This is a genomic window from Bacteroidota bacterium, assembly GCA_020402865.1.
GTDB lineage: Bacteria > Bacteroidota > Bacteroidia > Palsa-965 > Palsa-965.
The window spans coordinates 1-57,671 of the sequence record JADBYT010000019.1 but is presented as its reverse complement, the minus strand read 5'-3'; the positions used below and the strand labels follow the sequence as shown (position 1 = coordinate 57,671).

Here is a 57,671-nt window from a genome sequence, read left to right as displayed (position 1 = left end):
CTTTAACTACCACCACATTTACCTGCACATCAATAAACTGGCCGGAGAAAGAATGTACTTCCACAAAATGGCCGTTAATATTTGCTTTGCCGGCGGGCGCAAGCCGCGAGGAGGTAATTCCGGTATCGCCCACGGCAACAGGAGTTTCATCGAGCGTATTCATGCGCCCTTTAAGCTCGGTTTGCAATGAGAGGCGTTTCCACACACCCGTTTTAAAGAGCAGCCAGAACATTACACCGTCAAGCACAATAGTGGCGCCCATTACGGCCAGTCCGTTGCCGCTTCCGAAATAGTGAAAGCTGGTCCACACACCGGCCACCTGAAGCAAAAAGCCGATAATGCCGGCAATGAGCCCGGGCAGGAAAAGAAATTCCAGTACAAGCAGAAAGCCGCCAAGTACGATGAGGAAAATAATGGTTGCAGGAATCATCGTGTGGCGGTGTGAGGTTTAGTTGCCCGCAGGCGCTTTTGTGGTGGCTGTGCCGTTGTAATACTTCATGGCCGTGGGCAAAAAAGCTTTGATGTCTTTAATGCGCTGCTCGTTGCTGGGGTGTGTGCTCAGAAACTGCGGCGGACCCTGTCCGGTAGCTTTGGCCATGCGTTCCCAGAACCCAACTGCTTCGGTAGGGTTGTAGCCGGCCATAGCCATAAAGCAGAGACCGATTTTATCGGCTTCGGTTTCGTGTTTGCGTGAGTAGGCCAGCGCGCCAAGCGAGGCGCCCACGCCATACACCTGCTGGAAAATTTGTTGTGTTTGCTCAGGCTTCTGGCTCATGGCCACAGAAAGCGCCATGCCGCCAAGCTGAATAGAAAGCTGCTGGCTCATGCGTTCGTTACCGTGGCGGGCAATGGCGTGTGCCACCTCGTGCCCCATTACTACGGCCAATCCGGCTTCGTCTTTGGTTACAGGTAAAATGCCGGTATATACCATTACTTTACCACCGGGCATACACCAGGCGTTTATTGTTTTGCTGTCGTTTACTACGTTAAACTCCCACTTATAGCCTGCCACACGTTTCAGGTTTTTGTGTTTGGCAAGGTAAGAGTTGATGGATGCCTGAAGTTTGGAACCTACTTTACGCACCAGCACCACATTGGCATCCGTACCCGGTGCCACCGGATTTTTAGTTACAAAACCCTGATACTCCGTTACAGACATGCCAATAAGAGTGGACTCAGGCAGCAGGTTAAACTGCCGGCGTTTGGTAACGGGCACACGGGCGCACGACCAAGCCGAAAGCAATGCAAAAGCGAACAGGCCAAAAGCAATTCGTTTCATAAAATACAACTACTGGTTAATGGATACGGTAATGTGCAACACGTGTATGAATAATAAACGCGGTTGTACACTTTACATTGTGTGCCGGTAAAAACGGCGTTCCGCTTACTCAATTTTGGCCGAAAGTCCGCGATTGAGCAGGGCTTCACACATGGGCTTAAGCTCACGCGGAGAGCCGCGTTTTACGCCGCACTTGCCGGTGAAATGTACAAGATGCGCACACTGCTCGGCCTGAAGCGGATCATGACGGCAAATTTTCACGAGCGAGTCAATTACCCAGTCGAAAGTATTGATATCGTCGTTATACAAAATCAGGTCGTGCAATTCCTTCACTTGCTCATCGAGAAGAAGGACATCGTCCTGTTCGGTTTCGGGTGAAAAAACGGCGTTAAATGGTTTCATGCGGCAAAGGTACAAAGAAATTGCCGGTCAATTCAAGCCTCTACAGCGCTTCATGGTTCGCAAAACCACCCTATTTATTTCCCCCTATCTTTGCCACATGGCTTCGCAGCGCGAACTTTTTCTGAATTATGTGGCACAAACCAGTCCGGCCCCGCTGGCGCTGGAAATTGAGAAAGCCGAAGGCGTTTACCTGTATGATGCGGCGGGTAAATCCTACATTGACCTGATTGCCGGCATTTCGGTAAGTAATGTGGGGCACCGGCATCCGCATGTGCTGGCGGCTATTCAGGCACAGCTTGATAAGTACCTGCACCTGATGGTGTATGGCGAATATGTACAAACGCCGCAGGTGAAACTGGCCGAAAAATTAGCCTCGCTCCTGCCCGCTCCGCTCAGTTCAACCTACTTTGTAAATTCAGGCGCCGAGGCCATTGAAGGGGCGCTGAAATTAGCCAAGCGCGTTACCGGCCGCAGCGGGCTGGTGTCGTTTCGCAATGCCTACCACGGCAGCACACACGGCGCACTGAGCATTATGGGCAGCGAAACGTTTAAAACAGCGTATCGTCCGCTGCTGCCCGATACGTTGCTGCTTGACTACAACAATTTCGGGCAGCTGGAACTGATTAACGGCCAAACTGCCGCCGTGGTCATTGAACCTGTACAGGGCGAAGCCGGCGCCATTGCTCCCGCTCCCGGCTTTCTCGAAGCTGTGCGCCGCCGCTGCACCGAAACGGGCGCCCTGCTTATTCTCGACGAAATTCAAACCGGGCTGGGGCGCACGGGCAAACTGTTTGCGCTGGAGCACAGCGGCATTGTGCCTGATATACTTTGCTTAGCCAAAGGACTTGGCGGCGGGCTGCCCATTGGCGCATTCGTGGCTTCGCAGCAGCACATGCAGGCCTTTACCGAAAGGCCCGTGCTCGGACATATTACCACATTTGGCGGCAATGCGGTGTGCTGCGCCGCTGCGCTGGCCGTGATTGAAACCATTGAGCGCGAAAAGCTGACTGAAGGCGTGGCCGAACGCGAGGCGCTGGTGCGGCGCACGCTTGTTCACCCTGCCATACACGAAGTGCGCGGAAAAGGCTTGCTGCTGGCGGCCGTGTTCAGCGATTTTGCCTTTAACAAAGCGGTGATTGACGAAGCCATTGCACGCGGCGTAATTACCGACTGGTTTTTGTTTTGCGACAACGCCCTGCGCATTGCGCCGCCACTTACTATAAGTCTTGAGGAGCTGCAAAAAAGCTGCGGAATTATTCTCGACGCCATCCACGCCGTGCAGGCCCGTCAGTAAGTGCCTACCGAAAGCATGACCAGCGTGCAGGCCTCTACCGGCTCAATGCCTTGCTGTTTTGCCCACTGTGTAATGTGCTCGTTTTCGGTGCCGGGATTGAGAATTAAACGCTGCGGTTTTAGCGAGGCAATATAATCGAGCCAGGCTGCCTGATTGGCGGGACCTACATACAAAGTAACCGTGTGTACATTTTCTGCAGCGGGTTTGCCGGCATCAATCTTCACACCTTCAATTTCGCCTTCGCGCAAACCCACTGCCACTACTTCGTGACCGTGCTTTTTAAGCATGCGCACGGCGCGGTTGCTGTAACGTTCGGTATTTTCGGAGGCGCCGATTACGACGGTTTTCAAACTGCTCATTGTTCGGTGTAATTAAGGTCTTTGCCGTAGGTTTCTTCGAGTTTCCAGAGGGCAATAAAGGCTACCGTAAAGGTAATTACTCCGGTAATAATGGCCGAAGTGACATTGTTGAGTCCGAGGCTGAACGTAAGTCCTGTGCCGAAAAACTGAAACAGGAAGGTGAGCAGCACTGTGCCCCCGCGCACAAAATTAGGCGCTGTGGTGGTCACAGTTGAACGAATATTTGTTCCGAACAATTCAGAAGCGGCCGACATGAATACAGCCCAGAAACCGGTGGCAAAACCAATTACGCCGCACACAATGTAAAACATGGTTTGCGATTTTGCGGCGGCCAGAAAGTAAAACACCACGCAAAGCACGGTAAGCGAAAGGAAAACGGCCAGCGATTTTTTACGGCTTCGCAGCACCTGACTGAGCCAGCCGCTGGCCACATCGCCTATGGTGATGCCGATGTAAGCATACTTGATGGCTTCGCGCGGCACGGGCAGCTGATCGTCGGGCATGCCCATAGCGCGACCCATTTCGGGGCAGAAGGTAATGAGAATGCCCATTACATACCACACCGGCAGCGCCACCAGAATTACATTGAAATATTTGGCAAGTTGTTTCCAGCTTCTGAACAGCATCAGAAAATCGCCCCGCTTCACATCGCTCTGCTTCATTTCCGAAAACATACCCGATTCATACACCCCGATGCGCAGCAGCAGCAGCAACAAGCCCATGCCACCGCCAATGTAATACGACCAGCGCCAGTTGTCGATAAACTCGCCCACATAGCCTGCCACCACAGCGCCGCACAGCCCTACCGAAGCCACCAGCATGGTGCCCCAGCCCCGGTTTTCCTTGCTCATGCTTTCGCTTACCAGCGTAATTCCCGCGCCCAGTTCGCCGGCAAGACCAAAGCCCGACACAAAGCGCAGCAAGGCATAGGTAGTGGTATCTTCCACCATCCCGTTCAGAATATTGGCAACCGAATACGTAATAATTGATCCGAACAACACTGAAAGCCTTCCCTTTTTATCGCCGATAATGCCCCAGGCAATGCCTCCCACAAGCATACCGATCATTTGAATATTGAGCAGCGAGATGCCGGTGTTTTTTACGGCTGTTTTGAGTTCATCGCCTTTCAGGGTGGCGCCGAGAATATCGTTGAGGCTGTTGGTGCGTTCCATGCCAAACAGCACCAGATCATAAATATCCACAAAGTAGCCCAGTGCGGCTACCAGCACCAGCATGCCTACGCGGCGGTTTTTGAGTTCGTTGAGCATACGGAAAATGAAAACGGATATTCCGGTAATGAGGTGAATGCAGAAAATAAAAATTGGAGTTTTTGCATCAACAAAAACTCCAATTCATGGATATTGAATCAACACGCCACGATTATTTGGCGGGAGGATTAGGATTGTTTTTATTCGGGTTGGCAATGCTCTGGCGCATTTCGGTATCGGCCTGCACGTTTTGCAGTTTGTAGTAGTCGAGCACGCCGAGGTTGCCGCTGCGGAAGGCTTCGGAAATGGCCATGGGAATTTGCGCTTCGGCTTCAATTACTTTGGCGCGGGCTTCCTGCGCTTTGGCCTTGTTTTCCTGTTCGAGCGCCACGGCAAGGCTGCGGCGTTCTTCGGCTTTGGCCTGGGCAATGTTTTTATCGGCATTGGCCTGCGCCATCTGCAGTTCGGCACCAATGTTTTTGCCTACGTCCACGTCGGCAATATCAATGGACAGAATTTCGAACGCGGTGCCCGAATCGAGGCCTTTCGAAAGCACGAGTTTGGAAATCGAATCGGGATTTTCGAGCACTAATTTATGGCTGGCTGCCGAACCGATAGAAGTTACAATGCCTTCGCCCACACGCGCCAGAATGGTTTCTTCGCCCGCGCCGCCCACAAGCTGGCGGATGTTGGCCCGCACGGTTACACGTGCTTTAGCCACAAGCTGAATACCGTCTTTGGCCACCGCAGCCACGGGCGGCACATCAATCACTTTCGGGTTTACCGACATTTGCACGGCCAGAAATACATCGCGCCCGGCAAGGTCAATGGCGGTGGCCGATTTGAAGTCGAGCGGAATATTGGCCTTATCGGCCGAGATAAGTGCATTTACTACTGACTGCACATGTCCGCCTGCCAGAAAATGCGCCTCCAGTTCGTCGCGCGTGAGTTTCAGTCCGGCTTTGTGCGAGTTAATCATGGCATTTACAATCATGCTCGGCGGCACTTTACGAATGCGCATGGCAATGAGCTGAATAATGGGCACACGCACGCCCGAGAGCAGGGCCGAAAACCAGAGGCCCAGCGGCACGAGGTAAAAGAAAAAAATGAGCAGGATAAAGGCTGCAGCCGCTCCAATGAGGTAAAGCGTATTTTGATTCATGTGTGTGATTTTGAATGCTGTTTCCGAAGGTAGGAATTTTTCGGATTTGATTGATGCCGGGGTGATTTGCGCCTCCAAAACGGGCATACTGCTTCTGTTGAAACAGTCCAATTATCCTGCTTCAGTTAATTTAATTTACCCGAAAAACAAATACATTCGCTCTCGTAATTCTGCACATGAATACCAGCATTGAAACTTACTTCACCGACGGCTGCGGCCGCTGTGCGCTGGGCGGCACGCCCGACTGCAAGGTGCGCAAATGGCCGAATGAGCTGAAGGCGTTGCGGCATATTGTGCTTTCGTGCGGGCTTACCGAGGAAGTGAAATGGGGCGTGCCCTGCTACACGTTTCAGAAAAACAATGTACTTATTGTAAGTGCGTTTAAAGACAACTGCACACTGAGTTTTTTTAAAGGCTCGCTGCTGAGCGATACGGATAAAATTCTGGTAAAGCCCGGCGAGGAATCGCAGGCGGCAAGGCTTATCCGGTTTACCAGTGTAAAGCAGATTGTGCAGCTTGAAGATGTGCTGCGTGCCTATATTTTTGAAGCAATTGAAGTAGAGAAAGCCGGGCTGAAAGTGAAATTCAAATCGACTGAAGAGTTTGCGGTGCCCGAAGAATTTCAGCGCCGGCTGGATGCCGATGCGGCCCTGAAAAAAGCGTTTCAAGCACTTACGCCCGGCCGGCAGCGTGGCTACCTCATTCATTTTGCGCAGGCCAAACAAACCAAAACCCGCGAGGCACGCATTGATAAATGTATTCCTATGATTATGCGCGGCACAGGCATGGGCGATCAGATGCGTTAGCCTGCATGCGTTTTGCGCAGGGTGTTCAGCTCCTCAAGCGTTTTATCGCGGTGATGCAGATATACTTCGCGGTGAAAACCATCGAGTTTGCCGAGCAAATGTACCAGCTGAAACTTTTCTTCCTCGCTCAGAGTGCCGGTCACCAGGCCCGACACTTCTTTCATGCGCGAGGCTACGGCAAACATTACCTGCTGCCCGAGTGCAGTATGTTTAACCAGCGTGCTGCGGCGGTCGGCCGGGTCGCTGAGTTCTTCGAGCAGGCCCAGACGCACCATGCGGCGGATGATTTCGAGCCCTGATGTTTTCTCGTGCGCATTGCGGTGAATGAGTTCGGTTTTACTCATGCCCTGACTGCCGGTGAGGGCAGCCAGGTAGGTAAACTCATCGAGCGACTGAAGCGGCGTACCGGCCAGCGCCTTTTTGCTGTACAGCTTGGCGTAGCGTTGCATAAAGCCCACCAGCGCGGTAAGCTGCGAATCGAGTTGCAGAAAATCGTCCCAAAGTCCGGCATCGGGCGTAGCGGCCGGAGCAAGTTCAGCCGACACTTTCGCCACGCGGCTGCGGTTTACCAGCCAGCCCGTAAAACCGGCCATATCTTCCTTTTCCGGCGCCGACTGCTGGTAAAGATCAAGCTCTTGCAGCAACTCTTCCAGCAGGCGATATCGGTGCGAAAGTGAATTCATGCGTTTTCGGTTTACGCCAATACAACACGCCGAGGAATGAAAAGGTTCGAAAACCTGCTAAAAAAATATTTTTAGCACAAATCCGAACAATCTATTCCAAAGGGTGTTTCTTGTACAGTATAAACCAATAAGGCATGAAATTCACTATTTCACTTCGCACGCTTTTTACCGTACTCTTTTTATTCAGCCTGTTTTCGCTCAGTGCACAAACGGGCATTTTACGCGGCCGTGTAACCGATGCCGCCACCAACGAGCCGGTGCTGTTTGCCATTGTAAGTCTGCAGAACACCAGCAAAGGCACCACCACCGATACAGCCGGCCGTTTCGAATTCCGCAACCTCGAAGCCGGGCTTTACAACGTGCAGGTAAATCTGCTTGGCTACAAAGCCAAAACGGAGTTTGAGGTGCTGGTCACCAACATCAAACCCACTGAAATTGAAATCAGTCTCGAATCAGACGCGCGCAGTACCGATACGGTGACCATTACCGCCTCGCCTTTTGCCAAAACGCTGGAGAGCCCGGTTTCGCTGCGCAGCATTGGCACAGCCGAAATTGAACGCACCCCCGGCGGCAACCGCGATATTTCGCGCACCATCCAGTCGCTGCCCGGTGTGGCCTCGCCGCCATCTTTCCGCAACGATATTATTATTCGCGGCGGTGCGCCCAACGAAAACCGCTTTTTCCTCGATGGTATTGAAATTCCGAACATCAACCACTTTGCCACGCAGGGATCATCAGGCGGGCCGGTGGGTTTGCTGAATGTAAACTACATACGCGAAGTGGATTTTTACTCGGGCGCTTTTCCGGCCACACGCGGCAATGCACTGAGTTCGGTGTTTGATTTTAAAATGAAAGACGGTAACTCCGAACGCATTATCACCACCGGTACACTCGGCTCGAGCGATGTGGGGCTTACGTTTGACGGGCCGCTGGGTAAAAACACCACGTTTATTGTATCAGCAAGGCGCTCCTATCTGCAGTTTTTGTTTCAGGCGCTTGGCCTGCCGTTTTTGCCTACGTACAACGATTTTCAGTTTAAAACAAAAACCAAATTCGGCGATAAGGGTGAACTTACGTTCCTCGGACTGGGTGCCATTGATCAGTTTGCGCTCAATCTTGAGCAAAACGAAACCGAAGAACAACGCTACATTTTAGAAGTACTGCCTGTTCAGGAACAATGGAATTATATGACGGGCGCTACTTACAAACACTTCCTCAACAACGGAACGCTGTTTTTTGCGTTGAGCCGGAACATGCTCAACAATACATCCACCAAATATTTCAAAAACGACGAAAGCGACCCGAATAATCTTACGCTAAAATATATTTCGCAGGAAAGCGAAAACAAGTTCCGTTTCGAACATGCCATTTATACAAACGGCTGGAAATTTACTTACGGAACCGGCGCCGAACTTGTGCGCTATACAAACGATACCTATCAGAAACTTTCCACACCCGCAGGCATTGTCACCATCGACTTCAACTCGAAACTGGTGTTTATGAAATATGCCCTGTTTGCGCAGGCCAGCAAACGTTTGCTTGACGAACGTCTCACACTTTCGCTTGGCTTACGCACCGATTTCGCCGATTATTCAGACGAGATGAAAAATCCGCTCGATCAGCTTTCACCGCGTTTTTCGGCATCGTATGCACTAAACGAAAAATGGTCGGTGAATATGAATGCGGGGCGTTACTACCAGTTGCCCGCCTACACAGTACTTGGCTTCCGCAACAATGCCGGCGAGCTGGTGAACAAAACCAACGGTGTAAGCTATATCAGCGCCAACCACTTAGTGGCCGGTGTGGAATATGCGCCCTGGAACAATGCGCGAATTACCGTAGAAGGCTTTTACAAAACGTACAGCAATTATCCGTTTGTACTCAGCGACTCGGTGAACTTAGCCAATCTGGGCGCTGATTTCGGGGTAATTGGCAATACAGCCGTTGCATCAATTGGCGAAGGCCGCAGCTATGGTCTGGAGTTTTTGATTCAGCAAAAACTGTATAAAGGTTTTTACGGTATTGCCGCCTACACCTTTGTACGCAGCGAGTTTACCACCAAAACCGGCGACTATGCCCCTTCGGCCTGGGACAATGGGCACATTGTTACACTCACCGGCGGACGCAAATTCAAAAAAGGCTGGGAGCTTGGCGTGCGCTGGCGTTTTCAGGGCGGCGCACCTTTCACACCTGTTGATGTGCAGCGTTCATCGCTCATAAACGTATGGAATGTGAGCGGACAAGGCCTGCCCGACTACAACCGCATAAACAGCGAACGCCTCGAAGTGGCGCATCAGCTTGATGTGCGTGTGGACAAAAAATGGTTCCTCAAAAAACTCTCGCTCAACCTGTATTTCGACGTACAGAATATTTACAACTACAAGCAAACCCTTCCACCCACGCTTGTGCTCGACCGCGATGCCAACGGCAATCCCATCATTGACCCGAACAATCCGAATGCTTACCAGACCAAGTTTTTGGAAAACACAAACGGTTTGCTTCAGCCTACATTGGGTATAATTATAGAGTTCTAAACCGGTTTCCATTTCAAAAAAAATCCGTATTGCAAAACCAATGCGGACTTTTTTTGCACAAAACAATGGTATTACTCCGGTTCCTGACGCCTGAATTGTAGCTGCAAAAAGGTCGTTTATCTTTGCTCCATGAGTTTTAATCAGGAGCAGTTTCAGAAACAGGCAAAGCGTGACGAGCTGGCCAATCAAAAGCTTTTTGCGCGTATCAAGCGTGCAAAGCCAAAAGATCTAGATACGCAGGTACACCGCCTGCACGATGAGGCTTTTGAAAAAATCGACTGTCTTGAATGTGCCAACTGCTGCAAGACCACCAGTCCGATTTTTTATCAGACCGATATTGAGCGTGTGGCGCAAAGCCTGCGCATGAAACCGGGCGCATTTATCGAAAAGTATCTCCACCTCGACGAAGACGGTGACTATGTGCTGAATTCGGCCCCCTGTCCTTTTCTCGATGCCGAAAACTATTGTCTTGTATATGCGGATCGCCCGAAAGCCTGCCGCGAATACCCGCATACCGACCGCAAGCGCGTGTATCAGATTGCCGATCTGACCATGCGCAACACAATGGTTTGCCCGGCAGTTTTGTATATTGCAGATAAACTCCGAAATATTTACCCCCAATGAAGTCTGTTTACTTCATTTTTCTGCTCATAATTTCAGGTACACTTCACGCCCAGCTTAGGTTACGCACCGAAATTTATGGTGGCGTCACCATGGTAAGGCTTCATCGCGGTACGCCCTACTCACTCATTCCGGGTCGGCTAAATTTTACTTCGCACACGCCGCAATCCGGCACTGTGCTGGGTATCCGCTTTTCAAAAAGTAACCGACTTCTCTCCAATATATTGAGCATTGATTTTCAACGAAACATCGCCTACGCCACGGTTGAATACATTAACAATTATTCATTCCCTTATGGCGGATATGTGCATGAATCAATAAGCATTCATTATATGCGATGGGATGCTACACGCGCCGTGCTTTCGTGGCAACTTCAGTTTCGTCCGGGTCCCAAACGCGATGTGGTGCTACACACAGGTATAATGGTTTCGAGCCTGCTCAATAACCGCAGCCGTGCCAACTACTGGAAAACAGAAGTACGCAATTACTACGACCCGGCGCTAGGCAATGTAAGCACTTTCAGTAATGAACTGATAGAAGAAAAACTAACTATGCAGCAGATTACCGGCATACTTTGCGCGGGTGCCACATTTCCCGTTCCCGGCACTAAATTTAGCCTACTCGCAAACTGGCAATATAACTTCACACCTTCAAGTATCTTTTTGGGTTTTGCCGAAAGAGGGATGATGATGGCTTTGCTTTACAAAATTTAATACACCCTGAGCACGTAATACACAAACACCCGCACTACGCAGCAACATGAAATTAATTACCCGAAAGCCTGCCGCGAATACCCGCATACCGACCGCAAGCGCGTGTATCAGATTGCTGATCTGACTTAGCGCAACACAATGGTTTGTCCGGCAGTTATGTACATTACAGATAAACTCCGAAATATTTACCCAGTATGAAAAACGTGTTATGCATTATACTTTTGCTTTGTTCGTTATCCTGTGCTGCGCAACAAAATTTGAGGATTGATTTGTATGCGGGTTCAGGAATTGTTCGTTTGCATCGCTTTTCAATTAAAAATACAGGTAATGGAAGTATTGATTTTAACACTATGAATCCTCAGTCAGGAATGAATATTGGTGTCTTACTCAGTCGTAAGTCTAACACACTCATCACACCCTTATTTGGGATTGGGGTTTCAAGAAATATTGTTTATGCCACATTAAAACATTTTATACCTGATATGATTAACGGAGGTCAAATGTATTACACCCGAAATGTGCATTATTTGCGCTGGGATATGACCCGGGGTGAGCTGAGTATGCAAATTCAGGCTGCCTTTGGCCCCCAAAAGGATATTCGGTTAACAGGAGGTATTATGGTCACCAGCCTACTGTTAAATCGCTCCAGAACAAATTACTGGTATGAGGAACAGGGATACGCATACAACTACAATACAGGAACTACAACTAACTTTTATGAAACGACTTTGTATGAAGAAGGATTAAAAGCTCCGCAATTAGCAATGGCACTAACAGGCGGAACAATCCTGCCTATTGTAAAAAGCCGTATCAGCCTTGCTGCTAATTGGAGATTTACATTTACAAAAAATGAAACTCTTTTTTGGCTGGCCGAAAAAGGGGTTAATCTTTCACTGGTTTATTCACTATAATTTTTTACGTGCATTTACATTCATACTACCACACTATTTAAACACTATTCCCATGAAGCTACTTTTTACATTATTGAATTGTCTGGTCTTCATTACCGCTGTTGCACAGATTAATCTGAAGTTTGAAGCCTTTGGCGGGATGAATATGACAAGGGTGTACAACAAAGCAAGAAACTATAACTGGAGCGGGCAGCTTCAACAACTCAAAGTTCATCCGCAGTTGGGAGGACAGGCTGGCGCTTGGTTAAGTGTAAATAAAGTGGCTTTTTCGCCGCTTATTGGCATTCAGTTTTCTCGTGTAACCTGCTTAGGATCTTTAACAAAAGATAATTATTATTACTCAACTAGTGCCAATGCTTTTTCATATCAGGTTTACTATATGCGCTGGGATATTATACGTACAGATTTTATGTTAATGGCTCAGATAGCCTTAGGGGTTGAAAAAAATATCAGGCTTTTTGGCGGGGTAATGCTGAGCAGTAATCTTGCCAATTTATCAAAACAACGATATTGGAAAATTTCAAGCCCGTTCAATCCGGTTTTTGTTTCAGAAAATATTTCTTCTCCGCTTATTGTAAGTAGAATCAATACATTTTTATGTGGTGGCATTTCTCTGCCTGTACCTGAAACAAAATGGAGTTTGGCACTGGTATGGCGTATATGCCGGTCGCCAATGAACCGTGATTATTCATTATCGGAGTCGGGTATGCAGGTTTCAGTGGCGTACGATTTGAGCGGCAAAGTGTTTCGTAAAAATGAAAAACAACCTAAGCCGATAAACTGATTTCCCTTATTTGCCGGAAGTTGGCCACTCAACTGTTTTCAGTAAACTTGTGTAAACATTTTGAGCGGAATGAAAAAGGTATTGTTTTCAGCAGCAATCGTAGTATTTACCGGCACCGCCATCTGGTGGGCCGTGCAGCCCAAAGCCCAGGCACACACACACCAATTGCGCCACAGCGAAGGCATGGAAGAAGATGCCCGCGCGCGCATGGAGTATGAACTTGCACGGCTTGCCGGCCCCGACGGAAAAATACCCGATCACATCCGCGAAAAAGAGCTGGCCTTTGCCGCCACACTGCCCGGCGACGGTAGTTTAGCCAATGCCCGCAGTGCCACACAGGCGCAGTGGACCAATCGCGGACCGTGGAATGTGGGCGGCCGCACACGCGCCTTTGCCATTGACATTGCCAACGAAAACCACCTCATTGCCGGCTCCACCAGCGGCGGCATCTGGAACAGCACCGATGCCGGGGCCTCGTGGTCGAAACTCACACCCACGCTCAGCTACCACGGCATTACCTGCCTTGCACAAGACAAACGCCCCGGCCACACGCAAACCTGGTATGCCGGATCGGGCGAGGCTTATGGTCAGTCGGCCAGCGGCGGCAGCGCCTACTTCCTCGGCAACGGCATGCTCAAAAGCACCGACAACGGCGCCACATGGACAGCCATCACCGCTTCGCAAACAAACACGCCGCAAAGCTTTGATGCCTTCTGGGACCTGATCTGGAACATACAAACCGACCACAAAGACACCGCCAACGATGTAGTATATGCCGCCTGCCTCGGTGCCATTTACCGAAGCCTGAACGGCGGCACCAACTGGACCACACTACGCGGCGGAAGCACATCGGCCTACTCCTACTTCACCGATATTGCCGTTACGCCCGACAGCGCCATACTTTACGCCACACTCAGCTCCGACGGCCCCCAGCGCGGTATCTGGCGAAGTACCAATCAGGGCGGCGCATGGACAAAAATTTCCACCCCGCTCTTCGGCGATTCACTTTGCAACCGCATTGTAGCCGGCATCAATCCGTCGAACCCGAACGAAATTTATTTCCTCGCCAACACCAACGGCATTGGCATGCCCGATACAAACTACTTCGGCGATATTGAATGGAATGCACTCTGGCGCTACACCTATCTGGGCGGAAACGGCAGCGGCAGCGGCGGACAATGGGAAGATCTTTCGGCCAACATTCCCACAAACGGCGTGGGGCCTTTTGAAGACTTCAATGCACAGGGTTCGTATGACCTTGTGGTGGCCGTAAAGCCAAACGACCCGAACACCGTGTTTATTGGCGGCACCAACATTTACCGCAGCACCAACCGGTTCAACGACACACAAAACACCACCTACATCGGCGGCTACGAGTTAGGTACATCGCTGCCGCTGGTAGAAAGCTATCTCAACCACCACCCCGACCAGCACGGCATTGCGTTTCTGCCTTCAAACGCCGATGTAATGTACAGTGCAAACGACGGCGGTGTATTTCGCACAAACAACTGCATGGCGCCGCAGGTAAGCTGGACATCGCTCAACAACGGCTACCTCACCACACAGTTTTACACCGTGGCGCTTGATCATGGCACAGCCGGAAGCACTATTATTGCCGCCGGTGCGCAGGACAACGGCACGTGGTGGATAAACAACAGTTCACCCACAGCCAGCTGGTCGCACCCGCGTGGCGGCGATGGTTCGTATGTGCAGATTGAAGATGGAGCGGGCATGTATTACTTCTCCATTCAAAACGGCAAGATGAACAAAGCCACGCTCGATGCAGGCGGCAATCCAACAGCCGTGCGCCGTATTGATCCCATTGGCGGCGAAAAATATTTGTTCATTAATCCGTTTGCACTCGACCCGAACAACCAGAACATCATGTATCTGGCGGGCGGCAAATACCTCTGGCGAAACAGCAACCTCGCCGGCATTGCGCTCACCAACCAGTGGGATACGATTAGCACAAACTGGACGCGCTGGAACGATTCGGTGCCCACCGCAAACTCACGCATTACCGCAGTAACGGTGTGTAAAACGCCCGCCAACCGCGTGTATTACGGCACCGACCGCCGCCGCGTATATCGTGTGGACAATGCCAATACCGGCACGCCCGCGCCGGTTGATATTACAGACAATACATTCCCGGGCACGGGCTACGTAAGCAGCATTGCCGTAAATCCAAACAACGGCGATGAGGTAATGGTGGTTTATTCAAACTACGGCTTGTATAGTTTGTTTTATTCAGCCGATGGCGGCACCACCTGGAAACGTGTGGCCGGCAATCTGGAGCAGGCGCCAAACGGCAGCGGCAATGGCCCTTCGCTGCGCTGGGCAAGCATAATGCCGGTGAGCAACGGCATGGTGTATCTGGTAGCCACCAGCACCGGACTCTACGCCACCGACACGCTCATACACAACGGCACGGTATGGGTGCGGCAGGGCGAAAACAGCATTGGCGCAGTAGTGTGCGACATGATTGATGTGCGCACCAGCGATGGCACGGTTGCAGTAGCCACACATGCAAACGGCATTTACACCGCCACCATTACCAGTGTAAACGATATTGTAAGTGTGCAGCAACTTGCGCCGCAGCCGCAACTCAGCCTGGGGCTTTATCCAAACCCGGCCAGCAATGTGCTGAATATACAGGCCACACTTCCCCAAGCCGGACAAACAATGCTCGAACTTCTCGACGAACGCGGGCGCCCCGTGCAGCGCAAAGCACTTGGACGAAGACCTGAAGGTGCATTTAACGAGCAGCTGAATGTGGAAGGCTTACCTGCGGGAATGTATTATGTGCGTATTGTATGCGGCACGGTGCAGGGTGCGAAAATGGTGATGGTGAATTAATGATTATTCCAATAAGTAATTTGAAATGCAACCGCAAAACAGCATACAGGAAATTGTCTTTACGTTTTTTCAGCAATATCAGTTTGCAGAAAACGATATTGATTACCGTGTGCTGGATGCACATATCCATTCGTTCGAGAGCCTTGCACAGCTTAGTAATTCCGGTGTGAGTATTTTCGATCTGAATACGAAGAAAACAATTTTCTATTCATCGAATTACGGCAAGCTGCTTGGTTTTCAGCAGGAAGATTTTGCAGTTGACAACTACAATTTTTTTGAAGCACGAATTCATCCCGATGAACAGCATACACTGGCAGTTTACGGAGTTAGTTCATTGAAAATGTTTAACGCATTTTCGCTGGATGAGAAGCTTGCACATAAAGCGATTTATGAATATCGTATGCGTAATGCAGATGAAAAGTATGTGCGTTTGGTGGAACAGTATCAGGTGCTTGAGGTGGATGTGAAGGGCCGGATCTGGTTAATGGTGAGTATTGTGGATATATCGCCCAATCAGGATGCGGAAAGTGCGGTAAAATGCAGGCTGCTCAATTTCAAAAACGGCAATCAGTTTCTGCTTGAAACCAGTCCGAAACTGCAGCTTGAACTAACCCCGCGCGAACTTGAAATACTCCGGCTTGTAAAGGACGGCTTGCTGAGCAAGGAGATTTCCGACAAACTCGCCATCAGCGTACACACGGTAAATACACACCGGCAGCGCGTACTTGAAAAGCTGGGCGCCAACAATTCTATTGAAGCGGTAAGTTTTGCCAGCAAATACGGGCTTCTGGCCTGATTGCCGGGCGGCGTAATGATTAATCAGTATTGCAGCAGGGCTGCGGCGTAGGGAATTTTGCAGGCAACAAATCTGCTCTATGCTACGACTGATTATTACGCTGTCCACCCTTTTCTCTACGTTTATCCTCACCGCCCAGCCGGTGCAAACCCTGCGCGGCACGGTTACCGACAAGGCTTCAAACGCGCCTGTGCCCTACGCCACCGTGCTGCTGCTGAACACGCAGCCCGCACTGGGCGCCCAGACCGATTCACTCGGTGCATTCTCCGTTTCATCCGTGCCTGTAGGCCGCTACGACATAAAAATAAGCTGTGTAGGCTACGAGGTGGCTTACCTGCGCGAAGTGGTGGTGAGCTCGGCTAAACAAACCGTTGTGGCCGTGGCGCTTCAGGAAAACACCTACAACCTGCAAACCGTTACCATTAAGCCCGAAGTAAACAAGCAGCAGCCGCTCAATACCATGTCAACCGTTAGTGCGCGCATGCTGAGCGTGGATGAAGCCAACCGTTATGCCGGCGGATTTGACGATCCGGCGCGTCTGGCTTCGGCTTTTGCCGGTGTGGCTTCCAACTCGGGCGTAAACGGCATCATTGTGCGCGGCAATGCACCGAAATACCTGCAATGGAAAATGGAAGGCATTGAAATTCCAAACCCCAACCATTTCGGCGATTTACGCGCATTCGGCGGGGGCATACTCACCGGCCTGAGCAGTCAGATGCTGGCCAACTCCGACTTCTTCACCGGCGCTTTTCCCGCCGAATACAACAATGCCGTGTCGGGCGTATTCGACATTGCCCTGCGCACCGGCAACAACCAGAAACGCGAACGCACCTTTCAGGCCGGACTCATTGGCATTGATGTGGCACAGGAAGGACCTTTCCGCAAAGGCGGCCAGGCTTCGTACCTGTTCAACTACCGCAATTCTACACTGGCACTGCTGGCTCCGCTGCTGCCCGAAGGCGCAAACTCCATCCGCTATCAGGATCTTTCGTTCAAACTCAATTTTCCCACGCAAAAAGCAGGCACATTCTCATTATGGGGAATCGGGCTGCTTGACGGTGCCAGTCAAAAACCCAACACCGACAGCACAAAATGGTTCTATGCCGATAGTCGCCAGCAGGACGAACTGAAACTGCAGATTGGCGGCGCCGGACTTACGCATAAATACTTTTTCAATCCTTCGGTATATCTCAAAACTACGTTAGCCGCATCGGGCAACGCAAGCCAGTGGATTTCGCAAACACTCAACAGCACGCTGGAACTGAAGCCCAACAGCACAATAAAATACGAAAACGTAAACTATGTGCTTTCATCCATCCTCAACAATAAAATAACGGCCCGGCACAGCAACCGCAGCGGCATGCTGGCCACGTTTATGAACTACAGCATACTGCTCAACAAGGCCTATACCATTGGGCAGACACCGGTTGAACTGGTAAACGCAAACGGCAGTGCCGTACTGCTTTCGGCCTTCACCGGCTCGTCTTACATACTTTCCGAAAAGCTGGTAATGAATGCGGGCATCAATGCACAATACTTCACACTCAACGGCCGCTACACAATTGAACCTCGCATCGGGTTGCGCCGCACACTGGGCAAAAAACATTCGGCCGGATTAGCTTACGGCCTGCACAGCCGCCTCGAAAATCTTCCGTTCTATTTCAACAACTCACTTACCACCGGTGAACTGGCCGTGAACAAAAATCTCGATTTTACCAAAGCCCATCACGCTGTACTTAGCTACGATTATAACGTGTCGGAGCTTGTGCATCTCAAAATAGAACCTTACTTCCAGTGGCTGTACAGTGTGCCCGTAATTGCCGACAGTTCATTTTCAATGATAAACCTGCAAACCGACTGGTTCTTTGCCGAAAAGCTTGAAAACACCGGCGAAGGCCGCAACATGGGTGTGGATGTGACGCTTGAAAAATACATTTCAAAAGGGTATTACTTCATGTTCACCGCTTCCGTATTCGATTCGCGCTACCGTGGGGGCGATGGTGTGTGGCGCAATACGCGTTTTAACCGCAACTATGTGATGAACGTGCTGGGCGGCAAAGAATGGCAAACCGGTAAAAACAAGCAAAACACATTCAGCATCAATGCCCGCATCAGCTATCAGGGTGGCAACCGTTACTCGCCTGTAGATACAGATGCCACAATGGCTGCCCGCACAGTATTGTACAACGAAACAAATGCCTACTCGCTTCAGGCACCGGCTGTGCTCAATGTGCATTTCACCACCAGCTACAAACTAAACAAAGCCCGCACCACACAGGAGTTTGCGTTTAAAATCCTCAACCTCACCGGCCAGAGCGATTTTTATGGCTTCAAATACAACTCTATCAATAATACCATCGACCGCGATGAAGCGCGTGTAATCCTTCCCAACCTGAGTTATAAAATTCAGTTTTAATGGCCACCATTTTTCCCCCTTTGTATCCACACGATAACTGAATACGATGAACACACCTGCTGCATTACCGCTGCCCACACTTCGCAGGGCATACTTTTGGGCCGGCTTTTGTTTTATTGCCGCCGCCATTACTTCCATTGCCGGAAAATTACTTTACGCGCCTGTGCTGCAAAATGCCAATTATCTGGGACAGGGCAGCACACAGGCCGGCACGGTGCTGCTGGGCGTATTGTTTGAGCTGCTGCTGGCGGCCTCCGCTATGGGTACGGCGCTTTCGCTTTATCCGGTACTCAAAACCAGCAACAGCAGTCTCGCCATCGGCTATGTAGTGTTTCGTTTACTTGAAGTGGTGTTTATTGTGGCCGGGCTGTTGAGTGTGCTGGGACTTATTTCGCTCAGCAGTGCATTTGCAGCCGCCACAATACCGGATGTGGCGGCGTTTGAAACTACCGGCGCTGTACTCAAAGCATTACACGACTGGACATTCATTCTCGGTCCGAACTTTATGCTGGGCATTAATACATTCATATACAGCTATGTGTTTTATCATTCGCGCACAGTACCGCGTCCGCTGGCCATACTTGGGCTTCTTGCAGCGGTGTTCATTTTCATCGCTTCATTGCTCGAACTTTTTGGCATCATCAAACAGGTTTCTGCACCGGGCTTCTTGCTGGCTTTACCCATTTTTGTGTATGAAATGACGCTGGCCGTAACACTGCTCGTGAAACAAAAACTCATTAAAAAAGCTACACACGGGTAAAACACGCACGCACCCGTTACGGTGAAGAAGAAAAGTTTATTTTTGCAGCTAATTAATTACCTGTTAAACCCCGTCAGGCCAGCTTGTGGCCTGTATATTTCCTCTTCCCAATGAAACATATTGCACTGGCCTTACTCATTCTCTTTTCTTTTACGGGCTGCCAAAAAGAGCCGAAAGTAAAAACCATTACCATAAATAATCAGTATTCACTCACCATACCCGAGCCGCTTGAACCGCTCTCGTTAAAAGAACTTGAAGGCGAAGCATCTATGCAATACGGCAATCTGGTGGATGAGTTTTATGTAGTGGTAATTGATGAGAAAACAGATGAGTTTAATGCGGCAATTGTCGAAAACGGCATGGAATCGGAAATCAGTCAGGACGTAACCGGCTACACCGATGTGGTGATTGACAACCTGAAAAAAAATATGGCAAACACACAGGTTTCAATGGTGCAGGATACCACAATAAACAACATGCCTGCAAAAATTTTCACCGTAAGCGGCACAGCCGATAAGATTGATCTTTTCTACACCTACTCCATTGCGCAGGGTAAAACACATTACTATCAGGTAATCACGTGGACCCTTCGCCAACGTGAGGTGCGCTACAAGCGGGCCATGAACAAACTGGTGCGCTCATTAAAAGAGCTTTAAACCGATCCGGCACTTTCGTTTATTTCGTAATTTACAACAGCTGAATACATCCCGTCTAAACGATTCAGTATCTCAATTTTCACGTCATGCTGCATCGTTTAGTTTTGTGTTTACTGCTGTTGCCCATGTTTGGTGCGGCGCAAATCAATTCCGTATTTAACTGGGAGGTTCAGGTTGGCACCGTAGCCACCCTGCTTGCCGCTACCGACCCCGACCGCGATCAGGCGCAGCAGCTAAACAATGTGGAAGAAGTGCGCCTGAGTAACGCAGGCTTTCAGCCGGGCTTCAATGCAGGCATTCAGCTCTATCAGGACGATACGCGGTTTTCAGTCGCCTTCAGCGCATTTTTCTCGTATCACCGCCAGAATATTTACTACTACCGCCGCTCGTTTGAGGGCAACAGTACGCTCGAACTCATAAACGAAAATGCCCGCTGGCGTTCGCTCTGGGGCAATATTACACTCCGTGCCCGCTATACGGTTGATCAGGCCGGACGTATCAATATCTCGGCCGGACTCTGTTCCTCGCACGGCATACTCAACAACAACCGCAACACGTTTCAAACCATTTCCACCAGCAGTTTTTTGGGCAATCCGGTTGTCACAGGCTCGCGCGAGGTGATCTTCCCGCTTTCGCGCGTGAGCTTTGGTCTTTGCGCCGGTGCCGAAGTAAAACTGAATACCACCCAAAATCTTCCGCTCAAACTCGGCGTACTTTACCTGCACGGCTTCCGCAGCATTTCAACCGATTATTTTATCCGCCAGAGCGGATTGAATATTTCACTGCTGGTGGGGATATAAGAGTAAAAAAATGAGGAGCGAACCTCCGGTGCATTACAAAATCTGCTGCTCCGGTGCTCACTCCAAGTCCTCACCCAATTGTACCTTCAACAACCTTTTACCCGTTGCGGGCTTTCCGTTCACCCCGGGCTATCTATTCAAACCTTCAGGTGCAGTTAAATACCCGGAAAATCCGTACCTTTGCGGCCGTTTTCACGCATATCGCACAGCCATGATTACAGTTTCAAACCTTACGCTCCAATACGGTAAACGCGTTCTCTTCGACGAAGTGGAACTCAAATTCACTCCCGGCAACTGCTACGGAGTAATCGGAGCCAACGGTGCCGGTAAGTCCACATTCCTCAAAATCCTTTCCGGCGAAATTGAGCCCAACAAAGGCAGCGTAAACATTTCTCCCGGCCTGCGCATGTCGGTGCTCAAACAGAACCACTTTGCGTACGACGAATTCCCCGTGCTGCAGGCGGTAATGATGGGCAACGAAAAGCTGTGGAAAGTAATGCAGGAGAAAGACGCCATTTACGCCAAGGCCGATTTCACCGAAGCCGATGGCAACCGTGCCGCAGAACTGGAAGCCGAATTTGCCGAAATGAACGGCTGGAATGCCGACAGCGAAGCCGCCGACCTGCTCAGCAAACTCGGTGTGCGCGAAGAGTTCCACCACCGCCTCATGAACGAACTCAGCGGTAAGGAAAAAGTACGCGTGCTGCTGGCGCAGGCTCTTTTCGGAAACCCCGATATTCTCCTGCTCGACGAGCCTACCAACGACCTTGACGTGGAAACCATTACCTGGCTAGAAGACTTTCTGGCCGATTATCCCAACATTGTAATCGTTGTTTCGCACGACCGTCACTTCCTCGACGCCGTGTGTACGCACATCTGCGATATCGACTTCCGCAAAATTTCGCTCTATTCGGGCAACTATACCTTCTGGTATCAGGCTTCGCAACTGGCCCAGCGCCAGCGTGCCGACCAGAACAAGAAGGTGGAAGACAAACGCAAGGAACTGCAGGACTTCATTATGCGTTTCAGCGCCAACGCGTCCAAATCGCGTCAGGCCACCAGCCGTAAAAAGCTGCTCGATAAACTGAATATCGACGAAATGCCCGCCAGCAACCGCAAGTATCCGGCCATCATTTTCCAGATGCAGCGCGAACCCGGCGACCAGATTCTCAACATCGAAAACCTCAGCAAATCGGTCGAAGGACAATTGCTCTTCAGCAACATTGATCTGCGTCTGAAAAAAGGCGATAAAATCGGCATCCTCTCACGCGATCATCTGGCCATTACCAAATTCTTCGACTGCATTGCCGGCGAAGAAACGCCTGATACCGGCAACGTGGAATGGGGCCAAACCATTCAAACCGCCTACCTGCCCAACGACAACAGCCAGTATTTCAGCGGCACAGACAATCTGGTGGACTGGCTTCGTCAGTATTCAAAAGACAAAGACGAAACATTTATCCGCGGCTTCCTCGGCAAAATGCTTTTCTCGGGCGAGGAAACACTCAAGCAGGTAAACGTGCTTTCGGGCGGCGAAAAAGTGCGTTGCATGCTCTCGCGCATGATGCTTTTTCAGGCAAACGTACTCATGCTCGACGAGCCCACCAACCACCTCGATCTTGAGTCGATTACCGCATTCAACAACTCGCTCAAAGACTACAAAGGCATTGTGCTTTTCACTTCGCATGACCATGAGTTCATGCAAACCGTAGCCAACCGCATCATCGAAATTACCCCCAAAGGCATTATTGATAAGATGGTTACTTACGATGAGTACATCAGCGATCCGGAAGTGAAGGCGCTGCGTGCTTCCATGTATGAGTTGCAGGAGGCGTAAATGTTATTTCTCCCCCGCATTTCCTGCGGATACTCGAAATGACAACGGATGAGCATAATTAATTGCGTTCATATCATCACTAAAAACAAGGGCGGCACTCGAAAAGTGCCGCCCTTGTTTTATTTTCATGAGGCTGAACTTGCTACACAACTGTCACGTCAAGCGGAGCCGAGACGCAACAGTTGTTACTGCTACTCCCCAACCATCACACGCTGCGTAATGACAAAATCTTCACCGGCAATTTTCACTATGTAAAACCCGCTGGCCTGTGTGCCCAGATCAAGCTGTAGTTGTGAGTTGGTAAATGAGCTTCGCTGGCTGTGTACCAGACGGCCGGTGGCGTCGAATACTTCTACGTTTACCGGAGCGTTGGGTGTGTTGCTGAGTGCAATGGTAAACTGTCCGTTGGCAGAAGGATTCGGATAAATTTCAGCCACCATCGCAGCTGCGTTGTTTTCCTCCACGCTGTTTACAATGCCTACGGTAAAGCTGAAGTCGATTATGGAACCGAAATCGGCAGGGAAACTGCGTATGATGCCGCCGTTCGACACACGACGCAAGCGCGAATAGCCCGAACCGCCCGAGGAGTTGGCCCAGAACGAAAGGCCGTCGCCGCCAAACGCATCCATATCGTGAATGCGCAAACGGTAGCAGCCGGGGGCGAGGTTGAACGTGTCTTTGTAAGTGGTGTTGTTGCTCATGGTTCCCAGCGCACGGCTGTAAACCACGTTGCCGCTGCCATCAAGCAGTTCGTAGCTGTTTTCCATATTACTTTCGTTGTTGGTGCGCAGCTCAAGGTAAATTGATGTTTCCCAATAGCTGGTCACCGAATTACTCATCGAAGTAATTGTATCGTCGTAATTGTACTGATCGGCACCGCCGTTTACATTCACAATCCAGGCTTTGAACGCGCCGCCACCAAACGGAGGTATAATTACACCGCCCAGATCAACCGTATCGGTTGCATTGGTGGCCAGATTGCCGGTCCAGTTGTACGTGCTCACCGGTCCGCCAATAAAGCCGTAGCTGATGGTGGCTGTGGTAAGTGCATTGCCGCCGTTGTTGCGCAGAATAATTACAGGCGATGAGCAGATCGGATTCATACGCCCGAATTCGTATTTCGTGCTCGGTCGCATTACTTCGTCAATGCCGGCATCGTTTGCGTTTGAAGGCGCGCCGTACTCAAAAAGGTAACTGGTAAATACTTCGTTTGCCTGTCCGTTGCCCGAATAGGGTTCCATGTCCACATTAATTACATGCGTAGAGCCCGGTGTTACCGCAAACTGCCAGTGGTTGGGATTTACCATTGCCCCCGGACACCAGTTGCCCCGGTCGTAAACCCAGGTGCCGCCCTGCGGAAAGAGTGCGTTGTGTCCGCATTTGCGCCAGCGCTGAAAACGCTCCACATTCACCCCGTCAATAATCAGATCGCGGTACTTGTCGCAAAACTCTGAGCAGTATTGCGCATCGGCACCGTGGCCGGTGTGGTTCATGCGTATTTTGGCAATCTGCGTGTTTTGCCCCATCGTTACCGTATCCGGTGTAAGTACCGATTCGATAGACGGTGTGCCGCCGTAGGTTCCGCCGTTGGCCAGCAGTACCTGATAGCCCAGCGGAGGCAGCACGGGCGTGCCTTCCACAAGCTGGAAATCAAGCGTCACAAGCCAGCCGCGGCCTACATTGGTTTCGTAGCCGGTGTGCTGGTAGCCAATTTCCACCGAATCGTGCAGCAGCAGGGCAAAATCGGTAATGTCTATTTCCCAGCCAAAACGCCAGCTGCCGTTAAACGTATTGCCGTAAGGTGTAATGAAACGCACTAATTCAAGATCGAGCGAAGGCTGGTTTACACCGCCTTTGCGGCGCATCATCACACGGTCTATATAATCCCACTCGCCGCAGTTCTGGTTAGTGGGGCATTTCATTTCGAGTGATACCAGCACTTTGCGGTAATTCATACTCTGCGCCGGAAACACCGCCCACACCGGATATTCGTTCCAGCCGGTGCTGGGGTTGGTCACCACCAATGTCTGGTTGTGTGTGGTTACGTGTGTGGTATCGCCCGGGGCTGCGCTTGCAGAAAAACCAGTGAGCAATACGGACGCAATGAATAGTAAACGTTTGAAATTCATGTGTATCGTATAAGTGTTCGTCAAAACAAATATAATAAACTAAAACGTATCAGTTGCTATTAATTTTCCAATGCAAACAATGCTTATCTTAGTAGAAAGCACGAAACAACTTATGCGCCTTTTTACTGTATTATTTTTGCTGTGTGCATTCACTGCCACAGCCCAGCAGCCTCACACCTGTCAGCAGCTTCGTCAGGCTGCGCAGCTGCCCGCGTCGTTTTCCTCGGTAAACACCAACTCGCGCAGCGATACTATCGACATTCTCAACTACACCATTCGCCTGAATATTACCGATTTTACCAACCAGCAAATAAGTGGCAATACATCGGTACGCTTTGCCGCGCGCATGAACAACGTGAGCCTGCTTCCGCTCGATCTGCTTGAACTAACTGTCGATTCTGTGACACACTCAAGCGGCGCACTCGGCTATACATACAACGACACACTGCTGCGCATTACGCTACCTGCCACCATGAACACAGGCGATACCTCAGAAGTAACCGTGTGGTACCACGGCCACCCCGAAACAGATGCATCGGGCTGGGGCGGCTTTTACTTTCAGAGCGGCTACGCATTCAACCTCGGCGTAGGCTTTGATGCCGATCCGCACAACTACGGCCGCGTGTGGCATCCCTGTTTCGACAACTTTGTAGAACGTGCCACCTACCGTTTTGAGATTACCACCAACAGCGGCCGCCTGGCCTATTGCAACGGTACACTGGTAAACGATACTACCGATGTGGCCGGCTTCCGCACCCGCACCTGGGTAATGAACCAGACCATTCCCACTTACCTTGCTTCGGTAGCCGTGGCCGCATATACGCAGGTAAACTGGCAGCACAACGGTGTAAACGGCCCCATTCCCATCCGCCTTGTTGCCTTACCGGCCGATACCACGCCCATGAAAAACTCATTTGTGAATTTGCCGCAGTGCATTGATGCATTTGAAGCCATGTATGCGCCGCATCCGTTCAGCAGCATTGGCTACTGTTTGGTGCCGTTCAGCAGCGGCGCTATGGAGCACGCCACAAACATTGCCTATCCGCGCGTGGCCGCAAACGGCTCGCTCACCTACGAAGCCGTGCTCATGGCGCACGAATTTGCACACCACTGGTGGGGCGATTTAGCCACCTGCCGCACCGCCGAAGACATGTGGCTCAACGAAGGATGGGCCACGTATTCGGGCTATATATTTCAGGAATACGTGTATGGCTACGACGTGTATCAGCAGGGCATACGCGATAATCACGACGACATTATTCACTACGTGCACCTGCGCGAAGGCGGCTACCGCGCTGTTTCAGGCGTGCCGCATGCCTACACCTATGGCGATCATGTGTATCAAAAAGGCTCTGACGTGGCACACACACTGCGCGGCTACATGGGCGATTCGCTGTTTAAGGTAGGATTGAATTACCACCTTTCACAAAGTCAGTTTAAAGACGTGAGCAGCGAAGATTTCCGCGATAACCTCATTGCTGCCACCGGTCTCACCTACCTCAACAATTTCTTCAACGACTGGGTGTTCAACCCCGGCTTTCCGCACTTTTCTATTGATTCGGTGCAGTACAGCGGTACTCCGCCTTTTGTGAATTCACGCATTTATGTGAAGCAAAAACTGCGTGGTGCGCCAAACTATTACAGCAATGTGCCGCTGGAGGTTACGTTCTTTGGCGCAGCCGGCGAAACATACACCGGCTTTTTGTTTCTCAACGGCGTTACCACAAATGTGAACTATACTGTGCCTTTTCAGCCGGTATATGCCGCCATCGACTACGCCAACAAACTCAGCGATGCCACAAGTGAGGACAGCAAAGAAATTTCCACCACCGGCGCACACAACTTCCCGCTGGGCCGCATAAACCTTACGGTAACCGCAGCGCCCGACACCGCACTTGTTCACATCATCCACCACTGGGCTGCACCCGATCCGATGCAGAACAACCCCAACAACTACCGCCTCGGGCAGGGCCGCTATTTCACCGTGGGCGGTGTGTGGCCCGCAGGCTTCAGCACCGATGCGCGCATGTATTACGATGGCCGCACCTCCTCGCTCAACGGCCCCGCCGGCTGGTTCGACAACGACCTCATGCCCGTAAACGGCGACAGCGTAATTCTGCTCTACCGCCCCAATGCAGGCACAAACTGGCAGGAATTCCCGCGCTACACCAAAACAATTATCGGCTCAGCAGCATCGTCAAAGTATGGTTACTTTTCAATTGATTCGCTTGTGCCCGGCGAGTATTGTTATGCCAACGGCGTGTCGTCGGTACTCAACAGCATCGGCGAGGAAGCCGCGCAGCCTGTCATTGCGCACCTCAGCATCTATCCCAACCCCGCCAGCCACCAAACCACACTGAGCTGGCCCGAAAGCATTCAAAACGGCACGCTTATGGTGACTGACGGATTAGGCCGTGTGGTGCTGGAGCAGCAGGTAAACGGTAATCAGTTTATGCTCAATACCGCAGCGTGGAATACCGGGTTTTATGAAGTGCAGGTGCGGAAAGACGGGAAGTTGGTGGCGCGGAATAGATTGGTGGTGGAGTGATGGATATTAATTCTTTTATCCTATAACTAATTTTTAACATGTCTGATAAAGGAAGTGTATTTCAAAAAGGAGGTGGAGGGACTAACTTTGAACAAGCCATTCAAACAGCGTTTCTAACAACACTGATAATTCGGGGCAATGCACCATTGAATTTTGCAAATGAAATTATTGAAGTTGCATTTCAAACGACAAATAGAGGGTATGAAACAGACGACTTATTAGTAGTAGCAAAATCTGCTATTGGACAACATAGATTGTTAGTACAGATAAAGAACAACATCACATTCACAGCAGACAATGCTCTTTTCAAAGAAGTGATTGAAGCATTTTGGAAAGACTATAACAACACTGCTCTATTTGATAAAGCAAAGGACAGGTTAATAATTGTCAAAAGCGGTTTCACAAAAGAAGAAAGAAACCATTTAAAGTCACTTTTAGATTGGGCAAACACGCATGCAACTGAAACGGATTTTGTAACAGAAGCAAACAGAATTAAAGGAAAGAAAAAACGATTAGATGTTTTTAGAGAAAGCCTAAAGAAGGTAAACAACAACACAACATTAACAGATAAAGAAATTTGGGAATTCTTAAAATGCTTTGATATTTTAGAATATGATTTTACAAATCAAAACAGTATAGATGAAATATACTTTTTCAATCTAATCAAACTATGCAAGAACAGTGAAACCACTGTCAACGAAAAAGAAATTTGGGCTTCACTTTCTTCTTTCGTTTCTAAACTAAATAAAGACGGAGGCAGCGTTACGACTGCCAGTATTCAAGAAGAAGAACTCTATAAATATTTTAACCCAAAAAAACTTATCCCTTATTTTAAATCTATTGAGAAATTAAGAAGCGACAGTGAAGTTGTTCTACTGCCTCTCAAAAGCACAATTGACGGATTTCATCTTGAAAGGAAAAAAATCAGTCAGACGATAACAGAGTCAGTAAACAGTTTTCAATTCACAATTGTCACAGGAAAACCAGGCGTTGGAAAATCAGCCGAAATAAAAGATGTTCTGAAAAGTGAGTACCCTTATGCAAGCATTTTTGTTTTCAGAGCAGACCAGTTTAGTGAACCACACATTGCAAATGTTTTTTCCAGTCAAGGTGTAAATGAAACTTTACAAGATATTTTTTCTTGCATCTCACTCATTCCTGAAAAAATAATTTTCATTGACAGTTTAGAAAAACTTCTTGAAGCAGACCCTGAATGTGCATTCAAACAACTGCTTGCTTTACTTAAACAATTTCCAGACATAAATGTTATTGGTTCATCAAGAAAGTATGCAGTTGACTTGATAACTCAAAAATTTGGAATTGATAAAAAAGAATTAGGTAGAGCAGAAGTGTTGCCGCTTGACGAAACTGAACTAAATATTGTTGCTGAAAAATTCCCTCAACTAAAAGGTGTTCTCAAAAATGAGAAAATCAAAAAGCTACTGCAAAGCCCAAAATATCTTGACTTTGCAATTTCAGCATTAAGTAAATCTGATGATGATTACACCAACATTTCTCTAACAGAATTCAAGGAAAAATTATGGAATTCACTTGTAAAGGATTCAACAAATAGAATAAAAGGATTTCCTGCAAAAAGAGAGGATGCTTTCATGGAGATAGCAATTAATCGTGCTAAAGAAATGAAGCTATTTACAAGAGCTGAAACCGGAGATAAAGAAGCGATTGATTTATTAGAGAACGATGAAATTATTTTTCAAGAAAACAATAATAGAAGATACTCTCCAACTCACGATATTTTAGAAGATTGGGCATTGGTAAAATATGTTTCATCAAAGTACGAGGAGTTTCCAAATCCGAAAGAGTTTTTTGACAATTTAGGTAATGAGCCAGCGATAAGAAGGGCTTTCAGACTTTGGATTGAAGATTATTTAATTGATGATAGCAACAAAATAAATGAACTCATAAGAGCAACGATTTCAGATAATTCAATTGAAGGATATTGGGCAGATGAAATTTTGATTGCTGTTTTTAAATCTGACAATTGTGCCTCTTTCTTTTCAGCATTTGAAAAAGAGTTGCTTGATGAAAAGACCTATTTCAGTTTTCTCAATAGATGTATTCATTTGATAAAAACCGCTTGCAAAGAGAGCAGTTTAAATAGAAACAACTTTTCAATACTCCTTCCGATTGGTTCAGGTTGGACAGAAATGATGTATTTTCTTAAAGAGCATATCACAAAAATAAATTTACTAATTCGTTCTATTTGCAACTTCATTTCAGACTGGAATTATCGTCTAATGTTTCAGCGTTCTCAAACTGATGAACAAGAAATGTTAGCTGTAAAATATATCGTAATATACTACTTAAAGCAGATTGAATCAGGCGATCAGTTTTGGGAGCAAGGAATTGTTAGGGATAAACCCCAAGAACTCGTTTCTCAGCTATTTGAATTAGCACCGATTTGTCAATCTGAAATAAATGACTTAATTGAACGTGCTTTCAAGAACAAAAAATATAGTGACTCATGGAGGCTAAGTTCCTATTATACAAAGGTAATTGATAGCTGTATTTCAGGTTTAGGTAATCATATTTTAATTCAAGAACTTCCCGAATTGGTTGTTAAAACAGCGTGGAGAGAATGGATATTTAGAAAGGTTGATGAAAATTCAGAACACAAGAGTTTAACATCAATGATTAATGGCGGGCGATTAGACAGAGACGAGTGCTGGGGATTAGAGAGTCAGTATAACTTTTCTCCTTCAGGAATTTATAAAACACCACTCTATACTCTTCTTTGTTATCACCCTCTTATTGGTTTGAAGTTCGTAACTGAAATCATTAATTACTCTATTGATTTTTATGTCAAAGCCGAATGTAATAAGAAGTATCAATTCATCGAAATTGAGATTGAATTAAACGATGGGACAAAAGTAAAGCAATGGGCAGCGTGGGAATTATGGGCTGCATACAGAGGTGTAAGTGTTACACATTCCGCGATTGAGTCATTATTAATGAGTTTGGAAAAATATCTTTTAGAAATAGCAGCAGCAAAAACAGTTTTTAGCAAGAGAAATTTAAAATTTATGTTTAATTACCTACTCCTTCATAGCAACAATGTTTCAATAGCAGGAGTTCTAACAAGCATTGCAATTGCTTATCCTGAAGAAGTTGAAGAAGCGATGTTACCACTGCTATCAATAGAAGAATTCTACGAATGGGATTTAAGTCGGGCACTTCAAGAATCTTCTTCACTTGCAACAATAGATAATAAAATTCCATTTGCTCAAATGGAAAGATGGGAATCAAATCAATTGCCTTATAGAAAAAAATATTTACGTGGGCTTATTGACTTCATTATTGACTATCAATTAAATATACGGATGATGAATACTAAAATCCACGAACTGTTCGATAGAATGCAGTCAAGAATTAATAACGAAGATATTATCTGGAAAAAACTATTAACCGAAATTGATTTAAGAAAATGGGAAATTCATGAAAAAAATGAAAAATTAGGCAGTTATTTATTTCAGCCAAAATATGATAATGATGTTATTAATTTTATTGATTCAAATAAGAATCATTTTGAAGCTCAAAATATTTCTATTAATTTCTCCTCTATAATTCGCAAAGCCTATGAATCTTCTGAACAAATATCTTATGTGATATGGAATGAGTGTTTTATTTATTACTCAAAAAAACCAGTGAGTGATTTTCTTGATGACAGGCATCTTACCACAGCTATAATTGGATTGAGGGACTTAAATAACGAATTGAATATAACTCAAACTCTCTGGTGTTTAAAGACTATTCGTGAATCGATCGAATCTATTTTACAAGATGTTTACAATACAAGTTTAAATTTTAATCGGAATTATAATTTTATGGAAAAAGAAATTGGACTTTCTTCATACCATTACTTGTTTGCTAATACAAAAAATCAAAAAGAATTAAATGATTTGATTTTCCTAATGACTTATACTATATCTGCACCATTTAACGATTTTGAGGCTAATCGATTTCTCGAATATGTCAGAACCGTTTTTTTTGAAAAATACCCAGAAGAAGCAAAAAGAGTTTGGTATTGCTTAATCAAATTCTCGGAATTCAAAAAGAATAATCAAGAATCTCACGATTATTATGATCATGAGAAACACGAAGAATATAAACTAAAAGAGCAAGAATATATTAAAGAACAATCCGAAAATCTCGATCTAACTATCAATATATTAACACTTGACTTAAAAAAATACGAAGGGTATCTTCTTAAAAGAGCATTTGTAATTATTCCATATACAACAAATGACAAAATATTTACTAATTACATTCAACAGTTCATTCAATTAATAACACATGAAATAACTATTGAAGAAGATCACTATTACAACCAACACAGAAATGAAGAAAAGTTACAATTTCAAGAAATACATGATGCACAGTTATATATTAGAGATTTGTTACTCTATGCAGACATCCAGTTTTCAAAAACTGTACTTGACTTAATTCTTAATCCTTTATATGAAAGCGATTTCAAACTTTGGAAGGGCAGAAACGATCTTTATAACTTTGCTTCAAATATTCTAGAGTATATTATTAGAAGACTAGACAAAGTAATTGCAGAATCGATAAATGAAGTGTTCAACAAAAAACTAATTGATAACTTTTGGAATATTTGGGAGTACCTCTTTGAAAGAATAAAAGATAGTGGAAAATTATATCTTACACCGCAACTCTTTTTTGATATTGAATGGAAAGAAGATTCAATGCACTGGAAGGCATTTGAAAACAAGAAAGATTTTTATTCTCAAATGGTTAAGGATTTAGGTACTACAAGAACTCAATCTATGTTGAATTTATTTTCTACTGCTGGTGAACAAACATTTTTACCATACGGTATAAGTTGGTTAGTAGAAATTTTCAAAGTCGATATAAATACAACTTCATCATTAACATCCCCTGCGGCGGAAAGGATGATTAAACGACTTTTTTACAATCACGTTTCAAAAATAAAGAGTAATAAAAAACTAATAGACGATTATCTCTGGATACTTAACAAAATGGTTGACTTAGGTTCCTCAGAAGCGTATTTGTTCAGAGAAAATGTGATAACATATAAATCGAAAAGTTAATAGAAACGTACAATGCTCTCTGTCACGGTGAGCGGAGTCGAACCGAGACAGGGTGCTCAAATCAACTTCACTCCGTGAAGTTTACAAAGCCAACTCAAATGCCCGGTATGCACCCCTTCATGCATAACATGATGCCGCACTGAAGTACGGATATCACCTTCCCCCGCCCACGTAAAGCCGGTTGGATTGGGCTGCGCCAGCACCTCCGCATCAAGCGTAGCGAGATGCGCGAGCGCAAGCTCGTGTACTTTTGCAAAACCGGCCTGCACCTCTTCCCACGAGGGACCGTTGGTTTCGCCTTCCTCAGGCGGTTTGCCGAGGCCGAAGAGTTTTAACCACGGCAGCTCCGGATTGGGGCCGCCGGTGGCGCGCAATACTAAATTGTTTTCGGCCCAGGCAATGTGCGCGGTAAGCCAGTAAACGGTGTTCAGCCGATCATTGCCAACCGTAAAAATGCGCTTCGGGTCGAAACCTTCGTGTGCATTCAGTTTTTTCAGCATTCCGGCCGACATGCCGCGGATGTGTTTCATGCCGCGGATCAGCGTCTGTAATTCGTTTTCAGCCATAATGCTGCTTAGTTTTGATTGAGTTTTTTCACCATCGTAAGAATTGTCGCAATGGCCACGGTTTCGCCGGTTTCGTCATATACATCCACCACCCATTTCACAATGCCTTTGGCAATGTCTTCGGGGTTGCGTTTTTCCTGATCTACTTTTTCCTTCACCGTTAAACGCACACCAATGGTGGAACCGGGATACACCGGCTTGGTAAAGCGGCATTCATCCAAACCGTAGTTCAGCAGCACCGGGCCTTTTTTGGCATCCACAAACAAACCGGCTGCGGCCGAGAGTATGAAATAGCCATGCGCCACGCGGCCTTCAAACACGGTGCCTTCAAGCGAAGTAGCATCGGTGTGGGCGTAGAAATGATCCCAGCTTACGTTGGAGAAGTTTACAATATCGGCCTCGGTTACGGTGCGTTTGGCGGTAACCAGCGTTTCGCCTATTTCCAGTTCTTCAAAATGTTTGCGGAACGGATGCACGCGGTCTTCCTTCTGCGCGGCTTTGGGCAGGTACTGGTTGGCAATGCGCGAGAGTGTGGTGGGCGAACCCTGCACGGCCGTGCGCTGCATGTAGTGATACACGCCGCGTATGCCGCCCATTTCTTCGCCGCCGCCCGCACGTCCGGGGCCGCCATGCACAAGGTGCCCGAGCGGTGAGCCGTGTCCGGTGCTTTCGCCGGCACAGTCGCGGTTAATTACCAGCATGCGGCCGTGCATGCAGGCCGCGCCAAGCACCACTTCGGCTGCAAAATCATCGTCGGCAGTAAATACTGAACCTACCAGACTGCCGCGGCCCATTTTGGCCAGCTCAATGGCTTCGTCGGTGGTTTTGTACGGCATTACTGTAGTCACCGGGCCAAAGGCTTCTACCGAGTGCGGCGCATCAGTCGCAAACGGCTTGGCGCACCACAGCAGCGTGGCGGGGAAAAATGCGCCTTTGAGCTTGTCGGCGCCTTTTACTTCAAGGCTGTCGTAGTTGCCGTACACCAGTTCGCAGGCGGTCATCAGCTGCTGCACTTTTTCCTTCACATCGGCCACCTGATCGCGGCTGGCCAGCGGGCCCATGCGCACGCCTTCTGTGTTCGGGTCGCCGGTAATGTTGGTGGCAAAGCGGTCTTTCACGGCATTCATCACGGCTTCGGCCAGGTTTTCGGGCACAATTACGCGGCGTATGGCGGTGCATTTTTGTCCGGCTTTCACGGTTACTTCGCGCACCACTTCTTTCACAAACAGCTTGAATTCTTCGGTATCGGGCGTGGCATCGGGGCCAAGGATGCAGCAGTTCAGCGAGTCGGCCTCCATGTTAAAACGCACGCTGTTGTTAATGATAGACGGCATCGACTTGAGCTTGCGGCCCGTGGAGGCCGAGCCGGTAAACGTTACCACATCCTGCTCACACACATGCTCCAGCAAATCGCCGGTAGAGCCGGCCAGAAACTGAAAAGCGCCGGCGGGCAGCAGGTTTGAGGCAATGATTTCCTTGGCCATGGCTTCGGCCAGGAACGAGGTGCTGGTGGCGGGTTTCACTATGCAGGGCATACCGGCCAGCAGGTTTACTGCAATTTTTTCGAGCATGCCCCAGCAGGGGAAATTGAATGCGTTGATGTGAATGGCCACACCCTGCAGCGGCGTGTAAATATGCTGCGCAATAAAGGTGCCGCCTTTCGAGAGGAGTTCGGGCTTGCCGTCAACCGCAAAGCGTTCGTTGGGCAGTTCGCGGCGGCCTTTGGAGGCAAACACAAACATGGTACCTATGCCGCCGTCAATATCAATCCACGAATCGCCTTTGGTAGCGCCCGTGGCCGATGAAAGCGCGTAGAAAATGGCTTTCTTTTCGTTCAGGTGCTGCGCCAGTGCCTTGAGCATGCGCGCACGCTCGTGAAATGTCATTTTACGCAGCGCAGGCCCGCCTACGGTGCGGCCATACTGCAGCATGCCTTTAAAGTCTGTTCCGGCGGTGGTGGCGGTGGCTATTACCTCGCCGTTTACGGCATTATATAATTCGGTTCCGGTGCCTGCGCCTTCGGTCCACGCACCCTGTGTGAAGTTTTGAAGTTTCATGTGGTAAAGTTAGCAGAAGTTTTCTGGACGCCGCAGTACACGCTTTCGCGGCGCTTCTGTACTTCCGGGCTTTCGGCTGTGGTACAGCGTTGGCGGGCTTGCATCGCTCGCGCTGTGGTGGCTTCCTCCGGTCGCCTCCTCGCTGCGGCGCTGCAGGCCCGCCACCGCCGCAGCCGCCGCCTCAATCCCGGGCGCAAAAATCCCCCCCTCCCGCATTTTTACAAAAAAAACACCTGTCGTGCCTTACAAACCTTCATTCTTGTTATTTTTGGGGCAAATAAACCAACTATGCGCAACGGACCTTGTCGGCACGACAAGGTTTTTCATTCTCACAACTATGGAAACTAACGAAGGCCAACACACGCTTCCGGAAAATGAAGCAGTAAACCCGGTTCACAATGCAGGCGAAACCACGCCGCAGCCGGAGCTCGCCCCGGAAACGGTTGCCGAACAAGGCGACGAGCAGCACGATGAACCGCATGATGAACTGCATCCGGCAGAAGATTTCTCGGGGTTGTCGAAAACACAACTGCTTCACAAACTGGCCGAAGTAACAGGCACAGGCGAAATTGAACCCATCCGTGGCACCGTGCAGCGGCTCAAGGAAACCTTCCGCGAGCTGGTGCGTGAGGAAATGGAGGCCAAGCGCCGCACATGGGAAGCCACACGCGAAGACGAAAACGATACGTTTGAGCCCGCGCCCGACCATGAGGCCGAACGGTTCGAAGAACTCATCCGCAACTACAACCGCAACCGTGCCGAATATCGCCGTAAAAAGGAACTTGATCTGCACCGCAACCTGCAGCAAAAGCAGGGCCTGATTGAAGAACTCAAAAATCTGGCCGAGTCGAGCGAAAGCATGCAGAAAGCATTTGAAAAAGTGCAGGACATACAAAACCGCTGGCGCGCCATCGGTCCCGTGCCACAGGCTCAGTCGCAGGAACTGTGGCAAACCTGGCAGCACCACCAGAACCGCTTCTTCGATGTACTCAAGATCAGCCGCGAACTGCGCGAGCTTGATATGAAGAAGAATCAGGAGCTGAAAGAAGAACTCATTGGCAAGGCCGAAGAACTGAAAGAAGAAGCCTCGGTGCGCCGCGCACTCGACCGCCTGCATCAGTTGCACGAAAACTGGCGCGAAATCGGCCCTGCGCCCAAAGAAGTTAACGATGCACTGTGGGAACGCTTCAAAGCTGCTTCCGACGCTGTGCACGCCCGTCGCGAGGCCATGATGCTTGACGTGAAGAAAGAGCAGGAAGCAAACCTCCAGCTCAAACTGGCGCTGTGCACACGCATGGACGAAGAAGCCGCCAAGCAGTACGACAGTCACAAAGCCTGGCAGGATGCCAACGCCGTGGTGGAAGGCCTGTTTGCCGATTGGCGCAAAATTGGTTTTGTGCCCAAGGCCGACGAAGACCGCACCTGGAAGCATTTCCGCGAATCGCGCCAGAACTTTTTCCGCAACCGCGAAAGCTTCTACATGAAGCAGCGCGAAGCCTTCAAAGGCAGCCTCAACGAAAAAGTACGCCTTTGCGAAGAAGCCGAAAAACTGAGCACCAGCACCGACTGGAAAAACACGGCCAATGCCTACAAGCGCCTCATGGACGACTGGAAAAAAGTAGGTCCGGTGCCGCGCAAGCAGGCCGATAAACTCTGGGCACGTTTCAAAGCCGCGTCTGATGCGTTCTTCAACGCCCGCAACGAACAGTTTGCCGCGGCCGATGCCGAACTCAAAGCAAACGTTACCGCGCGCGAAACACTGATTAAAGAAGCCGCCGATACACAGCTGCCCGACGACATCAGCGAGGCGCGCAAAATACTGCACGACCTGCAAAACCGCTGGCAGCAGCTGCCCGGCGTACCGCGCGACGACCGCCGCCGCTTAGACGACAGCTGGAAAGAAACAATGGACACATTGTACAACAAGCTCCGCGAAAAAGCGGGCGGCGACGACAGTGCACTCCAGAAAATGCGCTACGAGCAGCTCCAGCAAACCGATAAAGGCCGCGATCAGCTGTACCGCGAACGTGTGGCTATTCAGGAAAAAATCAAACGCCTCGAGCATGAAATTAACACGCTCGAAACCAATCTCGGCTTCTTCGGCAAGTCAAAAGGAGCCGCAAGCCTTGTGGCCGACTACCAGAAAAAAGCCGATGCGGCTAAAGAGGAAGTAAAGCGTTTGAAAGCACAGCTCAAACAAATTCCGCGCGACTAATTGCTGCTCATCAAATAAAAAAGCGGGGCCCGTTTGGAGCTCCGCTTTTTTTGTGGGCTTTGGCTTAGCCTACTGCGTAACAATAAGCTTCTGTCGGTTTTGCAGCTGGCCGTTTTCATTGTGTGCTGTAAATACATACACGCCGCTGCTGAGCTGGCTGAGTGAAATTTGTACAGTGCCGCCGGTAGTCTGGTCATTAAGTACGGTGCGGCCGGCGGCATCGGTAAGCTGCCACGCAGTGGTGCCTGCAGCTGTAAATGTAACCACGCCGCCAGACTGTACAGGGTTGGGGAAAAGTGTCATTGCTTCATTTACCGACGACTCATTTACACCTGTGGCATTGCATTGAAGCGTGGCGATAAGAGCAAACGGCGTAAACGAAAAATCGCGGCCCACGGTCCAGCCATCTGACCGGGTGTAAATAACCGGTTGCGGGGGCAGCGGTGTATGGGTTGTAATGGTTGTGGTGATATCCTGCATATTACAGGCGGCACCCAACACACTGCCAATTTTATACAACCGGGTTGCAGCTCCCTGTGCCGTTCCGTTTTCCAGCACAAAAATTTCATCGGCATTACCCAGCATGGGCAATGAATAACTCGATGGTACAATCGTATTATCTATACAGGCAGCAGCCTGCAGTACATTTCCGCTTGTGTCAAACTGAAACAGCTGACCAAGTGCTGAAATGTTTACCGGAGAATTACGTGTACCGGCACCATACACCGTTCCGTTTGATGCAGGCATCAGATAAAAAAGTACATCGGTATTGATTGTGGTGGATGTATAGGTTTTTATCCACACCACATTTCCCTGCGGATCAAATTTCATCAGATACGGATCATTATCACTTCTGCCTGATACCATAATACTGTTGTCCTGCAACAGTGAGATACCTCCCAGCACACCATCGCCGGGATTCCACCAGCCCTGCATCCTGTAACTGGTAAGTACATTGCCGGCTGTATCAATTTTTATGTAAGAAAGAAAATCGCCGCTTTTACCGATAATTACATAATTACTATCGGGCAAGGCCACACCGCGCCCTCTGAATTTTGCACCTGTGGTATCTGTACTGTATAATTTACCCCAACGCAACGTACCGTTGGCATTTGTGCGCAGGAGTTGTACATGTGTATCAAACGAAAGCCGGAGCATGTAGCCTCCATCATACATTTTATGACAGCCGGGATTGCCCACCAGATAGGTATTGGTTACTTCGTAAAATTTCGACCAGTTCAACGTACCGGCGGCGCTGAGTTCGGCCACAAAATAATTTTTATAGAATAAACTGGAAAACTCCTCAAACTGACCAAACACCCAGATCGAACCATCACTGTTTTCGCCTATGGTACGGATGGTAATGTTTGTGGTCGTGTCAAAATCATCAAGTTTCGACGACCAGAGCACACTGCCGTTAGAAGCAGTGCGCGTAATCACACCAAAACTGGAAATCAGAAAACCCGGATTTTCTGTCCAGGCCAGCAGCAAATCTGAATTGGCACATTGCGTCATCGCCGAAGGTTCAATCTGATCCTGATTAGCAGGAAAAGCAGAATACGCCTGCACAAACGGAGCCTGTGCCTGAAGTTGCAGCACGCATAACGTAAATACGGCAGCAAAAAATGAGTTACGGAAAAATGGGTTCATGGATCATTTGGTTTGTGTAAATGATCAAGGGGGAGTTGCAATGATACACTATTAATCTTCTACAGGCAGCACACCAAAAAATCTAACGGCAGTAAATTCTTTTTAGCCGCCGCAACTTTAGAAAAAATTTACTACCATAAAACGGATTAAACTGTATTTATAAATAAGATACAGCAGGAAAACATAAAGCGGTGAATGGACCGAATTTCAGGAGTGTTTAGATTTTACAACAGCTGTTAAGTCCAGGCAAGAATGTTACCTTGATCTTACACAACGGCAATCCGATTTCATCCGGCTTGTTTTTTCATAAACTGTTCAAGCCCGTTCATTGCGGTGACCGAAACTTTCTTTCTCAAAAAACCGAACCGCCCAAACAGCACACCTGTTGTGCCTAATGCCATGCGGCTCCAGCGCGGGAAATCAAACACATCGTTGTGCCGGTAAATCAATCCGTCGCGGAACTGCAAAGTGGCGGTGATGTGATTCTCCACCACCCTGCCCGTTTTCGAAAACGGATAAGTGGCAATCCATTTCACCACCACAGTATCGCCTTCTTCTGTCAACACCTCAAAGGTGAGTGTGAGCGCCTTGCTACGTGACAGCAGCATTTCCCACATGGCGCATACCTTATCATAATTGAGGTTATGAAAAACCGGATCGTTAAACACCACATCCTTGTGGTAACAGTTTTTCATTTCAGCCGCATTACGGCTGGCGAATGCAGTGTAAAAGCGGCGGGCGGTTTCAGCGTGCATGTGCGTTTGGTTTGGTGGCAGGAAGATACACACATTTCGCACGTGCCTGTCAGGTGGCTTCAACAGGCTCAGCCACCCGAATTATTGTGCTACTACAATGCGCTGCGTAGAAAATGCATCGGTCTGGAGGTTGCGCAGACGGAAGAAATACACACCCGCCGGCAAAGCCGAAATATCAATACTGCCGTTGCTTACCTGCGTTTGCAGTATAGTACGCCCGGTCATGTCAATAGCTTCTGCAGCAAACTGTTCGCTGCCGTTCCAGTTGCGGATTTGCACAGTACCGCTGGCCGGATTGGGGAACAGTAAATTGCTTTCGGTCACTTCGTTTTCGTCCACACCCGAAAGATCGGGGCCGGTGCGGAAAACCGGGCGCATCATCAATGCCCCTTCAAAAATTGAGGTGTACCAGGTTCCGTTGGTGTTGTAGAAGATTTTGTCTGAACGGTTATTGTTAAAATCAAAACCAATATACATCCGGTCAATGGCAAATTGCTGCCAGCCAATATAATATGTACCCGACAAAACTACCAAACCACTGTCAATGGTATAGGTCACAAACCGATTGGGGGCATCAGTTGAATAGTCGGGCGTTTCGCCGCTTTGCTGGTAAATGATGGTGCCGGGCTGATTGCCTGCGCCGTTACTCCACACGGTGAGACGAAACTGGCGCAGATCAATATTGTCGATATCCTGTACAGGCAGGAAATACATCTGCACAGCTTTCAGCGTGTCTGTCACACCAGCAGGCAGCGTAAACTGGTAGGCAAGCAGCGAATTCACACCATAAAGACCATAGCCCACTTCGGCGGTGCCATCATCGTAAGCATAGAAATTGTTAAACCGCTGCACGGCCCGTGCCGAATCGCGTCCCTGTGCACCGGCACTGAATTCGTAATCAGTGGTAAAGTAATCAGGGCCGGTCATGGCCGGAAAGCCGGTAATGGCGGTCATTGTCGGATTCCACACATTGGGGCCGGTAGGATCGTCGTAAAAACCATCAATGGCATACGAGGTACAAAACGAACCGCCGCTGTTGTTTGCCGAAAAAAGTAACGTGCTGCTGCTGTTACGCACTTCAAAACCGGCGTTGGTAAACGAGGTTGACTGTGTACCGTTATTGCGCACAAACAGGCGCTGGTTGGTAACTACGGGCAGCGGGCTTTGGTTGTAGTGCCACCAGGGCATTTGCGTGTAGTTAACCAGCAAACTTTTGGGTTCATAGGCATAGCGGATGCCGCCTACCACTGTATCGTTGATATTGGAAAGTTCCTTAATGCGCACATTGTCGAGATGCCAGTGGTCGTTGCTGCCGCAAATGGAGGCATAGTTGCGGAAACGGAAGCGGAAGCCGTTGGCAAAGTAAGCGGGATTATCAAGTTTCACCATCGCCACATGAAAATTGGTATCGCTGAACGAGGGCGTGTAACCTGTTTGAAACCACACGGTTTCCCAATCGTTGCCAATGGCGGGATAGTTGAACTGCAGTAAAAACGAATCGGATGCATTGGGCGCATAGCCACGGCCCTGTGCCTGCCAGAAGAAGCGGATGTACACCGAATCGGCTATGGTTTTCGACGAAAGGTTGAACCAGTTGGAGGTTAGATAATCGGCCGGAGCCACGCTGCTTGTGCCCGCCAGCGGATCGTAAGGCATGCCGGTGAAGTCGAGCCCGTCAAACGTACACACCCCGATGTCGATAGGCGCAATGGCCCATCCGCGATTGATAAATACGCCGGAGTAGTTGCCATTGTTGGGCTGCACGGCATCGCGGTTCCAGAGCACGGTATCAGGTATGTGCGAATCGTAGCTGAAATCGTCGGTAATGCCGCTGCCGTTGGCGGGCAGGGTAATGGTATCGCCGGGCGCTACGGCGCTGCGCTGCATGGCATATTTACCGGCAAATTCGGCCTGCACGGGGTTCGAACGCAGGGGCATAAGGTATTCTCCGGGAGATTTTACCTGAACGGAGGTAACAGCAACTGGTCCTTTACCGGTTGGAAAAATAGTATCACCAGAGTGAGAAATACGATATCGTCCTGGTACGATTTGGTCAAACTCAGACAAAATAACCGGCGAGCTTGTTTGCTCAGCCCGTTGGCCATTGATCTGTGCCTCAACAAACGATGAAACAGCCAGCAGGGCTGCGCAAATAATTCCTTTTTTCATTTACTCAGGATCTTTTCCTTCTGCCGGATCACCGCCTTTACTGGCCGAGACCCGGAGATCAATCACAGACCCCGGCACAATCTGGCGGTCGCCTTCGGGAGCCGGTGTCTGTTCATAAATATACGCATTGAGCGTGTCTTTCACGCCCTCATCAGCAATAATCATCCATTCCAACCCCATATCCATGAGCTTACCACGCGCAGCACGCACCGTAAGTCCCAGCAGATTCGGAATTTTCATGCCCGAACTTTCCTCCTCCCCTTTCCCCACAAACAATTCAATGAGCGAACCTTTATCAATGGGCGTATTGGTTTCGATACGCTTGCCATTGTACCGCTGCTCCACCACACAACCGTTGCACGAATTGTTTACCAGCTTGTGCTTCATTTTGAGTCCGTAGCTTTCGCACACATACTGCGCCTGCCGCAGCGAAAGGTTTTCGAGCTGCGGCATACCAATTTTAGGAGGCACGGTAGCTGTAACGTAGAGGTAAATTTTACGTCCGTCTTTTACTTTACTTCCGGGCAGGGGTTCCTGACGGATCACCACGCCTTTGGCTTTTTTCGGATCCCAGAGTGAATCCACAATTTCGTAGCTCACATTTTTGCCTTCCACAAACTTATCGAGCGCAACCAGTTTCTGGTTCACAAAATCGGGCACATCCACCGTATCGCCGTGACGGGTGTACATGCTCATCCAGCCGAAAATAAGCCAGATAAGTAAAAACGCACCACCGAGCGCAATACCGAGATTGATTAAAAAGGTTCGGCTTTTAATAAAGGCCAGTATATTCTTGAGCATATCAGTGGGATAAAGTCAGTTGCCGCTTTTTGCGTTCGAATGCAAAATCAAGAATGCGGTCAATGAAATCATACGGTTTGTACTGGTTAATGGCGGCCTGATGGAAGATACAGGTAGCGGGCGTCATTCCGGGCAGCGAGTTCACTTCTACAAAAACGGTTTCAATATGCTCGGGGGCAAACACGCGCACAAAGGCATCAATGCGGGTGTAGCCCTGAATATTGAGCAGACGTGCAGCCCCGCCGAGGGTTGCCTTTACCTGTTCGGAAATCTTTGCCCGGTCGGCGGCATTCAAAGCATAACGTGCGGGGGTTATATTTTGTCCCTGCCCGGCCAGGAATTTTTCTTCGAGCGAAAGCACCTCGCCTTCCGAAAGGGCTTCGGAGGCTTCAAATACTTCGTATTCCAGTTCGCCCTGCGCATTGTAACGGGTAAGCATGCCGCCGGTAATTTCGAGGAAATGTGTTGCGCCGCGTTTGCTGATGAGTTCTTCGACCAGAAAAACCGTTTTAAGCGGAAATTCTTCTTTGGGCTTGATCTTGAGCAGTGCTGCCGATTCGGCATCCAGTTCCTCGGTTTTACGGAAAATGAGGCGGGCAAAGGCATCCAGCTCAGCTTCGGTCTTAATGCGGCGCACAGCCGAACTGCAGCCATCATCAACCGGTTTGGCAATAAACGGCCAGCCAATCTGTGTATTTATCTTTTCGAGAATGGCGCTGCGGCTGCTTTGCCAGTCGGCCTCAGTAACCAGCATGTGTTCGGCCACAAGGTAACCGCCCTGACGGAGAATTTCGTTGGTGCGGTATTTATCAATGGTAATTTCCGAGCTGGCTTTGCCCGAGCCGTTGTAGGGAATGCCCATGGCATCAAGCTTTTCCTGCACGGCACCGTCTTCGCCGGGGCGGCCGTGCAGGGCAATAAACACAGCATCGCATTCCGTGCCCAGCTCTTCGTATGTAATGCGGCGGGGCGCGGCTAATGCACCGGCGTCGGAATAGGTATGTGTAATTGACGTGCAGGTGTTGATGATGCGCTGCACCACGGGATGTACATTCCAGTGGTTGATTTTCTCGCGGATATCATCGGCATTGTCTTTCAGCAGCACATTTACCGGAATCACATACAACTCATGCGCTCCGGTGCTGCCGGTAAGGAACACAGGCACGGGCGCATAGCGGGTTGAGGAAGCCAGCTTTTCGTAAATATTGCGGCCGCTTTCTACGGAAATATGCCTTTCCGACGAGTAGCCGCCAAGTACCACGGCCACGCGGGTTTTCTGTGTGCTTTGCGTGCGGGCATGGTGCATGGCTGCGTCAAGTGCATCGAGCAGGTGGTTGAAGCGGTGGCCGTTTTTATCGGCGCGGATGCGGCGGCGCAGCGAGGTGCGGATGATGTAGGTGAGAAACTGCGAGGGATTGAGCCCGATTTCGGCGGCCTGATGGAAGAAAAACGACGAAGGCATCATGCCCGAAGTGGTGTTCGGATCGTTGAGGAAAATGCGGCCTTCGGCGGTAATGAACCCGTCGATGCGGGCGTACACATCGAAGCGGAGTGCATTAAACAGGCGCTCGCATTCGGTGCGTATTTCTTCGATCTGTGCATCGGGCAGTTCTACGGGCGTAATCTTGCGCGAGAGGCCGGGCAGGTATTTGGAGCGGTAGTCGAAAAGTTCGCCGCCTTTGCGTATTTCGGTGGGCGGCAGGGCCACGGGCTGGTCGAGTTCGTCCTGCACCACAATGCACGAAAATTCCTTGCCGGCAATAAAGCCTTCGATGAGCACTTCGCTTTCGGCGTTAAGTGCTTCGAGGCGCACTGCTGCTTGGCTGGCGGCAAAGTGGGCATTGAGTTTTTGCAGCAGTTCGTCGGGGTGCCACACGGTCTGGCTTTGGATGCCTTCGGCGGTGAAAATGGCCGGCAGTCCGATGCCTTCGCGTATATCGGTAAGTGTACGCAGGAAAACTAGACGGGCGTTATCGTCCATACCGTTCCACTGCGCGGCAGTGAGCGTGGTAATGAAAAAGCTTTTGTCGATGGCGGCTTCAAACGCAGCCGGGTCGGCTTCGCGCAGAATGGTAACGCCAATGGATGAGCCTTGTGTGGCCGATTTAACCACCAGCGGAAAGCCAATGGCACTTTTTGCGCGGTTGAATACATCGGTCCGGCCGCCCTGCATCCAGGCCGTGCGCTCCACGGTAAAGAATTCGGGCGAGGCAAAGCCGGCATTGACCATAAGGCGTTTCTGCACGGCCTTGTCGATACCGATGGCCGAGGGCAGAATGCCGCTGCCGGTGTAGGCAATGCCAAGATACTCAAGCAGTCCCTGAATGCGGCCGTCTTCGCCATCGGGCCCGTGCAGGCAGAGGAACGCAAGGTCAATGAGTTCGGCCAGTTGGCCGGGCTGCACAAGGCGGCCCAGCGGGGCAGCCAGTTCGCGGCGCCGCATGGCATCGGGGTTCAGGCTCTCGGCATAAATCTGAAACTCGCCCGGCGATTCGGGGATGAGATCAACCGGCGGATAAAAATCGCGGATGGAGCCTTTGTACACATACTGCCAGTCGAGCAGGATAAACTGGCCGAAACTGTCCACAAACAAAGGCACCGGCTCAAAAAGCGCCTTGTTGAGATTATCATAAACCGTGCGGCCGCCGGCAAACGAAATTTCACGTTCGCGGGAAGTGCCGCCGAAAAAAATACCAATTCTTAGTTTCATAGCAACAGCCCCAAAGATAGTGCTTCTGCACCGCCCCCTGCAGACCTGCAGGAGCAATGTTGCCGAGTTTTTTTCACATCAGGCTGTTAGCCGGATAACTGCCTGAGAGATTGGCAGGATTTTTTCTTATTAATGATTGTGCGTCTTTTTTTGACCGCCCTTCGTTTCTTTTTCGCCAAGCCCCTTCAGGTATTGATTCAAAAAGCGCATCAATCGGCCAAAAAATCCTGCAAAATAAAAGCGCAACAAAAAATCCTGACAAACTCTAAAAATTGAACAGATTGATTTCAAGTACAAAAGCCTGCCGTTCGGCACTGCGCGGATTAGGCAGCTGCCAGCCGCCACAAATCTGAAAGCGCGATGTTACATTATACACCAGTCCGGCCACGGTTACGCTGTTCTTATGACTTCCCGAAATATGATCGGCCATAAACCAGAACTTTGGGGTAAGATGAACCTCGGCCCCGGCCTGGATACCGATGCGGTTACCCCCGCCTACAAAGCGCCAGTCGGTAAGATACGGCCCGGCCACCAACCTGAATTTTTCGGGACGATGATAGCCAAGCAAACCATAAGTAAAATGGGTAAACCGTTTCGCATTGATCTCGCTGTAAAGGTTAAAACCGGCTTGTGTGCCTGCATTCACAAACCAGTTCTGAGAAAGATTTATCCTTTTTTGTGACGTAATCAGCAACAGCGGATAATACGGATAAGGCTCGCGCGAGTTAAACGGATGGGATACGATAAGCGAAGGCTGCCGGGTAAAGTTGAAATAGGTGTTGACCAGATTTATTCCCGCCTCAAAATTATTGCCCAAACCTGCCACAAAATGCGATTTTGAGGTAAACCGGTAATGTGAATAAAAATTTATCTGCTGCTGAAAAAACACTTTGCCTTTCGGCGTCACATCTCCCGAAGGAATATTGAAAAGGTTTTGCTGTGCGTGAAGGTAATTACCTCCTGAAAAATAAATCAGACCGGACAGCAGAATTAATTTAATTTTCATGAATGATTATAATTATTCTTATAGTTATGAATGATTAAAATTCACACCTGAATTGCAGCAAAAATAATTCCTAAATATCCATACCTGTTACCCCGGAGTTCCGTTATTTAAATACAAGCAAAAAATAAATTGTAAATTATTGATTTTCATTGCATTAAATAATTTTAATATACAATAAAAACAAATTAAACATTCTTTTCTTCACCAAAAGAAATCGGGGTTTGGCACGCATGATTTTTTTAGATCAATTTGTCAAAAAAAAATAGATTTTTATTATTGATAATTAACTCTGCCTTAAGAATCAATTTTGGCAACAAACAAGAAAATACAATGTGTATTTTCCGGAACTGTGCCAAACAAAGGCAAATTATGTTTTCACAAATAAAAGGCTGTTTATAAATCATCCATTGACTTTGTTATGGCCTGTTGTTACTCATCCTGCGTTACATTTTTGCCAATCCCGGATGGATCTGTAATACCGTAAAACGAAAAGCGGGTATAAAGACACTAAATCGTTAGAAACAGTCAGGAAATTTTGTTTTGATTTTGATGAATTTTTTGACTGATTGAGGCGCTTTTTAAACAGATAGTTGGAAGGTCGTTGAGAAAAAAGTAATAAAGGGAATCAACAAAGACGCAAAATCATTAAAAAGAAAATTCCCTGACAGGCTCTCAGGAACAAAAAACCCTAACAGGCGCTTAAAACTTATTTCACATTACGCTAAAAATATTCGCAAAATATTTACATTAAAATCAGCCATCCCGAATATATACGGATTTTCACCGGCAATAAACCCCGTTTCAGCAGCAAATCCAATCTGTTCACCGAAAAAAGTATCCATAACCCATGTTTTCACGTAGAACCTTCAAAACCCTTGCATTATGAATATGAAGCGTCTTTACAGTCTTACCGCATTTATTCTGGCTTATGTTTTCCTTGCCTCCTGCGGTGGTGAAAAAAATTCAGCCGCATCATCAAATGGCATGCTTTATGGCATTCCGATCAATACCATAAGTGTAAAAGGAGTAACTGAATCAAACATTACAAATACCGCTTTCTGGAAAGTACCGCTTGATCCGGGTGTGTTTTTCTTTAAGAAATTTGATGGACTGAAGGCTGACCTGAAAGTTACGGATGCCAGAGTATATCGTACAAACGACATTCGCATTCTTGTACAAAATGGTAAGCGTCAATTATTTATCGACAAATCGGGCACCTTGCATGAAGGTGATAAGTTTTATCAGATGAATGATCAGGTGAATAGTCTGATAAAAAGTATTGCACCCGATTCTATTGAGCAGAAACTTAGTTTTGATTTTCTGGTGATGAAGCGTTAAGCCACGCTGTAAATGCCTGAAAGGCCCGTGCCCGGTGGCTTACTTTGTTTTTTTCCTCAAGTGTCATTTCGGCAAAACTGCGTGTGCTGCCCTCGGGTAAAAAAACCGGGTCATAGCCAAAGCCAGCACTTCCGGAAGGTGTAAGCGCAATTTCTCCGTTCACAATTCCTTCAAACAGTTTTTCCTCGTTGCCGTTAATAAACGCAATTACGGTTCTGAAACGTGCGCTGCGGTTGACTTTTCCGTCCAGCTGGTGAAGCAGTTTGGCGATATTATCGCTGCTGCTGCGCTGTTCGCCTGCATAGCGGGCTGAATATACGCCGGGAGCTCCATCAAGCGCCTCTACTTCAAGGCCGGTATCGTCGGCAAAACAGGGTTTTCCGGTGCGTGCAAATACCGCCCGCGCTTTTTGAAGTGCATTGCCTTCAAGCGTATCCGCTGTTTCTTCCAGTTCATCGTGAATGCCTGCTTCCGACAGCGTTACCAGTTGAAAAGCCTGACCCAGTATAGCCTGAATTTCGAGGCATTTATGCCGGTTTTGCGTAGCAAATACAAGTGAAAGTGGTGAAAATTTCATTTATTCTGTGAATCGTTTAGCTTGCGGATTCAGGTAACGAAAATCGGTTATTTTTGCGTCCCAGCCAAGAGTATGTCCGATCTTCACTTTTCTTCACAAGAACAGCGCATCAATCTTATGATTATTGGTGCGCAGAAGGCCGGTACAACTTCATTAAAGGAATATCTCGGCGAACATCCCGCTCTGAAAACTCATTTACACAAAGAGTTCAGCTATTTTTTTGATGATGATGATTATTCCGGGGGATACGCAAAAGCATTAAAAAAGTATTTCCCCGACGCCACGCCGGCACAGCAGCTCATTGCAAAAAATGCGGGATTGTACACCAGTGAGGAAGGCCTGAAAAGGCTGTATAACCACAATCCCGAATGCCAGGTGGTTATTCTGCTCCGTAATCCGGTGCAGCGCACCTACTCGGCTTTTCTGATGGAAAAGAACTATGGCCATATCGATATTCCCTTTCAGGACATGCGGGCGATTATTGAAAAAGCCGACTCCAACGACTGGCGCTATTCGTTTCTGGTGGGTATGAGTTTGTATGATCATCATCTGGAAATGATTTACCGGTATTTCCCCCAAAAGCAGGTAACCATTATCCGCTACGAAGACCTGAACAGCAAACCAGTTAAAGTATGCCGCGATATTTTTGTAAAACTGGGTGTTGATGCGGGATTTACGCCAAACACAGCCGTACGGCACAATGTAACGCATAAAACACGTTCGGAAAAAATGGGGCGCATGATTACAAATTTGCTGCGCAACAACAACCGCATCAAAAAAATTGCCCGTTTGATTTTACCCGGCAGTACCGATTACAAAGCGGGCGAGCTGCTTCGGAAAGCCAATCTGACCAAAGCCCGCCATGAACCTATTGATTCGGAAATGGCCGTATTTTTAAAGGAATACTACAAGCCACACAACGAGCGTCTGACAAAGCTAACGGGTATGGATTTCAGCAACTGGAATAATTAATCGGCCTGAAGCCGGTATTCGCTATTGGTTTTATCCGCTTATCCGAATCCTCCTTCGCTTCGTTTCGTTTAATGAAAAAAACAATTTTATACCACGTGATTGTATTATCTTCATCGTCGGAAACACCTACTCCGAATGGCCCAGGATGCTGATGGAAGAGCCAGCCGAATACGAAATTAAGCCCCGAACCTCGTTCACACCGGGTATTGCCGAACTGGTGCAATACCGTGAACTCTTTTACTTTTTTACCTGGCGCGATATAAAAGTAAAATACAAACAGACCGTACTTGGCTTTGCGTGGACGATCCTGCAACCTTTGCTGATGATGGGGTTGTTTACCTTGTTTTTCTCAAAAGCAGTAAGCCAAACCGCCGGTAATATTCCCTATCCGGTGTTTGTGCTTTCGGGCTTATTGCCGTGGATGCTTTTTTCGTCGGGGCTTTCAAATGCGGGCAACAGTATGGTGGCCAATGCGCACATGATAAAGAAGATTTATTTTCCGCGTCTTATTCTGCCCGTTTCGGCGGTGCTGGTGGCGTTGTTTGATTTGCTTATGGCCTTGCCCGTATTTGTATTGGTGCTGTTGCTATACGGCGTGGCTCCTGGCTGGCAGGCCTTGTGGTATGTGCCGCTTTCGCTGCTGCTTATTCTCATCACCACAATTGGTGCGGGGTGTCTGCTTTCGGCGCTCACACTCAAATACCGTGATTTTCGTTACGTACTTCCGTTTCTGATTCAGATACTTCTGTTTGCCACACCGGTAATTTATCCGGCCGGTTTTGTGGAGCAGAAATGGATTCAGCAATTACTCATGCTTAATCCGATGAGCGGAGCGGTATCGCTGTTCAGGGCCATGTTTAACGGGCAGGCGGTTGATGCCGTGCACCTGGCCATTAGTGGCGGTGCGGCTTTGCTGCTGCTGCTTTGCGGTGTGTATTACTTTCGCAAAACCGAAACCTACTTTGCCGATTTAGCCTGATGAAACCTGCGCTTGAAGTAAACCGCATATCGAAATCGTTCAGGCTGATGCACCGGCAGCAACCTTACCTGAGCCTGCGCGACTCGCTGGCCGGTATGTTTAAGCGCAGCGACCAAACCAGCGAAATGTTTCATGCGCTGAGCGACGTGAGCTTCGACGTACAGCGCGGTGAAGCGGTGGGCATTATCGGCAAAAACGGCGCAGGTAAATCAACCCTGCTGAAAATTCTTTCCAAAATTACTCCGCCCGATTCGGGCACTGTGCGTGTGCGCGGACGCATTGCCTGTTTGCTTGAAGTGGGCACCGGCTTTCACCCCGAACTCACCGGCCGCGAAAACGTGTACCTCAACGGGGCTATTCTGGGCATGACACGCGCGGAGATTAACCGCAATTTTGACGATATCATCGATTTCTCCGGCACCGGAAAATTTGCCGATACGCCGCTCAAGCATTTTTCGAGCGGCATGCAGCTGCGCCTTGCCTTTGCAGTAGCCGCTTTTCTGGAGCCAGAAATTATTGTGATTGACGAAGTGCTTGCCGTGGGTGATGCCGAATTTCAGCAAAAATGCCTCGGCAAAATGGATGACATAAGCCGGAGCGGACGCACGATATTATTTGTAAGCCACAACATGGCCGCCGTGCAATCGCTCTGCAGCAAAACCATTCTGCTTTCGGGCGGTAAGGTAAAAAGCATGGGCAAAACGGCTGATGTAATTGCCGGCTACCTGAACGAAAACTTAGGCAGCGCAAGCAGCTACGAACCCAACCGCGCACTGCAAAAGCCCACCGGCTTCACCCGCATTGATTTGCTGAAACCGCCCGGCCCCAACGGCGAAGCGGCTGTGGTAAAATTTACCATTCACACCGATAAAGCCTGCACCGCTGCGCTTGATATCCGCCTGCAATCGTACCAGGGCACACCAGCGGCATTCGGATCGTTGGGTACACTTGCACGAAACAATCAGCTTGCGCTGCAAAACGGCGTCAACACGGTGGAAGTAAGTATCGACATGAGCCGCATGGCCAACGGCCTCTACGCGCTTAGTGCCGATTTAACCGTGCCGCATAAAGAATATTACGACCGCGCCGATATGGCTTTTTATATTGAAAATTGCCTGAACCCGGCCAACAGCGGCGATGAAATTCTGCTGCAGGAATGGAACTACGGGTATTATCACCTCCCGGTAACACTCAACTCGTTTAACTGATGCGGCGACTGATTTATAAAATACTGAACCGTTTGCTGCACAGCGGGAAGTTTGGCGACATTGCCCATCGCAAGGCATTGTTCAATTATCTGCCCAAACAAAAAGCACTGCATTATGTGGATGTGGGCGCTTTTCACGGTTACTTTTTTGAAACGGTGAAAGACGAGGTTAACATTGCCTCGGCTGTGCTCATTGAACCGCAGCCCGCGCTGGTGAATGAACTCCGGCAGAAATACGGCAATGATTCTTCCATTAAAATATTTGATACCGTACTCAGTGATACGCGCCGCGAAGTAGAATTTTACCGTCAGGCTGAAAGTGCAACCTCTTCCATGTTGCGCATCGACGAAAAGATGCTGGGCGGACATCTTGATACTTCCGTGGCCGAGGTAACTACTCACACCGCTGTGCCGCTCGATGAACTGCTGGCAAACGATACACGCCAAATCGACTTTCTGAAAATGGATGTGCAGGGCGCTGAATTGCTTGTGCTTAAAGGCGCTCAACACGTATTAAAGCGTACTTCTTTCCTCTGGATAGAAGTATCGTTTAAACCACTTTACAAAGGAAGCGCCACATTTGATGAGGTGTACCGCTACATGAACGACAGCGGTTTCAGGCTCATCAGTTTGCTTGAGGGATACCGTAACAAGCAAAATGAGCTTCTTCAGGCCGATTGTTTATTTGAACGTATTGCGCATGATTAACCGGATTCTTTTTTCAATCCGGCAACGGATTTTCTGGCGCGGTGTGCGAAAAAAGCAGGCTGCATGGAAACGGCTTCCGCAAGACGGGCGCATGGTGAAACTCTCACCCGCCAAAGGTTTAAGCATGCAGGTAGAAACCGGCAACGAGCTTTCTGCCGCCATCTACAACGGCTCGTTTGAATGGGCCGAACGCGAATGGCTTACGGCTTATCTCGATGAAAATTACGACACCTTGTTTTACGACATTGGTGCTAACATCGGACTGATGAGCCTTCTGGCCGCTCAAAAACTTCGTCACACCGGCGAAGTGGTGGCGTTTGAGCCCGTGCAAAGCACATACGATAAACTGCTGCAAAATATTTCACTCAATCCGCAGCTCGAAAATATTCAGCATTTACGTTTAGCCTTATCCGACCAGAACGGCGAGCAGAAAATTTATCTGACCGGCCCGGGACGTGATGCCTGGAATTCACTTGTTCCGGCTGAGGGCGTGAAAAGCGAAACCATCCTTACCGCCAAACTCGACGACCTGCTGGAGCAGGATGCACTTGATCTTCCGCCACCCACACTGATGAAAATTGATGTGGAAGGCTGGGAAATACATGTGCTGCGCGGTGCCGAAAAAACACTGCGCGAATGGAAGCCGGTGATGCTTATTGAATTTACAGCTTCAAACCTCGAAGCAGCCGGTGCAAGCTGCCGCGCACTGGCCGATGAAGTAATCAGCCATGGCTATACACTGCATGAATACAATGCCGTAACCCGGCAGCTTGTACCGGTGTATGATTTCTCATTCGCACACAAAAACCTCGTTGCACTACCCGCATGAGTATGTCGCTGCCCCGCATAAGTATTGTGATTCCGTCCTACAACCAGGGCGCATACATTGGCGAAACGCTCGAATCTATTGCACAGCAGCAATATCCCGATCTCGAATTATTTGTATTCGATGGTGGCAGCAAAGACGATACGGTGAATGTGATCCGCCGTTACGAACATCTCATCACCTACTGGGAAAGCGAAAAAGACCGCGGCCAGTCGCACGCTATCAACAAAGGATTCGACCGCGCCACCGGCTATCTTTTCAACTGGCTTAACAGCGATGATTTAATGGAGCCGGGCGCGTTGTTTCACCTTGCTGAACTGGTGGATAAAAATCCGCAGGCCAGTTTGTTCTGCGGCAGCACACGCATTTTCAATACACAGGGCACGCAGCGTTATTCGGGCCCGGTGCTGTTTGCACAACCGGAAATTACACTTGGTTACGGGCAAATCAATCAGCCTTCCATGTACTATCGCCGCGATGTGTGGGAACCGGATAATTTCTGCAACGAAAGCCTGCACATGTGTATGGATCTCGACTTATGGATGCGTTACCTTGTGGCGCACGGCCAGCAAAATGTGGTGCAAACCGATTTTCACCTCACCGCTTTCCGCCTGCACGACATGTCGAAAACATTGAGTCAGGGCGAAAACGGTTTCCGGCGCGAAATTGATGCACTTTACACCACGCTCTACAGCAACCTGAAAAATTACACCGGTCCCCAGCGCGAACTTATTGCCGCAAGCGAAAACTACTACTGGCTCTGGCGTGCCGATGAACTCATGCTTAAACGCGCGTGGACAGAAGCGAAACGTAGTTTGAAAAAGGTTAACTTCTTCCGGCTTGAGGCCACTGCGCGCCGCCGTTACCTCGGTGTGTACCGGCGACTTATGCTTAAGAAATAATGCGATGAACACGGCGAATACATATCCGAACACCGCCATACTTGTACTCTCGTGCGACAAGTATGCCGACGTGTGGCCGCCGTTTTTCGATTTTTTTGAGCGGTACTGGAAGAATTGTCCGTACAAAATTTACCTCGGTGTAAATGAAAAAGAGTTTGTGCGGGAAGGTGTAACCGTGCTTAAATCAGGCCCTGCGCGAAGCTGGACGGAAGATACTCGCGCTATTCTGGAACAGATGCAGGAGCATAATATTATTCTGCTGCTCGAGGATTATTTTCTGAACGGCCCGGCCGATGAAGAAAAATTGCAGCAATGTATTTCGCTGCTTGAAAATGAGGCGGCGGTGTTTATGCGCATAGCCTGTTTCCCGGCCGATCATTTCAGCGACTATGCCTACGATACACTTGCGCATGCACCGTGGTGCGGAAAAACACGCCCTGGTGCGCCTTACCGCGTAAATCTTCAGGCCGGACTCTGGAACCGCGAAGGTTTTCTGACCATGCTCAGCGGCACTGAAAATCCGTGGGAGTTTGAGCATAATGCCTCAGCGCGGAGTGCGGCAATGACGCCGGCATTTCTCGGGCTTGCAGAAAATCCGAAGCTGAATTATGTACATGGCCCGGTGCAGTATCTCTGCACGGCTGTCACAAAAGGTAAATGGATGTATGATGCCGTGCAGCTTGCCCGCCGCGATGGCATTACACTTGACACGACTGCACGGCCGGTAGAAACGCGCTGGCAGTATTTGCGGCGGCGCATGTACCACGCCATGCCTTTTGCACTGCGGCCGTACATGGATTTTATCCGCAATAAATTCCGCCGCCGCGCATGAACGCTCAACGCCCGTGGTTTCCCAATCTCAACGGCATACGCAGTGTGGCCTGCCTCATGGTGTTTGCGGCGCATGGCTGGGACTACCTCAACAACCGCAGCAGCATGCACCCGGCCGAAAGCTGGCTTTACACCCATTTCATCAACGGCCTCGGCACTACCGGTGTGTGTTTGTTTTTTGTGCTGAGTGGTTTTCTTATTTCGCGCCTGCTTTTACATGAAAAAGAGCAAAGCGGAACCATCAGCTTAAAGCATTTTTATTTGCGCCGTGTGCTGCGCATCTGGCCTGTTTTCTTTGTGGTGGTGGCCGCCGGCTTTTTTGTGGTACCGCTGCTCACAGGTACATTCAGCAGCAGCACCACCACACAGCATTTACCGTGGTACATCCTCTTCGCCAACAATTTCGATCGTTTACTTACCGGCTTCACCGGCTTCGGCAACGATAGTTTGGGCGTGCTGTGGTCAATTGCGGTGGAAGAACAATTCTATCTGCTCTGGCCGTTAGTGGTGCTGCTTGTAAACCGCAACTGGTTTCCGCTGGTTCCTCTGCTGGCTGTGGCCGGCTCAGTTGTATTCCGTTACTGCAATGCAGGCAGCACCGATGTAATCACCTTCCACACCCTAAGCGTAATGGGCGATCTGGCCATGGGCAGTTTGCTGGCGTGGAGCACAATGTATCGTCCGCGCACACTTACACCCGTGTGGCGAGGCGCAAACTATTTGTTTCTGGCTGTAGTAGTGGCGTTGCATCAGCCCCTGCTTCATGCGCCTGAGTTTGCCGTGTTCGGGCGCACCCTGCTCGCACTCGGTTTTGTGTTTCTGATTGAAGATCAGGTGTTGGTTGCGGAAGGCCGGTTCCGGTTTTCATCAGCCCGCTTGCTGAGCCGGTTCGGGGTTGTTACTTATGGGGTGTATTGTTACCACTTGTTTGTGATCATGCTTATTCAAAAGCTGAATGTGAAATTGGGGTGGGAAACAATTGGTACGGGTGTATTTGTGTTTGAACTTCTGGTGGTATTTTTAATTACACTTGGCGCAGCTGTATTGAGTTATCGGGTAATGGAGAGGCCGTTGCTTAGAATTGGGCAAAAGGTTGGTGCGAGTGAAGTGAGCTCTTAGCTTGTGAAGTTATTATTGCAAATAGTCAACCTCGCATTCACGGTACAGTGTGGCCGTCGGGCGTGGTGGCTTTGGCTACAATATTACGTTCAATTTCGGGTGCATCGAGGTGAGAAGCCTGATTGGGCGGATCGGTTTGAATGTAGCTTTTACGGCGGCCCTGTTTGAAAGCGCTTTCTGCGATCACTTCTTCCTGCCCCGTTTGCAGGTTGGTGCGCGTATAGGTGGTATTTCCGTTACTGTCAGTGGTGCGGCTTACTTTGTAGCGACCTGTTTCTGTGCCTCCGGCGTTGGTAAATTGTTGTTTGGAGATGGTCAGTTAGTATATTCTATTTGCTATTCCAATGCAATTATTAAATGTGTTGTCAGTTATTGCAGCCCCTTCGATATTCAGATTCATCTCAAATATTACATTATTAAATATTGATTTTGAAATTCCTGCATTATTATAATTGCACGTATCAAAAATACAACTGATGAATTTACATTCAAAGAAATCTACATTTGAAAACGAACAGTTAGCAAATATACATTTTGAAAAAATTACATTAGAAAATTCACTTTTATTAAATTCGCAATTTTGAAAAATACTATTTGCAAATTCGCTATTTTGGAAATCAATTCCATAAAATTTTGTTGTGATAAAATTTGAATCGATAATATTTGAACTATAAAAGCCTATTGTGTGAATAATTAGTCTATTGATTACTAAAGAGTCAATTTCCACTTCAGAAAAAGCATCTGAATTAATTTCACCAGAATTAATATTATGAGAAATTTGAAGGAGATGGTCATGTGTTATTTTATGTTTCATTACAGTTGTGTTTTTACTTCAACAATTCTTTGTAACTCATCTTGAGTCAAGTTTACATTTAGCCATTCCCATAAAGATTTATGGTCAGCGATATTCAAGAATGTGGAATTTAAAATTACACTTCTTTTTACAGGTTCATTAGTTTTTGAGTTATTAAAATATCCAGGAGGAGTTCCTTTATTTCTTAATTCATTAAGTATTGATTCTCCAGATTTTTTTGGATTAAATATAAATTCGTTATTGTAAGGAGAAGGAGGTGCTTTTACATCCCATGGATTACCATTACCATCATAAAATTCAATGCCTTTGGGGCCTCTTGTAATTGGAGGAGTAATGGCACCAATATTGATTGCCTCAATACCTGTCATTGCTTCAACTCTAGTTTTAGGGGAAATATTACCGCCTTGGTCAGGATCTTCGGCTAATTGCTCAAAATTACTTTCTTGTTTATATTTTTCTGGTATTGTTTCTAATGATATGTATTTATTAATATCACGAATATTCCCTTCCCCCGGCTTATCAATCCTATATAACTTCCTAGTGACATCAGACGAATCAATATTTTCTATCGAACTCTCTAAATTAATATCAAGTTTATTATTTATTGATTTAGCTGTCTGATTGTTATCATTCTCCCCCGGCACCCTACCCAAAATCTCCGCATCCATCATAGTAGGTTTACCTGTGCTCCGTTCCACTTTCCAGTTCCCGTTCGCATCTTTTTTCAGCGTAATCTTCTGCCCGTTATCCAGCTTTATATCTATGTACTCCACATCGCCCACCGTGCGGCGCGAAAGCTGATCTTCCCTGAACGGATTTCGTTTC

The 57,671-nt window shown here is 48.6% G+C and carries 47 protein-coding genes (1 of these 47 running past the window's edge); 26 read left to right on the top strand and 21 right to left on the bottom strand.

The window, feature by feature from the left end; all coding sequences use genetic code 11:
• The 3 genes from IM638_13500 to IM638_13490 all read right to left on the bottom strand — a co-directional run.
• Positions 1-430 carry the 5' portion of a hypothetical protein gene (locus tag IM638_13500; protein MCA6364050.1) on the bottom strand. Its footprint begins 53 nt before the window's first position, so the window shows 430 of its 483 coding nt (coding positions 1-430); its start codon is at positions 428-430; the stop codon falls past the left edge of the window.
• Between the two features lie 18 nt (positions 431-448).
• Complete coding sequence (locus IM638_13495) at positions 449-1,279, bottom strand: M48 family metallopeptidase (GenBank protein MCA6364049.1); 831 nt, start codon at positions 1,277-1,279, stop codon at positions 449-451.
• A 105-nt stretch (positions 1,280-1,384) separates the two neighbouring features.
• The gene (locus IM638_13490; protein ID MCA6364048.1) at positions 1,385-1,681 is read right to left on the bottom strand and encodes an ATP-dependent Clp protease adaptor ClpS; all 297 of its coding nucleotides are present in this window, start codon (positions 1,679-1,681) and stop codon (positions 1,385-1,387) included.
• Between the two features lie 97 nt (positions 1,682-1,778).
• On the opposite strand from IM638_13490, the gene IM638_13485 reads away from it, so the two are divergent.
• A complete protein-coding gene (locus IM638_13485; GenBank protein ID MCA6364047.1) occupies positions 1,779-2,975 on the top strand; it encodes an aspartate aminotransferase family protein in 1,197 nt (398 codons plus the stop codon).
• Here the strand turns inward: IM638_13485 and IM638_13480 are convergent.
• The 3 genes from IM638_13480 to floA all read right to left on the bottom strand — a co-directional run bounded on the left by IM638_13480 (position 2,969) and on the right by floA (position 5,704).
• Positions 2,969-3,334: a CoA-binding protein gene (locus IM638_13480; protein MCA6364046.1), complete on the bottom strand. Its 366-nt coding sequence runs from the start codon at positions 3,332-3,334 to the stop codon at positions 2,969-2,971. The two genes, IM638_13485 and IM638_13480, sit on opposite strands and share 7 nt — an antisense overlap.
• A complete protein-coding gene (locus tag IM638_13475) occupies positions 3,331-4,602 on the bottom strand; it encodes an MFS transporter (protein ID MCA6364045.1) in 1,272 nt (423 codons plus the stop codon). The genes IM638_13480 and IM638_13475 overlap by 4 nt, the downstream gene beginning before the upstream one ends.
• A 112-nt stretch (positions 4,603-4,714) precedes the next feature.
• On the bottom strand, positions 4,715-5,704 hold the full coding sequence (gene floA, locus IM638_13470; GenBank protein MCA6364044.1) for a flotillin-like protein FloA: 990 nt from the start codon (positions 5,702-5,704) through the stop codon (positions 4,715-4,717).
• A 176-nt stretch (positions 5,705-5,880) separates the two neighbouring features.
• On the opposite strand from floA, the gene IM638_13465 reads away from it, so the two are divergent.
• Positions 5,881-6,510, top strand: coding sequence for a YdeI/OmpD-associated family protein (locus IM638_13465; protein ID MCA6364043.1), 630 nt, complete (start codon positions 5,881-5,883; stop codon positions 6,508-6,510).
• On the opposite strand, the gene IM638_13460 is transcribed toward IM638_13465, so the two are convergent.
• Positions 6,507-7,193: a MarR family transcriptional regulator gene (locus IM638_13460; GenBank protein MCA6364042.1), complete on the bottom strand. Its 687-nt coding sequence runs from the start codon at positions 7,191-7,193 to the stop codon at positions 6,507-6,509. The genes IM638_13465 and IM638_13460 overlap by 4 nt on opposite strands.
• A 134-nt stretch (positions 7,194-7,327) precedes the next feature.
• Between IM638_13460 and IM638_13455 the strand changes: the two genes are divergently transcribed.
• The 12 genes from IM638_13455 to IM638_13400 all read left to right on the top strand — a co-directional run bounded on the left by IM638_13455 (position 7,328) and on the right by IM638_13400 (position 22,877).
• Positions 7,328-9,727, top strand: a complete 2,400-nt coding sequence (locus IM638_13455; protein MCA6364041.1) for a TonB-dependent receptor — start codon at positions 7,328-7,330, stop codon at positions 9,725-9,727.
• A 129-nt stretch (positions 9,728-9,856) separates the two neighbouring features.
• Positions 9,857-10,351: a YkgJ family cysteine cluster protein gene (locus tag IM638_13450; protein ID MCA6364040.1), complete on the top strand. Its 495-nt coding sequence runs from the start codon at positions 9,857-9,859 to the stop codon at positions 10,349-10,351.
• Positions 10,348-11,061, top strand: coding sequence for a hypothetical protein (locus IM638_13445; GenBank protein MCA6364039.1), 714 nt, complete (start codon positions 10,348-10,350; stop codon positions 11,059-11,061). The genes IM638_13450 and IM638_13445 overlap by 4 nt, the downstream gene beginning before the upstream one ends.
• Before the next feature lie 194 nt (positions 11,062-11,255).
• Positions 11,256-11,972, top strand: a complete 717-nt coding sequence (locus IM638_13440; protein ID MCA6364038.1) for a hypothetical protein — start codon at positions 11,256-11,258, stop codon at positions 11,970-11,972.
• 52 nt (positions 11,973-12,024) lie between these two features.
• Positions 12,025-12,756 (top strand): hypothetical protein, encoded by a 732-nt coding sequence (locus IM638_13435; protein ID MCA6364037.1) that lies wholly within the window; start codon positions 12,025-12,027, stop codon positions 12,754-12,756.
• Between the two features lie 69 nt (positions 12,757-12,825).
• A complete protein-coding gene (locus tag IM638_13430) occupies positions 12,826-15,612 on the top strand; it encodes a T9SS type A sorting domain-containing protein (GenBank protein ID MCA6364036.1) in 2,787 nt (928 codons plus the stop codon).
• 25 nt (positions 15,613-15,637) lie between these two features.
• The gene (locus tag IM638_13425) at positions 15,638-16,408 is read left to right on the top strand and encodes a PAS domain-containing protein (GenBank protein MCA6364035.1); all 771 of its coding nucleotides are present in this window, start codon (positions 15,638-15,640) and stop codon (positions 16,406-16,408) included.
• A gap of 79 nt (positions 16,409-16,487) precedes the next feature.
• On the top strand, positions 16,488-18,824 hold the full coding sequence (locus tag IM638_13420; GenBank protein ID MCA6364034.1) for a carboxypeptidase-like regulatory domain-containing protein: 2,337 nt from the start codon (positions 16,488-16,490) through the stop codon (positions 18,822-18,824).
• 46 nt (positions 18,825-18,870) lie between these two features.
• Complete coding sequence (locus IM638_13415) at positions 18,871-19,584, top strand: DUF4386 domain-containing protein (GenBank protein ID MCA6364033.1); 714 nt, start codon at positions 18,871-18,873, stop codon at positions 19,582-19,584.
• Between the two features lie 110 nt (positions 19,585-19,694).
• Positions 19,695-20,240: a hypothetical protein gene (locus IM638_13410; GenBank protein MCA6364032.1), complete on the top strand. Its 546-nt coding sequence runs from the start codon at positions 19,695-19,697 to the stop codon at positions 20,238-20,240.
• A gap of 86 nt (positions 20,241-20,326) precedes the next feature.
• Positions 20,327-21,040, top strand: a complete 714-nt coding sequence (locus IM638_13405; protein ID MCA6364031.1) for a hypothetical protein — start codon at positions 20,327-20,329, stop codon at positions 21,038-21,040.
• Between the two features lie 211 nt (positions 21,041-21,251).
• Positions 21,252-22,877 carry an ATP-binding cassette domain-containing protein gene (locus IM638_13400; GenBank protein MCA6364030.1) on the top strand — a complete coding sequence of 542 codons (1,626 nt, stop codon included), beginning with the start codon at positions 21,252-21,254 and terminating at the stop codon, positions 22,875-22,877.
• A gap of 191 nt (positions 22,878-23,068) precedes the next feature.
• Here the strand turns inward: IM638_13400 and IM638_13395 are convergent, their stop codons facing one another.
• Entirely contained in the window at positions 23,069-25,006 is a 1,938-nt protein-coding gene (locus IM638_13395; protein MCA6364029.1) for a T9SS type A sorting domain-containing protein, read from the bottom strand.
• Positions 25,007-25,118: 112 nt separating this feature from the next.
• Between IM638_13395 and IM638_13390 the strand changes: the two genes are divergently transcribed.
• Together IM638_13390 and IM638_13385 are read left to right on the top strand one after the other, a co-directional pair.
• Positions 25,119-27,554, top strand: a complete 2,436-nt coding sequence (locus tag IM638_13390) for a T9SS type A sorting domain-containing protein (protein ID MCA6364028.1) — start codon at positions 25,119-25,121, stop codon at positions 27,552-27,554.
• Between the two features lie 38 nt (positions 27,555-27,592).
• Positions 27,593-32,644: a hypothetical protein gene (locus IM638_13385; GenBank protein ID MCA6364027.1), complete on the top strand. Its 5,052-nt coding sequence runs from the start codon at positions 27,593-27,595 to the stop codon at positions 32,642-32,644.
• Positions 32,645-32,700: 56 nt separating this feature from the next.
• On the opposite strand, the gene IM638_13380 is transcribed toward IM638_13385, so the two are convergent.
• Positions 32,701-33,210 (bottom strand): DinB family protein, encoded by a 510-nt coding sequence (locus IM638_13380; GenBank protein MCA6364026.1) that lies wholly within the window; start codon positions 33,208-33,210, stop codon positions 32,701-32,703.
• A gap of 8 nt (positions 33,211-33,218) precedes the next feature.
• Complete coding sequence (gene paaZ / locus IM638_13375; protein ID MCA6364025.1) at positions 33,219-35,267, bottom strand: phenylacetic acid degradation bifunctional protein PaaZ; 2,049 nt, start codon at positions 35,265-35,267, stop codon at positions 33,219-33,221.
• 337 nt (positions 35,268-35,604) lie between these two features.
• Here paaZ and IM638_13370 point away from each other — a divergent pair, with 337 nt between their 5' ends.
• Complete coding sequence (locus tag IM638_13370) at positions 35,605-37,482, top strand: DUF349 domain-containing protein (GenBank protein MCA6364024.1); 1,878 nt, start codon at positions 35,605-35,607, stop codon at positions 37,480-37,482.
• A gap of 69 nt (positions 37,483-37,551) precedes the next feature.
• Here IM638_13370 and IM638_13365 read toward each other — a convergent pair whose 3' ends face one another.
• The 7 genes from IM638_13365 to IM638_13335 all read right to left on the bottom strand — a co-directional run bounded on the left by IM638_13365 (position 37,552) and on the right by IM638_13335 (position 46,573).
• On the bottom strand, positions 37,552-39,132 hold the full coding sequence (locus tag IM638_13365; protein ID MCA6364023.1) for a T9SS type A sorting domain-containing protein: 1,581 nt from the start codon (positions 39,130-39,132) through the stop codon (positions 37,552-37,554).
• A 287-nt stretch (positions 39,133-39,419) separates the two neighbouring features.
• Positions 39,420-39,887 carry a nuclear transport factor 2 family protein gene (locus IM638_13360; GenBank protein ID MCA6364022.1) on the bottom strand — a complete coding sequence of 156 codons (468 nt, stop codon included), beginning with the start codon at positions 39,885-39,887 and terminating at the stop codon, positions 39,420-39,422.
• 81 nt (positions 39,888-39,968) lie between these two features.
• A complete protein-coding gene (locus IM638_13355) occupies positions 39,969-42,056 on the bottom strand; it encodes a T9SS type A sorting domain-containing protein (GenBank protein MCA6364021.1) in 2,088 nt (695 codons plus the stop codon).
• On the bottom strand, positions 42,057-42,857 hold the full coding sequence (locus tag IM638_13350) for a PASTA domain-containing protein (GenBank protein ID MCA6364020.1): 801 nt from the start codon (positions 42,855-42,857) through the stop codon (positions 42,057-42,059). It lies immediately after the preceding gene.
• A gap of 1 nt (position 42,858) precedes the next feature.
• A complete protein-coding gene (locus IM638_13345) occupies positions 42,859-45,567 on the bottom strand; it encodes a D-alanine--D-alanine ligase (protein MCA6364019.1) in 2,709 nt (902 codons plus the stop codon).
• 73 nt (positions 45,568-45,640) lie between these two features.
• Positions 45,641-45,829 (bottom strand): hypothetical protein, encoded by a 189-nt coding sequence (locus tag IM638_13340; protein MCA6364018.1) that lies wholly within the window; start codon positions 45,827-45,829, stop codon positions 45,641-45,643.
• Positions 45,830-45,832: 3 nt separating this feature from the next.
• Entirely contained in the window at positions 45,833-46,573 is a 741-nt protein-coding gene (locus tag IM638_13335) for a hypothetical protein (GenBank protein MCA6364017.1), read from the bottom strand.
• Positions 46,574-47,461: 888 nt separating this feature from the next.
• Between IM638_13335 and IM638_13330 the strand changes: the two genes are divergently transcribed.
• Positions 47,462-47,911, top strand: a complete 450-nt coding sequence (locus tag IM638_13330) for a hypothetical protein (protein ID MCA6364016.1) — start codon at positions 47,462-47,464, stop codon at positions 47,909-47,911.
• Here IM638_13330 and rdgB read toward each other — a convergent pair.
• Positions 47,880-48,488, bottom strand: coding sequence for an RdgB/HAM1 family non-canonical purine NTP pyrophosphatase (gene rdgB / locus IM638_13325; protein ID MCA6364015.1), 609 nt, complete (start codon positions 48,486-48,488; stop codon positions 47,880-47,882). The genes IM638_13330 and rdgB overlap by 32 nt on opposite strands.
• Positions 48,489-48,560: 72 nt before the next feature.
• On the opposite strand from rdgB, the gene IM638_13320 reads away from it, so the two are divergent.
• The 8 genes from IM638_13320 (at position 48,561) to IM638_13285 (ending at position 56,032) form a co-directional block, all read left to right on the top strand.
• A complete protein-coding gene (locus IM638_13320; GenBank protein MCA6364014.1) occupies positions 48,561-49,460 on the top strand; it encodes a sulfotransferase in 900 nt (299 codons plus the stop codon).
• Between the two features lie 151 nt (positions 49,461-49,611).
• The gene (locus IM638_13315) at positions 49,612-50,439 is read left to right on the top strand and encodes an ABC transporter permease (protein MCA6364013.1); all 828 of its coding nucleotides are present in this window, start codon (positions 49,612-49,614) and stop codon (positions 50,437-50,439) included.
• Positions 50,439-51,647: an ABC transporter ATP-binding protein gene (locus IM638_13310; GenBank protein MCA6364012.1), complete on the top strand. Its 1,209-nt coding sequence runs from the start codon at positions 50,439-50,441 to the stop codon at positions 51,645-51,647. The genes IM638_13315 and IM638_13310 overlap by 1 nt, the downstream gene beginning before the upstream one ends.
• On the top strand, positions 51,647-52,354 hold the full coding sequence (locus tag IM638_13305; protein ID MCA6364011.1) for an FkbM family methyltransferase: 708 nt from the start codon (positions 51,647-51,649) through the stop codon (positions 52,352-52,354). Before IM638_13310 ends, IM638_13305 begins: the two co-directional genes overlap by 1 nt.
• Positions 52,347-53,183, top strand: a complete 837-nt coding sequence (locus IM638_13300) for an FkbM family methyltransferase (GenBank protein ID MCA6364010.1) — start codon at positions 52,347-52,349, stop codon at positions 53,181-53,183. Before IM638_13305 ends, IM638_13300 begins: the two co-directional genes overlap by 8 nt.
• Before the next feature lie 2 nt (positions 53,184-53,185).
• Positions 53,186-54,082: a glycosyltransferase gene (locus IM638_13295; protein ID MCA6364009.1), complete on the top strand. Its 897-nt coding sequence runs from the start codon at positions 53,186-53,188 to the stop codon at positions 54,080-54,082.
• Between the two features lie 4 nt (positions 54,083-54,086).
• Positions 54,087-54,914 (top strand): hypothetical protein, encoded by an 828-nt coding sequence (locus IM638_13290; protein MCA6364008.1) that lies wholly within the window; start codon positions 54,087-54,089, stop codon positions 54,912-54,914.
• Complete coding sequence (locus IM638_13285; GenBank protein ID MCA6364007.1) at positions 54,911-56,032, top strand: acyltransferase; 1,122 nt, start codon at positions 54,911-54,913, stop codon at positions 56,030-56,032. The genes IM638_13290 and IM638_13285 overlap by 4 nt, the downstream gene beginning before the upstream one ends.
• Positions 56,033-56,069: 37 nt before the next feature.
• On the opposite strand, the gene IM638_13280 is transcribed toward IM638_13285, so the two are convergent.
• From IM638_13280 to IM638_13270, 3 genes are all read right to left on the bottom strand, one after another.
• Entirely contained in the window at positions 56,070-56,219 is a 150-nt protein-coding gene (locus tag IM638_13280; GenBank protein MCA6364006.1) for a hypothetical protein, read from the bottom strand.
• Positions 56,220-56,351: 132 nt separating this feature from the next.
• On the bottom strand, positions 56,352-56,846 hold the full coding sequence (locus IM638_13275) for a pentapeptide repeat-containing protein (GenBank protein ID MCA6364005.1): 495 nt from the start codon (positions 56,844-56,846) through the stop codon (positions 56,352-56,354).
• On the bottom strand, positions 56,846-57,671 hold an 826-nt coding region (locus IM638_13270; GenBank protein MCA6364004.1), incomplete at its 5' end, for a hypothetical protein. The genes IM638_13270 and IM638_13275, both read right to left, overlap by 1 nt.

Excerpts from the sequence above, each read along its gene's own strand:
- IM638_13320 (MCA6364014.1), top strand. The coding sequence starts at position 48,561 with ATGTCCGATCTTCACTTTTCTTCACAAGAACAGCGCATCAATCTTATG.
- IM638_13485 (MCA6364047.1), top strand. The coding sequence starts at position 1,779 with ATGGCTTCGCAGCGCGAACTTTTTCTGAATTATGTGGCACAAACCAGT.
- IM638_13440 (MCA6364038.1), top strand. The coding sequence starts at position 11,256 with ATGAAAAACGTGTTATGCATTATACTTTTGCTTTGTTCGTTATCCTGT.
- IM638_13465 (MCA6364043.1), top strand. The coding sequence starts at position 5,881 with ATGAATACCAGCATTGAAACTTACTTCACCGACGGCTGCGGCCGCTGT.
- IM638_13330 (MCA6364016.1), top strand. The coding sequence starts at position 47,462 with ATGAAGCGTCTTTACAGTCTTACCGCATTTATTCTGGCTTATGTTTTC.
- IM638_13275 (MCA6364005.1), bottom strand. The coding sequence starts at position 56,846 with ATGAAACATAAAATAACACATGACCATCTCCTTCAAATTTCTCATAAT.
- IM638_13445 (MCA6364039.1), top strand. The coding sequence starts at position 10,348 with ATGAAGTCTGTTTACTTCATTTTTCTGCTCATAATTTCAGGTACACTT.
- IM638_13315 (MCA6364013.1), top strand. The coding sequence starts at position 49,612 with ATGGAAGAGCCAGCCGAATACGAAATTAAGCCCCGAACCTCGTTCACA.
- IM638_13305 (MCA6364011.1), top strand. The coding sequence starts at position 51,647 with ATGCGGCGACTGATTTATAAAATACTGAACCGTTTGCTGCACAGCGGG.
- floA (MCA6364044.1), bottom strand. The coding sequence starts at position 5,704 with ATGAATCAAAATACGCTTTACCTCATTGGAGCGGCTGCAGCCTTTATC.
- rdgB (MCA6364015.1), bottom strand. The coding sequence starts at position 48,488 with ATGAAATTTTCACCACTTTCACTTGTATTTGCTACGCAAAACCGGCAT.
- IM638_13480 (MCA6364046.1), bottom strand. The coding sequence starts at position 3,334 with ATGAGCAGTTTGAAAACCGTCGTAATCGGCGCCTCCGAAAATACCGAA.
- IM638_13425 (MCA6364035.1), top strand. The coding sequence starts at position 15,638 with ATGCAACCGCAAAACAGCATACAGGAAATTGTCTTTACGTTTTTTCAG.
- IM638_13365 (MCA6364023.1), bottom strand. The coding sequence starts at position 39,132 with ATGAACCCATTTTTCCGTAACTCATTTTTTGCTGCCGTATTTACGTTA.
- IM638_13490 (MCA6364048.1), bottom strand. The coding sequence starts at position 1,681 with ATGAAACCATTTAACGCCGTTTTTTCACCCGAAACCGAACAGGACGAT.
- IM638_13380 (MCA6364026.1), bottom strand. The coding sequence starts at position 33,210 with ATGGCTGAAAACGAATTACAGACGCTGATCCGCGGCATGAAACACATC.
- IM638_13385 (MCA6364027.1), top strand. The coding sequence starts at position 27,593 with ATGTCTGATAAAGGAAGTGTATTTCAAAAAGGAGGTGGAGGGACTAAC.
- IM638_13415 (MCA6364033.1), top strand. The coding sequence starts at position 18,871 with ATGAACACACCTGCTGCATTACCGCTGCCCACACTTCGCAGGGCATAC.
- IM638_13405 (MCA6364031.1), top strand. The coding sequence starts at position 20,327 with ATGCTGCATCGTTTAGTTTTGTGTTTACTGCTGTTGCCCATGTTTGGT.
- IM638_13475 (MCA6364045.1), bottom strand. The coding sequence starts at position 4,602 with ATGCTCAACGAACTCAAAAACCGCCGCGTAGGCATGCTGGTGCTGGTA.
- IM638_13310 (MCA6364012.1), top strand. The coding sequence starts at position 50,439 with ATGAAACCTGCGCTTGAAGTAAACCGCATATCGAAATCGTTCAGGCTG.
- IM638_13400 (MCA6364030.1), top strand. The coding sequence starts at position 21,252 with ATGATTACAGTTTCAAACCTTACGCTCCAATACGGTAAACGCGTTCTC.
- IM638_13450 (MCA6364040.1), top strand. The coding sequence starts at position 9,857 with ATGAGTTTTAATCAGGAGCAGTTTCAGAAACAGGCAAAGCGTGACGAG.
- IM638_13345 (MCA6364019.1), bottom strand. The coding sequence starts at position 45,567 with ATGAAACTAAGAATTGGTATTTTTTTCGGCGGCACTTCCCGCGAACGT.
- IM638_13410 (MCA6364032.1), top strand. The coding sequence starts at position 19,695 with ATGAAACATATTGCACTGGCCTTACTCATTCTCTTTTCTTTTACGGGC.
- IM638_13390 (MCA6364028.1), top strand. The coding sequence starts at position 25,119 with ATGCGCCTTTTTACTGTATTATTTTTGCTGTGTGCATTCACTGCCACA.
- IM638_13355 (MCA6364021.1), bottom strand. The coding sequence starts at position 42,056 with ATGAAAAAAGGAATTATTTGCGCAGCCCTGCTGGCTGTTTCATCGTTT.
- IM638_13460 (MCA6364042.1), bottom strand. The coding sequence starts at position 7,193 with ATGAATTCACTTTCGCACCGATATCGCCTGCTGGAAGAGTTGCTGCAA.
- IM638_13285 (MCA6364007.1), top strand. The coding sequence starts at position 54,911 with ATGAACGCTCAACGCCCGTGGTTTCCCAATCTCAACGGCATACGCAGT.
- IM638_13395 (MCA6364029.1), bottom strand. The coding sequence starts at position 25,006 with ATGAATTTCAAACGTTTACTATTCATTGCGTCCGTATTGCTCACTGGT.
- IM638_13455 (MCA6364041.1), top strand. The coding sequence starts at position 7,328 with ATGAAATTCACTATTTCACTTCGCACGCTTTTTACCGTACTCTTTTTA.
- IM638_13435 (MCA6364037.1), top strand. The coding sequence starts at position 12,025 with ATGAAGCTACTTTTTACATTATTGAATTGTCTGGTCTTCATTACCGCT.
- IM638_13300 (MCA6364010.1), top strand. The coding sequence starts at position 52,347 with ATGATTAACCGGATTCTTTTTTCAATCCGGCAACGGATTTTCTGGCGC.
- IM638_13495 (MCA6364049.1), bottom strand. The coding sequence starts at position 1,279 with ATGAAACGAATTGCTTTTGGCCTGTTCGCTTTTGCATTGCTTTCGGCT.
- IM638_13430 (MCA6364036.1), top strand. The coding sequence starts at position 12,826 with ATGAAAAAGGTATTGTTTTCAGCAGCAATCGTAGTATTTACCGGCACC.
- IM638_13360 (MCA6364022.1), bottom strand. The coding sequence starts at position 39,887 with ATGCACGCTGAAACCGCCCGCCGCTTTTACACTGCATTCGCCAGCCGT.
- IM638_13350 (MCA6364020.1), bottom strand. The coding sequence starts at position 42,857 with ATGCTCAAGAATATACTGGCCTTTATTAAAAGCCGAACCTTTTTAATC.
- IM638_13295 (MCA6364009.1), top strand. The coding sequence starts at position 53,186 with ATGTCGCTGCCCCGCATAAGTATTGTGATTCCGTCCTACAACCAGGGC.
- IM638_13370 (MCA6364024.1), top strand. The coding sequence starts at position 35,605 with ATGGAAACTAACGAAGGCCAACACACGCTTCCGGAAAATGAAGCAGTA.
- IM638_13335 (MCA6364017.1), bottom strand. The coding sequence starts at position 46,573 with ATGAAAATTAAATTAATTCTGCTGTCCGGTCTGATTTATTTTTCAGGA.
- paaZ (MCA6364025.1), bottom strand. The coding sequence starts at position 35,267 with ATGAAACTTCAAAACTTCACACAGGGTGCGTGGACCGAAGGCGCAGGC.
- IM638_13420 (MCA6364034.1), top strand. The coding sequence starts at position 16,488 with ATGCTACGACTGATTATTACGCTGTCCACCCTTTTCTCTACGTTTATC.
- IM638_13290 (MCA6364008.1), top strand. The coding sequence starts at position 54,087 with ATGAACACGGCGAATACATATCCGAACACCGCCATACTTGTACTCTCG.